Source organism: Streptomyces sp. 1-11 (genome assembly GCF_007176755.1).
Taxonomy (GTDB): Bacteria; Actinomycetota; Actinomycetes; order Streptomycetales; family Streptomycetaceae; genus Streptomyces.
This window is the reverse complement of the sequence record NZ_BJTV01000004.1, coordinates 113,919-170,495: the sequence shown is the minus strand read 5'-3', so window position 1 is coordinate 170,495 and position 56,577 is coordinate 113,919. Positions and strand designations below refer to the sequence as shown.

53 protein-coding genes (2 of these 53 running past the window's edge) are annotated in these 56,577 nt (G+C 73.6%); 29 read left to right on the top strand and 24 right to left on the bottom strand.

The annotated features are described in order from the left end of the window. Window positions 1-960, top strand: partial view of a glyoxylate carboligase gene (gene gcl / locus TNCT1_RS10490; protein ID WP_143630591.1) — the 3' portion only. 828 nt of this gene lie to the left of the window's left edge; the window shows 960 of its 1,788 coding nt (coding positions 829-1,788); its start codon lies off the left edge, out of view; its stop codon occupies window positions 958-960. 75 nt (window positions 961-1,035) lie between these two features. On the opposite strand, the gene TNCT1_RS10485 is transcribed toward gcl, so the two are convergent. The 5 genes from TNCT1_RS10485 to TNCT1_RS10465 all read right to left on the bottom strand — a co-directional run bounded on the left by TNCT1_RS10485 (window position 1,036) and on the right by TNCT1_RS10465 (window position 5,980). Further along, window positions 1,036-1,758 (bottom strand): TIGR04222 domain-containing membrane protein, encoded by a 723-nt coding sequence (locus TNCT1_RS10485; protein WP_143630590.1) that lies wholly within the window; start codon window positions 1,756-1,758, stop codon window positions 1,036-1,038. Between the two features lie 160 nt (window positions 1,759-1,918). Next, the gene (locus tag TNCT1_RS10480) at window positions 1,919-2,152 is read right to left on the bottom strand and encodes a hypothetical protein (protein ID WP_143630589.1); all 234 of its coding nucleotides are present in this window, start codon (window positions 2,150-2,152) and stop codon (window positions 1,919-1,921) included. Between the two features lie 403 nt (window positions 2,153-2,555). Continuing rightward, window positions 2,556-4,013: a catalase gene (locus TNCT1_RS10475; RefSeq protein ID WP_143630588.1), complete on the bottom strand. Its 1,458-nt coding sequence runs from the start codon at window positions 4,011-4,013 to the stop codon at window positions 2,556-2,558. A gap of 172 nt (window positions 4,014-4,185) precedes the next feature. Then, window positions 4,186-5,076 (bottom strand): 2-hydroxy-3-oxopropionate reductase, encoded by an 891-nt coding sequence (locus tag TNCT1_RS10470; RefSeq protein WP_143630587.1) that lies wholly within the window; start codon window positions 5,074-5,076, stop codon window positions 4,186-4,188. 64 nt (window positions 5,077-5,140) lie between these two features. Beyond that, window positions 5,141-5,980, bottom strand: a complete 840-nt coding sequence (locus tag TNCT1_RS10465) for a TIM barrel protein (RefSeq protein ID WP_143630586.1) — start codon at window positions 5,978-5,980, stop codon at window positions 5,141-5,143. Window positions 5,981-6,159: 179 nt separating this feature from the next. On the opposite strand from TNCT1_RS10465, the gene TNCT1_RS10460 reads away from it, so the two are divergent. The 8 genes from TNCT1_RS10460 to TNCT1_RS10425 all read left to right on the top strand — a co-directional run bounded on the left by TNCT1_RS10460 (window position 6,160) and on the right by TNCT1_RS10425 (window position 12,484). Continuing rightward, entirely contained in the window at window positions 6,160-6,411 is a 252-nt protein-coding gene (locus TNCT1_RS10460) for a hypothetical protein (protein ID WP_143630585.1), read from the top strand. Continuing rightward, the gene (locus tag TNCT1_RS10455) at window positions 6,408-6,776 is read left to right on the top strand and encodes a helix-turn-helix domain-containing protein (protein ID WP_143630584.1); all 369 of its coding nucleotides are present in this window, start codon (window positions 6,408-6,410) and stop codon (window positions 6,774-6,776) included. Before TNCT1_RS10460 ends, TNCT1_RS10455 begins: the two co-directional genes overlap by 4 nt. Before the next feature lie 118 nt (window positions 6,777-6,894). Then, window positions 6,895-7,407, top strand: coding sequence for a 2-oxo-4-hydroxy-4-carboxy-5-ureidoimidazoline decarboxylase (uraD, locus tag TNCT1_RS10450; RefSeq protein WP_143630583.1), 513 nt, complete (start codon window positions 6,895-6,897; stop codon window positions 7,405-7,407). 4 nt (window positions 7,408-7,411) lie between these two features. After that, the gene (gene uraH, locus TNCT1_RS10445) at window positions 7,412-7,807 is read left to right on the top strand and encodes a hydroxyisourate hydrolase (protein ID WP_143630582.1); all 396 of its coding nucleotides are present in this window, start codon (window positions 7,412-7,414) and stop codon (window positions 7,805-7,807) included. Between the two features lie 4 nt (window positions 7,808-7,811). Further along, on the top strand, window positions 7,812-8,735 hold the full coding sequence (gene pucL / locus TNCT1_RS10440) for a factor-independent urate hydroxylase (protein ID WP_143630581.1): 924 nt from the start codon (window positions 7,812-7,814) through the stop codon (window positions 8,733-8,735). A gap of 119 nt (window positions 8,736-8,854) precedes the next feature. Beyond that, on the top strand, window positions 8,855-10,234 hold the full coding sequence (locus TNCT1_RS10435) for an 8-oxoguanine deaminase (RefSeq protein WP_143630580.1): 1,380 nt from the start codon (window positions 8,855-8,857) through the stop codon (window positions 10,232-10,234). Window positions 10,235-10,530: 296 nt separating this feature from the next. After that, window positions 10,531-11,856: a nucleobase:cation symporter-2 family protein gene (locus tag TNCT1_RS10430; protein WP_143630842.1), complete on the top strand. Its 1,326-nt coding sequence runs from the start codon at window positions 10,531-10,533 to the stop codon at window positions 11,854-11,856. A gap of 226 nt (window positions 11,857-12,082) precedes the next feature. Continuing rightward, window positions 12,083-12,484, top strand: a complete 402-nt coding sequence (locus TNCT1_RS10425; protein WP_143630579.1) for a helix-turn-helix domain-containing protein — start codon at window positions 12,083-12,085, stop codon at window positions 12,482-12,484. Between the two features lie 157 nt (window positions 12,485-12,641). Here the strand turns inward: TNCT1_RS10425 and TNCT1_RS10420 are convergent, their stop codons facing one another. From TNCT1_RS10420 to TNCT1_RS10410, 3 genes are all read right to left on the bottom strand, one after another. Then, the gene (locus TNCT1_RS10420; protein ID WP_143630578.1) at window positions 12,642-13,274 is read right to left on the bottom strand and encodes a hypothetical protein; all 633 of its coding nucleotides are present in this window, start codon (window positions 13,272-13,274) and stop codon (window positions 12,642-12,644) included. Window positions 13,275-13,384: 110 nt separating this feature from the next. Further along, window positions 13,385-13,984 (bottom strand): histidine phosphatase family protein, encoded by a 600-nt coding sequence (locus TNCT1_RS10415; RefSeq protein ID WP_143630577.1) that lies wholly within the window; start codon window positions 13,982-13,984, stop codon window positions 13,385-13,387. A gap of 95 nt (window positions 13,985-14,079) precedes the next feature. Then, window positions 14,080-15,291, bottom strand: coding sequence for a pyridoxal phosphate-dependent aminotransferase (locus tag TNCT1_RS10410; RefSeq protein WP_143630576.1), 1,212 nt, complete (start codon window positions 15,289-15,291; stop codon window positions 14,080-14,082). Window positions 15,292-15,372: 81 nt separating this feature from the next. On the opposite strand from TNCT1_RS10410, the gene TNCT1_RS10405 reads away from it, so the two are divergent. After that, a complete protein-coding gene (locus TNCT1_RS10405; RefSeq protein ID WP_143630575.1) occupies window positions 15,373-16,032 on the top strand; it encodes a helix-turn-helix domain-containing protein in 660 nt (219 codons plus the stop codon). A 64-nt stretch (window positions 16,033-16,096) separates the two neighbouring features. Here TNCT1_RS10405 and TNCT1_RS10400 read toward each other — a convergent pair whose 3' ends face one another. The 3 genes from TNCT1_RS10400 to TNCT1_RS10390 are packed head-to-tail and all read right to left on the bottom strand — an operon-like array spanning window position 16,097 to window position 19,686. Then, window positions 16,097-16,900, bottom strand: a complete 804-nt coding sequence (locus tag TNCT1_RS10400) for a hypothetical protein (RefSeq protein WP_143630574.1) — start codon at window positions 16,898-16,900, stop codon at window positions 16,097-16,099. Beyond that, window positions 16,900-18,162, bottom strand: a complete 1,263-nt coding sequence (locus tag TNCT1_RS10395; protein WP_143630573.1) for a VWA domain-containing protein — start codon at window positions 18,160-18,162, stop codon at window positions 16,900-16,902. Before TNCT1_RS10395 ends, TNCT1_RS10400 begins: the two co-directional genes overlap by 1 nt. Before the next feature lie 9 nt (window positions 18,163-18,171). Further along, window positions 18,172-19,686, bottom strand: coding sequence for an IucA/IucC family protein (locus tag TNCT1_RS10390; RefSeq protein ID WP_143630572.1), 1,515 nt, complete (start codon window positions 19,684-19,686; stop codon window positions 18,172-18,174). A gap of 122 nt (window positions 19,687-19,808) precedes the next feature. On the opposite strand from TNCT1_RS10390, the gene TNCT1_RS10385 reads away from it, so the two are divergent. Then, complete coding sequence (locus TNCT1_RS10385; protein WP_143630571.1) at window positions 19,809-21,311, top strand: IucA/IucC family protein; 1,503 nt, start codon at window positions 19,809-19,811, stop codon at window positions 21,309-21,311. 88 nt (window positions 21,312-21,399) lie between these two features. Here TNCT1_RS10385 and TNCT1_RS10380 read toward each other — a convergent pair whose 3' ends face one another. Both TNCT1_RS10380 and TNCT1_RS10375 read right to left on the bottom strand, forming a co-directional pair. Beyond that, window positions 21,400-21,774, bottom strand: coding sequence for a hypothetical protein (locus TNCT1_RS10380; RefSeq protein WP_235902505.1), 375 nt, complete (start codon window positions 21,772-21,774; stop codon window positions 21,400-21,402). Window positions 21,775-22,053: 279 nt separating this feature from the next. Continuing rightward, on the bottom strand, window positions 22,054-23,187 hold the full coding sequence (locus TNCT1_RS10375; protein WP_174266229.1) for a PP2C family protein-serine/threonine phosphatase: 1,134 nt from the start codon (window positions 23,185-23,187) through the stop codon (window positions 22,054-22,056). Window positions 23,188-23,359: 172 nt separating this feature from the next. Here TNCT1_RS10375 and TNCT1_RS10370 point away from each other — a divergent pair, with 172 nt between their 5' ends. Then, window positions 23,360-24,274: a HipA family kinase gene (locus tag TNCT1_RS10370; protein WP_143630569.1), complete on the top strand. Its 915-nt coding sequence runs from the start codon at window positions 23,360-23,362 to the stop codon at window positions 24,272-24,274. 88 nt (window positions 24,275-24,362) lie between these two features. On the opposite strand, the gene aceB is transcribed toward TNCT1_RS10370, so the two are convergent. Further along, entirely contained in the window at window positions 24,363-25,988 is a 1,626-nt protein-coding gene (gene aceB / locus TNCT1_RS10365) for a malate synthase A (RefSeq protein WP_143630568.1), read from the bottom strand. Between the two features lie 184 nt (window positions 25,989-26,172). Continuing rightward, window positions 26,173-26,784, bottom strand: coding sequence for an NTP transferase domain-containing protein (locus tag TNCT1_RS10360; RefSeq protein WP_143630567.1), 612 nt, complete (start codon window positions 26,782-26,784; stop codon window positions 26,173-26,175). 156 nt (window positions 26,785-26,940) lie between these two features. On the opposite strand from TNCT1_RS10360, the gene TNCT1_RS10355 reads away from it, so the two are divergent. Next, window positions 26,941-27,228: a DUF5955 family protein gene (locus tag TNCT1_RS10355; RefSeq protein ID WP_174266243.1), complete on the top strand. Its 288-nt coding sequence runs from the start codon at window positions 26,941-26,943 to the stop codon at window positions 27,226-27,228. Between the two features lie 315 nt (window positions 27,229-27,543). Here the strand turns inward: TNCT1_RS10355 and TNCT1_RS10350 are convergent, their stop codons facing one another. Beyond that, on the bottom strand, window positions 27,544-28,338 hold the full coding sequence (locus tag TNCT1_RS10350; protein ID WP_143630565.1) for an IclR family transcriptional regulator: 795 nt from the start codon (window positions 28,336-28,338) through the stop codon (window positions 27,544-27,546). Window positions 28,339-28,611: 273 nt separating this feature from the next. On the opposite strand from TNCT1_RS10350, the gene allB reads away from it, so the two are divergent. The 3 genes from allB (at window position 28,612) to TNCT1_RS10335 (ending at window position 32,262) form a co-directional block, all read left to right on the top strand. Further along, on the top strand, window positions 28,612-29,949 hold the full coding sequence (gene allB / locus TNCT1_RS10345) for an allantoinase AllB (RefSeq protein ID WP_143630564.1): 1,338 nt from the start codon (window positions 28,612-28,614) through the stop codon (window positions 29,947-29,949). Window positions 29,950-30,002: 53 nt separating this feature from the next. After that, on the top strand, window positions 30,003-31,118 hold the full coding sequence (alc, locus tag TNCT1_RS10340) for an allantoicase (RefSeq protein ID WP_143630563.1): 1,116 nt from the start codon (window positions 30,003-30,005) through the stop codon (window positions 31,116-31,118). A 331-nt stretch (window positions 31,119-31,449) separates the two neighbouring features. Further along, a complete protein-coding gene (locus tag TNCT1_RS10335; RefSeq protein WP_143630562.1) occupies window positions 31,450-32,262 on the top strand; it encodes an AIM24 family protein in 813 nt (270 codons plus the stop codon). Window positions 32,263-32,473: 211 nt separating this feature from the next. Here the strand turns inward: TNCT1_RS10335 and TNCT1_RS10330 are convergent, their stop codons facing one another. Next, on the bottom strand, window positions 32,474-32,707 hold the full coding sequence (locus TNCT1_RS10330) for an MbtH family protein (RefSeq protein ID WP_143630561.1): 234 nt from the start codon (window positions 32,705-32,707) through the stop codon (window positions 32,474-32,476). Between the two features lie 448 nt (window positions 32,708-33,155). Between TNCT1_RS10330 and TNCT1_RS10320 the strand changes: the two genes are divergently transcribed. Both TNCT1_RS10320 and TNCT1_RS10315 read left to right on the top strand, forming a co-directional pair. Then, complete coding sequence (locus tag TNCT1_RS10320) at window positions 33,156-33,956, top strand: thioesterase II family protein (RefSeq protein ID WP_143630559.1); 801 nt, start codon at window positions 33,156-33,158, stop codon at window positions 33,954-33,956. A gap of 172 nt (window positions 33,957-34,128) precedes the next feature. Next, window positions 34,129-35,319: a cytochrome P450 gene (locus TNCT1_RS10315; protein ID WP_174266228.1), complete on the top strand. Its 1,191-nt coding sequence runs from the start codon at window positions 34,129-34,131 to the stop codon at window positions 35,317-35,319. Between the two features lie 46 nt (window positions 35,320-35,365). On the opposite strand, the gene TNCT1_RS10310 is transcribed toward TNCT1_RS10315, so the two are convergent. After that, window positions 35,366-36,388: a Gfo/Idh/MocA family oxidoreductase gene (locus tag TNCT1_RS10310; RefSeq protein ID WP_143630558.1), complete on the bottom strand. Its 1,023-nt coding sequence runs from the start codon at window positions 36,386-36,388 to the stop codon at window positions 35,366-35,368. 130 nt (window positions 36,389-36,518) lie between these two features. Between TNCT1_RS10310 and TNCT1_RS10305 the strand changes: the two genes are divergently transcribed. The 8 genes from TNCT1_RS10305 (at window position 36,519) to TNCT1_RS10270 (ending at window position 47,291) form a co-directional block, all read left to right on the top strand. After that, window positions 36,519-37,256, top strand: a complete 738-nt coding sequence (locus TNCT1_RS10305; RefSeq protein WP_143630839.1) for a GntR family transcriptional regulator — start codon at window positions 36,519-36,521, stop codon at window positions 37,254-37,256. A gap of 165 nt (window positions 37,257-37,421) precedes the next feature. After that, the gene (locus tag TNCT1_RS10300) at window positions 37,422-38,426 is read left to right on the top strand and encodes a sugar ABC transporter substrate-binding protein (RefSeq protein ID WP_143630557.1); all 1,005 of its coding nucleotides are present in this window, start codon (window positions 37,422-37,424) and stop codon (window positions 38,424-38,426) included. Then, window positions 38,423-39,463: an ABC transporter permease gene (locus TNCT1_RS10295; RefSeq protein WP_143630556.1), complete on the top strand. Its 1,041-nt coding sequence runs from the start codon at window positions 38,423-38,425 to the stop codon at window positions 39,461-39,463. Before TNCT1_RS10300 ends, TNCT1_RS10295 begins: the two co-directional genes overlap by 4 nt. Further along, window positions 39,430-40,233, top strand: coding sequence for an ATP-binding cassette domain-containing protein (locus TNCT1_RS10290; protein WP_174266242.1), 804 nt, complete (start codon window positions 39,430-39,432; stop codon window positions 40,231-40,233). The genes TNCT1_RS10295 and TNCT1_RS10290 overlap by 34 nt, the downstream gene beginning before the upstream one ends. A gap of 78 nt (window positions 40,234-40,311) precedes the next feature. Then, window positions 40,312-41,457, top strand: a complete 1,146-nt coding sequence (locus TNCT1_RS10285; RefSeq protein ID WP_143630554.1) for an ROK family glucokinase — start codon at window positions 40,312-40,314, stop codon at window positions 41,455-41,457. Then, window positions 41,454-42,035 (top strand): sugar kinase, encoded by a 582-nt coding sequence (locus TNCT1_RS10280; RefSeq protein WP_143630553.1) that lies wholly within the window; start codon window positions 41,454-41,456, stop codon window positions 42,033-42,035. Before TNCT1_RS10285 ends, TNCT1_RS10280 begins: the two co-directional genes overlap by 4 nt. Before the next feature lie 127 nt (window positions 42,036-42,162). Continuing rightward, window positions 42,163-45,042, top strand: coding sequence for a DEAD/DEAH box helicase (locus tag TNCT1_RS10275; RefSeq protein WP_174266227.1), 2,880 nt, complete (start codon window positions 42,163-42,165; stop codon window positions 45,040-45,042). Beyond that, complete coding sequence (locus TNCT1_RS10270; protein WP_143630552.1) at window positions 45,039-47,291, top strand: SWIM zinc finger family protein; 2,253 nt, start codon at window positions 45,039-45,041, stop codon at window positions 47,289-47,291. Before TNCT1_RS10275 ends, TNCT1_RS10270 begins: the two co-directional genes overlap by 4 nt. Window positions 47,292-47,334: 43 nt before the next feature. Here TNCT1_RS10270 and TNCT1_RS35810 read toward each other — a convergent pair whose 3' ends face one another. Next, window positions 47,335-48,387: a CocE/NonD family hydrolase C-terminal non-catalytic domain-containing protein gene (locus tag TNCT1_RS35810; RefSeq protein ID WP_235902538.1), complete on the bottom strand. Its 1,053-nt coding sequence runs from the start codon at window positions 48,385-48,387 to the stop codon at window positions 47,335-47,337. Between TNCT1_RS35810 and TNCT1_RS35520 the strand changes: the two genes are divergently transcribed. Next, on the top strand, window positions 48,374-48,511 hold the full coding sequence (locus tag TNCT1_RS35520; protein ID WP_160160387.1) for a hypothetical protein: 138 nt from the start codon (window positions 48,374-48,376) through the stop codon (window positions 48,509-48,511). The two genes, TNCT1_RS35810 and TNCT1_RS35520, sit on opposite strands and share 14 nt — an antisense overlap. A gap of 250 nt (window positions 48,512-48,761) precedes the next feature. After that, window positions 48,762-49,370, top strand: coding sequence for a TetR/AcrR family transcriptional regulator (locus tag TNCT1_RS10260; RefSeq protein WP_143630551.1), 609 nt, complete (start codon window positions 48,762-48,764; stop codon window positions 49,368-49,370). Window positions 49,371-49,406: 36 nt separating this feature from the next. Here the strand turns inward: TNCT1_RS10260 and TNCT1_RS10255 are convergent, their stop codons facing one another. The 4 genes from TNCT1_RS10255 to TNCT1_RS10240 form a co-directional block, all read right to left on the bottom strand. Continuing rightward, on the bottom strand, window positions 49,407-49,946 hold the full coding sequence (locus TNCT1_RS10255; protein WP_268894163.1) for a LysR substrate-binding domain-containing protein: 540 nt from the start codon (window positions 49,944-49,946) through the stop codon (window positions 49,407-49,409). Beyond that, on the bottom strand, window positions 49,943-51,985 hold the full coding sequence (locus tag TNCT1_RS10250; protein ID WP_143630550.1) for a SpoIIE family protein phosphatase: 2,043 nt from the start codon (window positions 51,983-51,985) through the stop codon (window positions 49,943-49,945). Before TNCT1_RS10250 ends, TNCT1_RS10255 begins: the two co-directional genes overlap by 4 nt. A gap of 34 nt (window positions 51,986-52,019) precedes the next feature. Continuing rightward, complete coding sequence (locus tag TNCT1_RS10245) at window positions 52,020-52,361, bottom strand: DUF3140 domain-containing protein (RefSeq protein WP_143630549.1); 342 nt, start codon at window positions 52,359-52,361, stop codon at window positions 52,020-52,022. 75 nt (window positions 52,362-52,436) lie between these two features. After that, on the bottom strand, window positions 52,437-54,569 hold the full coding sequence (locus TNCT1_RS10240; RefSeq protein WP_143630548.1) for an MMPL family transporter: 2,133 nt from the start codon (window positions 54,567-54,569) through the stop codon (window positions 52,437-52,439). Between the two features lie 79 nt (window positions 54,570-54,648). On the opposite strand from TNCT1_RS10240, the gene TNCT1_RS10235 reads away from it, so the two are divergent. After that, window positions 54,649-55,155: a MarR family winged helix-turn-helix transcriptional regulator gene (locus tag TNCT1_RS10235; RefSeq protein WP_143630547.1), complete on the top strand. Its 507-nt coding sequence runs from the start codon at window positions 54,649-54,651 to the stop codon at window positions 55,153-55,155. Between the two features lie 527 nt (window positions 55,156-55,682). Here the strand turns inward: TNCT1_RS10235 and TNCT1_RS10230 are convergent. Continuing rightward, a protein-coding gene (locus TNCT1_RS10230) for an ABC transporter permease (RefSeq protein ID WP_143630546.1) crosses the window boundary here: on the bottom strand, window positions 55,683-56,577 show its 3' portion. It continues 281 nt past the right edge of the window; 895 of the gene's 1,176 nt are visible here — the last part of the coding sequence; its start codon lies beyond the right edge, outside the window; the stop codon is at window positions 55,683-55,685.

The window sequence follows — 56,577 nt, the reverse complement described above, 5'->3', positions numbered from 1 at the left end:
ATCGGCAACCGCTGGGCCAACCGCCACACCGGCTACAAGCTCGACACCTACCGCCGCGGCCGCACGTTCGTCCACGTCGACATCGAGCCCACCCAGATCGGCCGGATCTTCCCGCCTGACTACGGCGTCGTCTCCGACGCCAGGGCCGCGCTCGAGCTGTTCGTCGAGGCCGCCAAGGAGCTGAAGGCGGACGGCCGGCTGCCCGACCGCGCCGAGTGGGTCGCCTCCACCCGGGAGCGCAAGGCCACCCTGCTGCGCCGCACCCACTTCGACGACGTGCCGATGAAGCCGCAGCGCGTGTACGAGGAGATGAACCGGGCGTTCGGCCCGGAGACCCGGTACGTCACCACCATCGGCCTCTCCCAGATCGCCGGCGCGCAGATGCTGCACGTCTACAAGCCGCGCCACTGGATCAACTGCGGTCAGGCCGGCCCGCTCGGCTGGACCGTCCCGGCCGCGATCGGCGTCGCCAAGGCCGACCCGGACTCCCCGGTCGTCGCCCTCTCCGGCGACTACGACTTCCAGTTCATGATCGAGGAGCTGGCGGTCGCCGCCCAGCACCGGATCCCCTACGTGCACGTCCTGGTGAACAACGCCTACCTGGGCCTGATCCGGCAGGCGCAGCTCGGTCTCGACATCGACTTCCAGGTCAACCTGGAGTTCGAGAACATCAACACGCCCGAGATCGGCGTCTACGGCGTCGACCACGTCAAGGTCGCCGAGGGCCTCGGCTGCAAGGCGATCCGGGTCACCGAGCCGGGCGAGCTGGGCGCCGCCTTCGAGCAGGCCAGGAAGCTGGCCGCCGAGTACCGGGTGCCGGTCGTGGTGGAGGCGATCCTGGAGCGGGTCACCAACATCTCGATGAGCCGCACCATGGACATCAGCGACATCACCGAGTTCGAGGAGCTCGCCACCGAGCCCGGCCACGCGCCGACGGCGATCAGCCCGCTGAAGGCCTGAGCCGCCTGCCCCCGAAGGGGCGGTCCGTCCGCAGGGACGGGCCGCCCCTTCGGCGTGCGCCACGGGCGGCGGCGCTCAGTCGAACCCGCCGCCGCAGCCACCGCCGAAGTCATGGCCCCCGGACCCGTGGCCGCCGAGACCGTGGCCGCCGCCGTGGTGGTGGCCGCCGTGGCTCCCGCCGCCGTGATCGCGGCCGTCCGTGTCCCCGCCGCTGTCGTCCCCGTGGTAGGCGATGGCGCGGACGCCGCCGCCCCGGCCGAAGGGGAACCGGCCCTCGTCCGCGAGGGCACCGCGGCCGGTGAGCCCGGAGTCGCGGGCGAAGCGCGGCAGCAGCGCGGTCAGCGCGCGCTCGCCGTGCAGCGCGACGGCGAGCAGCACCTCCTGTTCCGCCGGACCGCCCGGGCCGTCCGGCCCGTCCGGCAGTGGACGGCGCTCGCGCAACTCCGCCAGGAGCCGGCGGCCGGCCCGGGTGCGGCCCGGCGGCAGCGCCCGCAGCAGCCCCGCCGCCACGAGTTCGGCGCGCGTCCTGGCCAGCGCCCGCCGCACCACCGCCCGGGCGGTCAGCTCCCGCGGCCCGGCGGGCCGGTAGAGGCCGGTGCGGACCGCCTTCTCCAGCGGATGGCGGAAGGCTCCGGCGTCCGCGGCGCCGGTCCTGCGCAGTGTTCCCGGCCGGCCCGCGTCGACCGCGCCGCGCAGGTGCAGGGCGAGCACGGCGACGGTCACGGCGGCCCGGTCGCCGCCCCGAAGCAGGGCGATCGCGCACGGGTCCGGCGGCAGCAGCGGCGACGTACGGTCCATGAGGCACCCCCGTACGGGGCCCGCCGCCCCCGTGCCGGCGGGCCCCGCGTGCCGACAATGTGCCCGACCGCGACGGCCGCCAGAAGCCCCTGCGCCGTTGTTCAGAGCTTGATTTGAGGTTGGCGTACGCCGGGTACGGCCACCGCCGTACCCGGCGCCGCTACAGCTCGTGCTCCGTCAGGCCGGGCCAGTCCTCCGGCCCGCCGCCCTGCCACTCGACGAGGTCGCTCTCCTCGACCTCGATCCGGTCCAGGTCGGCCAGCCGCAGGATCTCCACCACGTCGTCCAGATGGGAGGCGAGCCCCAGGGTCACGTCCCCCTCGGTGACCCGCCGGGAGCCGTCCAGAGCCGGGGCGTGGACCACGATGTGCGGATACTGCGTCGGATTTCCCATGGCTCCAGCGTCCTGCGGGCGCGGCCGAGGCGCACGCCGGCGCCCGGGGCAGCGCGAAGAGCGCCCCCGGGGGCGGGGGCGCTCTCATGTGCCGTGTGGTGGCCGTCCGACGGCGCGAGGCTGGGCGCGACAGGACGTTCGCGCCGCCGGACGGCTGACAGGGGGGCCTCAGCGTGAGGCCGGGACAGGAGGACCGCGGCGGCCGCGACGGAGCCGGGAACCCTTCCCTCTGGTCGAGAAGGGGACCCGCGTCCTTGACCACCGCACTGGCTCGCGCGCCGCCGCGGTCCTCGCTCTGCCCGCCGCACCGAGAGGTCACCCCTCATCCGGACCGCTCGGCAGCGGGTCGTGTGCGTCCGGTCCCCGGCCTCCCCGCCGGGACCCGGACGCGGTCTTCGGGCCCTCAGTCCTCGCGCAGGGCGCGGACCGCCTCCGCCACGCGCCTGCCGTACTCGGGGTCGGCGGCGTGGAAGTGGGCCAGGTTCTTCTCGATCACGTCGTCGCGGGAGACCTGCGAGAGGCCGCCGGCGATGTTCGCGACCAGGCGCTGCCGCTCCTCCTCGGACATCAGGCGGTACAGGTCGCCCGCCTGGACGAAGTCGTCGTCCTTGGTGTGCTGCGGGGCCTCGTGGGTGCCGGTGTGACCGGACACGGGCAGGGGGGCCGACAGCGGGCGGCCGGTCTCCACCGGGCCGTCGTAGGAGTTCGGCTCGTAGTTCTTGGCGTACCGCCCCTGGGAGTTGACCGCCATCAGGCCGTCGCGGCCGTAGTTCCGCGCGGTCGTCGCCTTCGGCGCGTTGACCGCCAGCAGGGTGTGGTTGACGCCGAGGCGGTAGCGGTGGGCGTCCGCGTAGGCGAACAGGCGGCCCTGCAGCATCTTGTCCGGGGACGGCCCGATGCCGGGGACGAAGTTGTTCGGGGAGAACGCGGCCTGCTCCACCTCGGCGAACACGTTGTCCGGGTTGCGGTCGAGCACCAGCCGGCCGACCCGCTGGAGCGGGTAGTCCCGGTGCGGCCACACCTTCGTCAGGTCGAACGGGTTGAAGCGGTAGTCGGCCGCCTCGGATGCCGGCATGACCTGGACGTACAGGGTCCACGACGGGTGCACGCCCCGCTCGATGGCCTGCAGCAGGTCCGTCTGGTGGGAGTTGGGGTCGTTGCCCGCGATCTCGGCGGCCTGCTCGCTGCTCAGCGAGCGGACGCCCTGGTTCGTCTTGAAGTGGTACTTGACGAAGAAGGCCTCGCCCTCGGCGTTGGTCCACTGGTAGGTGTGCGAGCCGTAACCGTTCATGTGCCGGTACGACGCCGGGATGCCGCGGTCGCCCATCAGCCAGGTGACCTGGTGCGTGGCCTCGGGGGAGTGGGCCCAGAAGTCCCAGACGTTGTCCGGCTCCTGGCGGCCGGTGAACGGGTCGCGCTTCTGCGAGTGGATGAAGTCCGGGAACTTGACCGGGTCCTTGACGAAGAACACCGGGGTGTTGTTGCCGACCAGGTCGTAGTTGCCCTCGGCGGTGTAGAACTTCACCGCGAAGCCGCGCGGGTCGCGGACGGCGTCGGCGCCGCCGAGGGAGTCGGCGACCGTGGAGAAGCGCACGAACACCTCGGTGCGCCGGCCGGTCTCGCTCAGGAAGTCGGCGTGCGTGAAGGCGGTGACGTCGTCCGTCACCTCGAAGTGGCCGTACGCGCCGGAGCCGCGGGCGTGCACCACGCGCTCGGGGATCCGCTCGCGGTTGAAGCGCGCGAGCTTCTCCAGCAGGTGCTGGTCCTGGAGCAGGAGCGGACCGCCGACGCCGGCGGAGGCGGAGTTCTGGTTGTCGGCGACCGGGGCGCCGGACTCGGTGGTGAGCACGCGCTTCGACATCGTGGACCTTCCGTGCGGGAGTCAGCGGAAACCTGTTTCCGCTTCGTGGAGCCTAGAAGTGGGGGAACGAGGCGTCAACAGTTTGTTGAAGCCGGTTCCGGGCCGCGGCGCCGCCTGGGCGCGACAGGACAGGTGTCGGCGGCGCCGCGGCCCGGAAGTCGAGGGGGGCGGGTCAGACCTGGGCGCCGGAGAGGCGCTCCACGGCCCGCAGCAGGGCCGAGTGGTCCAGGCCGCCGTCGCCCTGCGCGCGCAGCGACGCGACGAGCTGGGCGACCACGGCGCCGACCGGCAGGGCGGCCCCCACGTTGCGGGCGGCGTCGGTGACGATGCCCATGTCCTTGTGGTGCAGGTCGATCCGGAAGCCCGGCGCGAAGTCACGGGCGAGGAAGTTGTCCTTCTTGCGCGTGAGCACGGTGGAGCCGGCCAGCCCGCCGTTCAGGACGTCCAGCGCGGCCTTGAGATCGACGCCGGACTTCTCCAGGAACACCACGGCCTCTGCGCAGGCCTGGATGTTCACCGCGACGATGAGCTGGTTGGCGGCCTTCACGGTCTGGCCCGAGCCGTGCGGGCCGCACAGCACGATGGTCCGGCCCAGCGCCTCGAAGACGGGCCGGGCCTGGTCGAAGTCGGCCTGCTCGCCGCCGACCATGATCGACAGCACCGCCTCAATGGCGCCGGCCTCACCGCCGGAGACGGGGGCGTCGAGGACGCGGATGCCCTTGTCGGCGGCGGCCTTGGCGAGGTCGACGGAGGTCTGCGGGGTGATCGAGGACATGTCGATCAGCAGCGCGCCGGACCGCGCGTTCTCCAGGATGCCGTCGGGGCCGTAGGCGATGGCCTCGACCTGCGGGGAGGCCGGGACCATCGTGATCACGACGTCGGCGTCCCGGACCGCCTCGGCGATCGAGCCGGCCGCGGTGCCGCCCGCGGCGGCCAGGCGGTCCAGCTTCTCCCGCTCCAGGGTGAAGCCGGTGACGTCGTAACCCGCCTTGATCAGGTTCTCGGACATGGGGGAGCCCATGATGCCGAGGCCGATCCAGGCGATCTTGGGAAGGTTGCTCATGGGAGGTGCCTCTCTGGCTGTGTCAGTGGTCGGGGCGCCGGGGCACGGCCCCGGCCGGGTCGTCTCAGCGGGCGGCGCGGGCCTCGCGGGGCAGCCACTCGAAGGCCTCCGCGCTCGGCGAGTCGCCCGGCTTGTACTCGAGGCCGACCCAGCCGCCGTAGCCCGCCTTCGCCAGCCGGTCGAGGAGGTCTTCCAGGGGCAGGGAGCCGGTGCCGGGGGCGCCGCGTCCGGGGTTGTCGGCGATCTGCACGTGGCCGGTCCTCGCGGCGTACCGCTCGATCACCGCCGGCAGGTCCTCGCCGTTCATGGCCAGGTGGTAGAGGTCCATGAGGAACGTGGCGTTGCCGAGCCCGGTCGCCTCGTTCACCCGGTCGGCGACCTCCACGGCGGCCGGCGCCGACACCAGCGGGTACAGCGGCGACTCGGGCGCGTTGAGCGCCTCGACCAGCAGCACCGCGCCGATCCGGTCCGCCGCGCGGGCCGCGAGGGCGAGGTTCTCCAGGGCGAGCGCGTCCTGCTCGGCCGGGTCCATGCCCGCCACGCGGTTGCCGTACAAGGCGTTGAGCGCCGTGCAGCCGAGGGACGCGGCGAAGCCGGCGGCCACGTCGACGTTGGCGCGGAACCGCTCCGACTCCGCGCCGCGGACCGACAGGGCGCCGCGGTCCGGGCCCGGCAGCCGGCCGGCGTAGAAGTTCAGGCCCGTGAGCCGCACGCCCGCGTCCTCCACGGCCCGCCGCAGGGCGTCGAGCTCGGACTGCTCGGGGGTGGGCGAGTCGACCCAGGGCCACCACAGCTCGACCGCCGTGAAGCCCGCCGCGGCGGCGGCCGCGGGGCGCTCCAGGAGCGGCAGTTCCGTGAAGAGGATCGACAGGTTGACGGTGAAGCGCTGGTCTGCGAATCCCACGGGGGCGGCGCTCCCTTCCTGTAATTCCATAATGTGGAAGTTTATTTCTGCTTAACGGAAGACTGCCTGTGGGTCTCGCCGCTTGTCAAGGGGTGTCGTCCGCGGGGCCGGCGCCGAGGAGTCCGCGCGGGTCCTGCCGGGCCTGCCCAGGGGCCGGGGCCGGGGGTTAGGTTGAGCCCGTGCGATTGAGAGTGGAGTTCACGACCGAGCCCTTCGACCTCGAGGAGGCGCCCGAGCATGCCCTGGCGGCCCGCGCGGTCATCGAGGCGGCCGAACTGGACGCCGTGGACGTCGGTCCGTTCGGCAACACGGCCGAGGGCGGTGCGGACCGCGTGCTGACGGCCGTGGACGCGCTGCTGCGCAAGTCCCTGGAGGCCGGCGCCACCCGGATCTCGCTGCAGGTCAACGTGGTCGGGGAGGACGGGGAGTGACCGGCACCGGGGACGAGTCCTTCATCGCGGCCGTGAAGCCGCTGGTCGACGCCATGGGCGGGGAGCTGCTCCCGCCCGACGAGGCCGGCCCCGACGACGTCGTGCTCTCCTGGGAGGGCGCCGACGTGGTCGCCGTGCGCCTGCCGCAGCTCGCCGACTCCCTGGACCACATCCTCGCCGCCATGGAGCGCAGGAAGGGCATGCCCCTGGCCGATCTGGACCGCAAGGCCAAGCAGGAGGTGGTGCGCGTGCTGGAGGCGCGCGGCGCCTTCTCCGTCCGGCACGGCGTGGAGACCGTGGCCGGCGCTCTCGGCGTCAGCCGCTTCACCGTGTACAACTACCTCAACCGGGAGAAGGAGGGCTGAGGGCCGTCCGGGATGTAACCCGGAATTTTCAACAAAGTGTTGACGCCGTGTTTCCGAGGGCGTTAGCTACTGGGCAGCCCGTTCAGCACGAAGGCCGTTTCCGGCCACGGAGGCTCCCGTGACTACGACTTCCACGCCCCCGGGCCTGGCCCGGTTCAACGTCCTGGAGGAGCGCGCGGCCCTCGCCGCCCTCCACGAGGCGTGCGCCTCCACCGAGTGGGCCCGGCGGCTGCTGGCCGGCCGGCCGTACGCCACCGTCGCCGACCTGCACCGGGCGAGCGACGCCGCGACGGCCGCGCTGAGCGCCGCCGACCTGGCGGAGGCGATGGCCGGCCACCCGCCGATCGGCCGCCCCGCGCCCGGCGATCCGACCTCCGCCAGGGAGCAGCGCGGCATGGCCGGCGCCACCGACGAACTCAAGGCCGAGATGCTCGAACTCAACCTGGCCTACCAGGAGAGGTTCGGCCACGTCTTCCTCATCTGCGCCACCGGCCGCGGTGCGGCGGAGATGCGGGACGCGGCCCGGGAACGGATCGGCAACCCGCCCGAGCGGGAACGGGAGATCGTCCGCGCCGAGCTGGGGAAGATCAACCGCATCCGCCTGGCCCGACTCGTCGAAGAGGACGCCTGACACCATGAGCACCAGCACCACCGCCTCCGTGTCCACGCACATCCTGGACACCTCCGCCGGCCGCCCCGCCGAGGGCGTCGCCGTCCGGCTCGCCGCCCGCCCGGGCCGCGACGCCGACTGGCAGGCGCTCGGCGGCTCGGCGACCGACGCCGACGGCCGGTGCAAGGACCTGCCGGCGCTGCCGGAGGACACCACCCACGTACGGCTCGACTTCGCCGTGGAGCCGTACTTCGAGAAGAAGCAAGCCGATGCGCAGCAGGACGCCCCCGCGAATCGGGACAGCGGGCCCGCGGTGTTCTTCCCCGAGGTGGCGATCACGTTCGCCGTCGTACCGGGCGAGCACTACCACGTACCGCTGCTGCTCAACCCGTTCGGCTACTCCGTTTACCGAGGGAGCTAGCTAAATGCCCACCATCCTGGGACAGAACCAGTACGGCAAGGCCGAGAACCGAGTCGTAAAGATCACGCGGGACGGCGCCACCCACCACATCAAGGACCTGAACGTCTCCGTGGCCCTCAGCGGCGACATGGAGGAGGTCCACTACTCCGGCTCCAACGCCAGCGTCCTGCCGACCGACACCACCAAGAACACGGTGTTCGCCTTCGCCAAGGAACACGGCATCGAGTCGGCCGAGCAGTTCGGCATCCACCTCGCCCGCCACTTCGTCACCTCGCAGCCGGCCATACACCGCGCCCGCATCCGCATCGAGGAGTACGCCTGGGAGCGGATCGAGACCTCCGACGCCAACTCGAAGTTCATCGGCGCGGACGAGGTCAAGCACTCGTTCGTGCGCAAGGGCCAGGAGACCCGGCTGGCGCAGGTCACCTATGACGGTTCGTCATGGGAGGTCGTCTCGGGCCTGAAGGACCTGACGGTGATGAACTCGACCAACTCCGAGTTCTGGGGCTACGTCAAGGACAAGTACACCACGCTGCGGGAGGCCTACGACCGCATCCTGGCCACCTCGGTGTCCGGCCGCTGGCGCTTCAACTGGACCGACGACGAGCAGAAGATGCCCAACTGGGAGAAGTCCTACGAGCAGGTGCGCAAGCACATGCTCCAGGCCTTCGCCGAGACGTACTCCCTGTCGCTGCAGCAGACGCTGTACCAGATGGGCTCGCGCATCATCAACAACCGCGGCGAGATAGACGAGGTCCGCTTCTCGCTGCCCAACAGCCACCACTTCCTGGTCGACCTCGAGCCCTTCGGGCTGAAGAACGACAACGAGGTCTACTTCGCCGCCGACCGGCCCTACGGCCTGATCGAGGCCACCGTGCTGCGGGACGGCTGCGAGCCGCGCATTCCGGTGGACCTCACCAACCTCTAGCCGCACCACCCTCTCGGCACCCGTGACCGGGGAACCCAGGTTCCCGGTCACGGCACTCAAATCCTCCAGGGTCCTGCCGTGCCCAACCATTTCAGTCCGCTGAGCGAAAAGGACGAATCATGGCAGCAGCCCAGCGCATCGTCATCCAGAACTGTTCGATCGCGACCGTCGACGCCGACGACACCGAGTACGCCTCCGGGTACCTGGTCATCGCCGGCAACCGCATCGAGGCGGTCGGCGCGGGCAAGGCCCCCGAGGGCCTGGAGAACGTCGTACGCCGTATCGACGCCACCGGGCACCTCGTCACCCCCGGCCTGGTCAACACCCACCACCACTTCTACCAGTGGATCACCCGGGGCCTGGCCACGGACCACAACCTCTTCGACTGGCTCGTCGCGCTGTACCCGACCTGGGCGCGTATCGACGAACCGATGGTCGACGCGGCCGCCCGGGGTTCGCTGGCGATGATGGCCCGCGGCGGCGTGACCACCGCCATGGACCACCACTACGTGTACCCGCGCGGCTCCGGCGACCTGTCCGGCGCGATCATCCGCGCCGCCCGTGAGACGGGCGTCCGCTTCACCCTGGCCCGCGGCTCCATGGACCGCAGCGAGAAGGACGGCGGCCTGCCCCCGGACTTCGCCGTCGAGTCCCTCGAAGGCGCCCTCGCCGCCACCGAGGCGACCGTCAAGGAGCACCACGACTCCTCCTTCGACGCCATGACCCAGGTCGCCGTCGCCCCCTGCTCCCCCTTCTCCGTCTCCACCGAACTGCTCAGGCAGGGCGCCGAACTGGCCCGTTCACTCGGAGTCCGGCTGCACACCCACGGCTCGGAGACCATGGAGGAGGAGAAGTTCTGCCACGAGCTGTTCGGCATGGGCCCGACCGACTACTTCGAGTCCACCGGCTGGCTGGGCGAGGACGTGTGGATGGCGCACTGCGTCCACATGAACGACTCCGACATCGCCGCCTTCGCCCGGACCCGTACCGGTGTGGCGCACTGCCCCTCCTCCAACGCCCGCCTCGCGGCCGGCATCGCCCGCGTCCCCGACATGCTGAAGGCCGGCGTGCCCGTCGGCCTCGGCGTCGACGGCACGGCGTCCAACGAGTCGGGTGAGCTGCACACCGAACTGCGCAACGCGCTGCTCATCAACCGCCTCGGCGCCCACCGCGAGGCCGCGCTCAACGCCCGGCAGGCGCTGCGCCTGGGCACCCACGGCGGTGCCCAGGTGCTCGGCCGCGGCGCCGAGACCGGATCGCTGGAGCCGGGCAAGCTGGCCGACCTGGTGCTGTGGAAGCTGGACACCCTCGCCCACGCCTCCATCGCCGACCCGGTGACCGCCCTGGTCTTCGGCGCGGCGGCCCCGGTCACCGCCTCCTTCGTCAACGGCCGGCAGATCGTCGAGGACGGCCGCCTGCTGACCGTCGACGAGGACGCCGTCGCCCGCTCCACGCGGGACGAGGCCCGGCGTCTGGCGCGCATCGCCGCCCAGGGCTGAGCCGACTCCGGAACTCCGGCCGGGAGGGACGGCTCCCGGCCGGCAGCGGCGGACCCCAGGGGGGTCCGCAGCGGCCGGCTCCGGGGCGCGCGTGAAGGCGCGCGCCCCGGAACGGTCTCCGTTCGCGGCCCCCCTGGGGGCCCACCGGTCCCGCACGACCGCCGCGCACCACCTCCCTGAAACCGCGTCAGAGCCGACGTGTCCCACCGACCGGAGGAGCCGCCGTGTCCGCCCACCCCGTCGACACCGACGAGCAGTCCGTCCACCCCGTGGACGAGAAACTCCCCGCCCTGAAGATGGCGACCAGCGGCCTGCAGCACGTGGCCGCCATGTACGCGGGAGTCGTAGCCCCGCCCCTGATCGTCGGCGCGGCCGTAGGCCTGTCCGGCACCGACCTCACCTTCCTCACCGGAGCCTGTCTCTTCACCGCCGGTCTCGCGACCTTCCTGCAGACCCTCGGCGTCTGGAAGATCGGCGCCCGGCTGCCCTTCGTCAACGGGGTCACCTTCGCCGGTGTCGCACCCATGACGGCGATCGTCGCCTCCGCCAAGGACAAGTCCGACGCCCTGCCGATGATCTTCGGCGCGGTCATCGTCGCCGGCCTCCTCGGTTTCCTCGCGGCCCCCGTCTTCTGCAAGGCGGTCCGCTTCTTCCCGCCGGTCGTCACCGGCACGGTCATCACCCTGATCGGCGTCTCGCTGCTCCCGGTCGCCTTCAACTGGGCACAGGGCCCGAACCCGGCCGCCCACGACTACGGTTCGGCCACCAACCTCACCCTGGCCGGCGTCACCCTGCTGATCGTGCTGCTGCTGCGCCGCTTCACACGCGGCTTCGTCAAGCAGATCGCGGTCCTGCTCGGCCTGATGGCGGGCACCCTGATAGCCATACCCTTCGGCGTCACGGACTTCGCCCCGGTGACGAAGGCGGCCGTGGTGGGCTTCCCGACCCCGTTCCACTTCGGCGCCCCGCAGTTCCACATCGCCGCGATCCTGTCGATGTGCGTGGTGATGGTGGTGTCGATGACCGAGTCGACGGCGGACATGCTGGCGCTGGGCGAGATAGTCGAACGGCCCGCGGACGAGCGGACCATCGCGGCCGGCCTGCGCGCCGACACCCTCGGCTCGGCCCTCAGCCCCCTCTTCAACGGCTTCATGTGCAGCGCCTTCGCGCAGAACATCGGGCTCGTCGCCATGACCAGGATCCGCAGCCGCTTCGTGGTCGCCGTCGGCGGCGGCTTCCTGGTCCTGATGGGCCTGTGCCCGATGGCCGCCTCGCTCATCGCGGTCGTGCCCCGCCCGGTCCTCGGCGGCGCCGGCGTCGTGCTGTTCGGCTCGGTCGCGGCCAGCGGCATCCAGACCCTGGTCCGGGCCGGCCTGGAGCGGGACAACAACGTCCTGATCGTCGCCGTGTCCCTGGCCGTCGGCATCATCCCGATCACGGCGCCGGAGTTCTACCACGCCTTCCCGGACACCGCGAAGATCGTCCTGGACTCCGGGATCTCCACCGGGTGCCTCACCGCGGTCCTCCTCAACCTGGTCTTCAACCACCTGGGCCGGAGCCGGGACGCCGCCGACGTCACCCATCCGATGGAGTCGGGCGAGGAACTGGCTCCCGCCCACTGAGCGGGACGCGTGCGGCGGGAGGCGGCGCGGCGGCCCACGGCCCCGCGCCGCCTCCCGCCGCCGTGGCGCCGCGCTTTCGTCCGGGCCGCCATAGTCGGCGGCCGATGCGCGGAACGGCGCAGGGCGGGCGGCGGGGTTATGTTCGTGGCGATGCCGCCGTCGCCGGTCACGGGCGCGACGGGGCTGTGTGGGCGAGCGTGCGGACCGGCGGGCGGAAGGAGTCCCGATGTCGCGCAGGAACACCGGTGTCACCGTCCGGGCGGCGGACGCGGACGCCTGCCCGGTCCGTGAGGTCATCGACCGGGTGGCCGGCAAGTGGAGCGTACAGATCCTCGTGGCCGCCGCCGCGGGGCCCGTCCGGTTCACGGAGCTGGAACGCGGCATCGAGGGCATCAGCCGCCGCATGCTCTCCCTGACCCTGCGCCACCTGGAGCGCGACGGCCTGGTCACGCGCACCGTGCACCCGACGGTCCCGCCGAAGGTGGAGTACGGGCTCACGCCGGCCGCCCGCGAGTTGCAGCCGACGCTGCGCAGGCTGGCCCACTGGGCCGAGCGCAACCGTGCGTACGTCGCCGAGGCCCGGGCCCGCTACGACACCGAGCACCCGCCCGGGCTGCTCGACGCTTGAGTCCTCTCGCCCGGATCGGTCGAAAGACCCCAGGGCCTGCTGTCCGGAGGTCTTCGGGGAGGACGGCGCGGACCGCGGCGCGTCGCGGTCGTGCACGACGCCGCTCGGCGCCGCACGTCCATCGCCGGACACGCGCGGGCGCGGCCGTGCCCGCGGCTCACGCCCGCCGCGGCGACGCCAGCAGATAGCGCACCCGCGTCCGCGGCTCCGTGTACGCGCCGGCCTGCCAGCCGGCCCGCTCCAGCGTCTGCGCGCACGCCCGCAGGAACGGCTCGTCGGGGCCGTACACGGCGACCGCCTCCGGCTGCGGTGTGGCCCGCACCCGGTAGCCGTCGCCGTCCGGGCCCGCCGGGCGGTGCCCCGCCGCCTCCAGGGCGAGCGCGGCGGCCCGCACCAGGTGGGTACGCTCCCAGCCGCACGGGCGGCCGGTCGCGCCGTCCGGGTTGGTCATCCGGCGCAGCTCCAGCAGCCCCTGCCAGGCGCTGTGCACCTCACGCAGCCGGGCGGCCGCGGACACCGGCGCCCGCTCCTCGCCGCCGACGCGCGCGGCGAAGCCCCCGCCGCCATCGGTTTCCGCCTCCCCGGCGACGGGCGGCGCCTGCGGCTCCGCCTCGCGCACCCGGTGCCCGGCGGGCGTGAGGAAGTGGTCGTGCGGCGGCCGCGGATGGCGGAAGGCGAGCCCCCGCCGCACCAGCGCCTCCAGTTGCGCCCGCGTGCCCCGCAGCCGCCCGGTCACCGGATCGGCGGCCTCGATCAGCCGCCGCTGCGCGACGGTCGGCGGACGTGACACGGCGAGCCCCCTTCCACGGCGCCGGATCCCTCGGTCACCGGACCGGCGGCTCGTTTCCCGAGCGTACGACGGGGGTCCGACAACGGGCCCGGCTCAGGAGGCGGGGCCGGTCATTCGGGCACCCGGACGTTCCACCCCGCGACCACGGGCCGCCCGTGCTCGGTGCCGAGCCGGCCCAGCGCGCCGGTCGCGAGCTGGAACAGCGCCCCGTGCTGCGGCGGCAGCCCCAGCCGTCGCGCGGTGAGCACCCGCAGGAAGTGGCCGTGGGCGATCAGCAGCACCACACCCTCGGTGTTCGCCAGGGCGGCGTCCACCTTGCCGAGCATCCGGTCCGCCCGCGCCCCGACCTCCTCCGGGCTCTCCCCGGGATGATCCGGCGGGCCCGGCGCGACCCCGTCCGTGAACAGGAACCAGTCGGGCCGCTCGCGCTGGATCTCCACCGTGGTCACGCCCTCGTAGCCGCCGTAGTCCCATTCGCACAGGTCGGCGTCGACCCGGGCGTCGCGGACGCCGATGAGCGCGGCGGTCTCCCGGGCCCGCTGCAGCGGGCTGACGAACGCGGCGCCGATGCGGTGCGAGCGGACCAGCGGCGCCAGCCGGCGCGCCTCCTCCCGGCCGTGCTCCGTCAGGGGCACATCGGTCCGGCCGGTGTGCCGCCCGGAGCGCGACCACTCGGTCTCTCCGTGCCGGACAAGCAAAAGGTCACCCACGTCAACGCCCTTCTTGCTGATCTTCAGCGCATGCTCCAGCACGGTTTCACACCGCTCAGGACGTCCGCAGGCCGGGTCGGTCCGGACGGCCGCCGCTACCCCTGCCGGTATCCGCCGAGGAAGCGGCCGATCCGGCCGATCGCCGCCTCCAGGTCCTGTGCGTGCGGAAGGGTGAGGATGCGGAAGTGGTCGGGCGCGGGCCAGTTGAAGCCGGTGCCCTGGACCACCTGGATCTTCTCGCGCAGCAGCAGGTCGAGGACGAACCGCTCGTCGTCGTGGATCCGGTGCACCTTGGGGTCCAGGCGCGGGAAGGCGTACAGCGCGCCCTTGGGCTTCACGCAGGACACCCCGGGGATCTCGTTGAGCTTCTCCCAGGCCACGGTGCGCTGCTCGTGCAGCCGTCCGCCGGGCGCGGTGAGGTCACGGATGGACTGGCGGCCGCCGAGCGCGGCCTGGATGGCGTACTGCGCGGGCGCGTTGGCGCACAGCCGCATGGAGGCCAGCATCGTCAGGCCCTCCAGGTAGTCCTTCGCGTGCTGCCTGGGCCCGGTGACGACCAGCCAGCCGGAGCGGAAGCCGGCCACCCGGTACGTCTTCGACAGGCCGCAGAAGGTGAGGACCACCAGGTCGGGGGCGAGGGCGGCGGCGGAGTGGTGGACGGCGTCGTCGTAGAGGATCTGGTCGTAGATCTCGTCGGCGAGGACCATCAGGCCGTGCCGGCGGGCGAGGCCGAGGATGCCCTCCACCACCTCCTTCGGGTAGACCGCGCCGGTGGGGTTGTTCGGGTTGATGATCACCACGGCCTTGGTGCGGTCGGTGATCTTCGACTCCAGGTCGGCCAGGTCCGGGTTCCAGTCGGCCCGCTCGTCGCAGAGGTAGTGCACCGCCTTGCCGCCGGCCAGCGTCGTCACCGCCGTCCACAGCGGGAAGTCCGGGGCGGGGATGAGGATCTCGTCGCCGTCCTCGACCAGCGCCTGTACGGCCATGGAGACCAGCTCCGAGACGCCGTTGCCGAGGAACACGTCGTCGACGTCGACCGCGAGGCCGAGGGTCTGGTAGCGCTGGGCCACGGCGCGGCGGGCGGACAGGACACCGCGCGAGTCCGTGTAGCCGTGCGCCCGGGGCAGCATCCGGATCATGTCCTGGAGGATCTCCTCGGGCGCCTCGAAGCCGAACAGCGCCGGGTTGCCCGTGTTCAGGCGCAGCACGCTGTGACCCGCCTCCTCCAGCGCGTCCGCGTGCTCGATCACCGGGCCGCGGATCTCGTAACAGACCTCGCTGAGCTTGTTCGACTGCCGGAACTCCATGCGCCCCTCCGGGAACTCGTGTTGCTTGGTTTTACCAAGCGTGAGCTTGGAAAGTCCAACAACCCGTCTAGACTGCGCCGCATGTCACCTCGCCGAAGCTACGACCAGTACTGCTCAGCAGCCCGCGCCCTGGACCTCGTGGGCGACCGCTGGACCCTGCTGATCGTCCGGGAATTGCTGGCCGGTCCGCGCCGCTACACGGACCTGCACGCCGACCTGCCCGGCGTGAGCACGGACGTACTCGCCTCCCGGCTGAAGGACATGGAACGCGACGGCATCGCCACCCGGCGGCGGCTGCCCCCGCCGGGCGCGGCCTACGTGTACGAACTCAGCGAGCGCGGACGCGCGTTGCTGCCCGTGCTGCAGGCCCTGGGGAAGTGGGGCGAGAACGAACTGGGGGAGCGGCGGCCCACGGACGCGGTCCGCGCGCACTGGTCCGCGCTGCCCCTGCTGCGGGCCCTGGAGGGCGAAGGGGTCGTCGAAGTCCTGCTGGAGGAGGGCGAGTTCCATCTCCACCTGGGCGCCGGGGACGGCCCTGCCTACGGGGACGGGCCCGCGCCCGGCCCGGTGGACGCGCGGCTGGTGCTGGACTCGGCGACCTGCGCGGCCGTCTGCCGCGGCGAGCTGACGCCGGCGGACGCCGTCCGGGCCGGGCAGATCACCGTGACCGGCGACGGCGCGCTCGCCGAGGCGCTGCGGGAGGGGACCGGACGGCGGGAGGCCGGCCCGGGCGGCCCGTGAGCGAAGACGCGGAAGGCCCGCCGGGGCGGCGGGCCTTCGTCTGCGAGCCGGACGCGTCCGTGGATCAGACGGACGGCGGTACCCGGGACGGGCGCCCCGAACCGCGCGTGAGCGCGTAGCCGCCGATGCCGGCGAGCGCGGCCAGCACTCCGCCGATCGCGGTCCACACCCAGCGGTCGGACCACCAGCCGGAGGACCAGCCGCCGTCCGGTTCGATGCCCGACAGCACCGCCGGCTTGGAGCCGTCCTGCTCACCGGCCCGTGACTCGGCCGCGATCCCGGGGACCAGCGGCTTCGCCAGCGAGCCGTCCACAGCCGCCGCGCCGCCGATGTCCTTGGAGCCGACGCGGACCTCGGTGCTCACCGGCTGCCCGAGGTCGGACGAGGCCAGGTCCACCACCGTCAGCCGCACGTAATAGGTGCCCGGCAGCGGGTCGTTGGCCCACGGCTCCGCCCAGGCGCGCACCGTGCGCAGCACGCAGGCCAGCTCGACCGAGGACGTCCCCTGCCCCGCGGTGCGGGTCGCGGCGCCGTACTGGCAGGACTGGCGGCGGCGCAGACCGTCGTAGACGTCGATCTGCCAGGTCTGCGTGCCGTGCGTCCGCGGCAGCCGCACCGTCGCCTCGACCGTCGGGCGCTGTTCCGCGTCCGCCGGGAACGACCAGTACAGGTAGTCGCCGGCGGAGCCGGACGCGGTGGCCCGCTGCCCCAGCTCCAGCTCCGTCGCCGTGCGGAAGGAGGTGCCCGCCCGGGTGGGCGCCTTGCCGTCGTCCGAGGCGCTCGGCGACGGCGTGGAGTCTGCGGCCGCCGGACCGGCGGCCAGGCCGAGCGCCAGCAGCGCGGCGCCCAGCGCACGTGTGATTCGCATCAGTTGGTCCTCCAGACCGCGACCCGCCAGCGTGACAGCCAGCCCCACAGCAGACCGGCGACGAAGCCGGCCAGCACCAGCGCGCCGAGCAGCCACCAGCCGCGGCCGAGACCGAAGGCCGCCACGTCGCTCGCCTTCGACGGCCCGTCCACCACGTCCACGGTCAGCTCCAGCGGCAGACCCGGGGTCGTCTTGACACCCGCGGCGGCCGAGAAGGAGTTGGTGACCTGCAGGCACACGGTCTCCGCGGTCGCCTCGTCGTCGTCGCTCGCGGGCCTCGGGTACCGCAGGCCCGTGGAGATCACGTCGGTGCGGCCGTTGCCCGCCGCCTCACCGCGCACGATCTCCCGGCCGTGCAGCGTCACCGCCCGCAGCAGGACCCCGTAGTCGGGGTGGACGGCCCGGTCGTCCGCCACGCTCACGGAGGCGCGCAGCTCCTGGCCCGGGTTCACCTCGACCTTGTACCAGCGCTGCTGCCCGAACTCCTCGCGGTCGGTGTAGAGACCGGACTTCAGGGCCGGCGCCGCGGCGCACTCGCCGGCGCCCTCGGTGACCACCGGCGTCACCACCGGATCGGCCGCCCGGTCGACCAACTGCCCGACACGGTCGCTCAGTTCCTCCTTGTGCCGCACGGAGGTGTAGGTGCCGCCGGTCGCGTCCGCGATGCAGCTGAGCTGGTCGCGGGTCTTGGCGTCCGGGACCAGGCCGAGGGTGTCGATGGTCAGCCCGATGCCCTTGGCCGCTATCTCGCGGGCCACCTCGCACGGGTCCAGCGGCTGGCAGGTGTCCTCGCCGTCGCTGATGAGGACGATACGGCGGGCGCCCTCACCGCCGTCCAGGTCGCCGGCGGCCTTCAGCAGCGCGGGACCGATCGGCGTCCAGCCGGTCGGGGCCAGGGTGGCCACCGCGGTCTTCGCCTCGGTCCGGTCCAGCGGTCCGACCGGGTAGAGCTGCGCGGTGTCCTTGCAGCCCGTCTTGCGGTCGTTGCCCGGGTAGTCGGCGCCGAGCGTGCGTATGCCGAGCTCGACCTCCTCCGGCGTGGCGTCGAGCACCTCGTTGAACGCCTGCTTCGCCGCGGCCATCCGGGTACCGCCGTCGATGTCCCGTGTCCGCATGGAACCGCTGACGTCCAGCACCAGTTCGACCTTCGGGGCGGACTGTTCCGTCTCGTCGGCTACGGCCCCGGCGGGGAACGCGAGCCCGGCCGTCAGGGCGGCGAGGAGAGCGCACACTCCCGCCGCCAGCCGTTGTCTTCTGATCATCGGCGGATCTTATTGATCTCGGGTGCCGGGCTCCAAAACGAGCGGGTTGGGCAGCGCGGTCCACTGGTCGCCGGGGGTCTCCGGGGACAGCCGCATCAGCGTCAGCGCCTTGGCGGGCAGGGGGCCTTCGCGCAGGACGGCGAGGTCGGGCGTGTCCGGCAGCGCGGGCAGCGCCGCCGCCAGCGCCGCCCCGAGCGCCGGCGCCGAGCCCGCCGTGCCGGCGAGGGCGCCGGCCACCAGCGAGCCGAACAGCTTGCGGCGCAGGGCCGTTTCGTCGTCCGTGACCAGACGCCCGGTCAGCGGGGGCGGGGTGACGCCGTGCCGGGTCAGCCGGGCGGGACTGATCCGGATGTCGGCGAGGTCCCGGTAGACCAGCCGCAACGGGGTGCCGTCCGCCGAAGTGATCACCAGCAGGTTCTGGCCGTGGGCCTCCAGGGCCACACCGAGGTCCAGCAGCCGCAGACCCACCGTCAGCGCCAGCCGGGCGAAAGCGGCCAGCCAGGCGGGGGAGCCCGGCAGACCGGTGCCGGGCAGCGCCGCGACCGGCAGCACCCGCTCGCCGGGGCCCGCGTACGCGGCGGGCGGCTCCCGCAGCAGTGCGGCCAGATCGGGGGAGTGCGCGGTGACCGCGCCCAGCGTGCGGGTGATGTGCAGCAGGCCGCCGGTGCGGCCCGCCAGGTCCGTCGCGAACTCCGACAGGGCCGCCGCCACTTCGACGGAGTACCGGGAGATGTCCCGCACCGACGAGGTCAGCCGGGCGCTCAGCGCGGTCTTGACGTGGGGCCCGCCGGGCAGGGCCAGCGTCCGCAGCGACATCAGCGGATGCGCGGACCGCCAGGGGTCGTACGGCCGCTTGAGCACATGGTCCGCCTGCCAGGGATGCACCGGCAGCAACAGCCGCCCCCCGTACCGGAGTTCGTCCGGCCACTCGCCCGACAGCAGACACCGCTCCGCCGCCACCGGGACCGTCCCCAGCTCCACCACCGAAGCGTGCTCCGGTGCGTAGGCCAGCTGGTCCGCCACCGAGAAACCGGGCCGGGAACGGCAGTTGGGATGGTAGGGATGACCGTCCGTCACCCGCTGCTCCCACTCCCAGTCCCGCTCCGGCCGGCTCCGCGCCGGGTCCGCGCCGGCCCGGGAGAGGGCCAGCGACGCCGTGCTGTGCGCCAGCTCGGCCGCGAAACCGGCGGCGTGCGGCACCGCGAGGTCGGTCATCAGGCGCGCCGGGTCGTCGTAGCGCTCCCGGCCGAGGCGTACGGACGTGACGTACCCGGCGGTCGCGTACGGGTCCGCCGGCGGCCCCGCCAGGTCCCGGCCGTCGGCGAGCCGCAGCACCAGGCCGTGCCCCGAACCGGTGCGGCGGGAGATCCACGGCAGCGGCTCGTACGCCAGGGCCCGCCACAGCCGGGTCAGCACCGCCGCCCGGGCGCCGGGCAGCGCGGCCCGGTACCGGGGCAGCAGACCGGGCCGGACGGAGGCCAGCTCCTCGGCCAGCCCCGCCTCGGCGGTGACTGAGTCGTACACGTTCGGCTCCTCGGGAAAGGCCGGCTCGGGGGACGATTGTCGGGTACGGCAGAGATACTGATCGCCACCGGCCCCCGGCACCGAACCGGCGGGCCGGCACGAGCGGCCCCGACGACGGACGAGTGGATCGCGTGGACCTCAAGCCTCCCAGTGACGAAGCAGGACGGCGCGCCGACGCCTACGCGGCCGCCCCCCTGCTGAACTGCCTGCTGCGGGAGGTCGCCGAGCCGCTGCCGCCCGCCGGGGAACACCGGGTCTTCCGGCTGCCCGGCACCGGCCGGCTGCTGCGCGTGCGGGCCGGCCGCCGGCCCGCCGGCCCGGAGGTACACGCGGCCGGGGCCTGGCACCGCCTCGACCACGCCGAGCTGGTCAAACTGGTCGCCGAGGAGCTGCGCCGGCACACCGGCCGACCGTGCGACGACCTGCCCGCCGAGATGCTCGACAGCCGGGAGACCGTCGCCGCCCTGCTCGCGGCCCGGGCCCGGGCGACGGCGCCCGCGGACCCCTACCTGCGCTCCGAGCAGTCCCTGATCACCGGCCACCCCTGCCACCCGGCCCCCAAGGCGCGGGGCGGCGGCCCGTCCGCTGCCTGGCTGCCGTACGCCCCCGAGGCGCACGCCCGCTTCCCGCTCGCGCTGCTCGGGGTGCGCGAGGACCAGGTGGCCGAGGAGGGCGACACCAGCGCCCTGGACGCCCTCGGCACCGCCCCGCCCGGCTACCGGCTGCTGCCCGCCCACCCGTGGCAGCTCGACCTCGTCGCCCACGCCCTGGCCCCCGCGTTCGCCGACGGCAGGCTGGTCGGGCTCGGCGCCACCGGCTTCGACACCTGGCCCACGGCGGCGATCCGCACGGTGTACGAGCCACGGCGCGACCTGTTCCTGAAGTTCAGCCTGGACGTGCGCATCACCAACGACATCCGCCGGCTGTGGCGCCACGACCTGCTGGCACTGACCCGCGCCGACACCGCCGTGCAAGGCGCGTTCCGCGCGATGGGCCCGCCCGCCGCCTGGCTCCCCGACCGCGGCTACCGCACCGCCGCCTTCGCCTTCGAGGAACTGGCCGTGCTGGTCCGCGGCGGCCTGCGCGACGCCCTCCTGCCCGGCGCCACCGCGCTGCTCGCCGCCGGGCTGGCCGAGGGGTTCGAGGGCAGCCCGCTGGCCGCCGCGAAGGACCCCGGGGCCTGGTGGGAGGCGTACCTGCGGCAGGTCGTGCCGCCCGTCCTGACGGCCTTCGCCGGCCACGGCGTCGTCCTGGAGGCGCACCTGCAGAACACCCTGGTCGCCGTGGACCGGGCGGGCCTGCCCGTGCAGGCCCTGTTCCGGGACGCCGAGGGCGTCAAACTGCTCCCGGACGTCTCCCGGGCAGCCGGCTGGGAGCGGCTGGTGTACTGCCTGGTCGTCAACAACCTGACCGAGATCGCCGGGGCACTCGCCGAGCACCACCCGGGACTCGACCCCTGGCCCGCGGCCCGCCGTGAACTGGCCCGCCACGACCTGCCCGAGATCCCCGCCCTGCTGGCCTCGCCCACCCTCCCCGGCAAGACCAACCTGCTGCTGCGCTGGACCGGCGCGGACGGCGCCGCCGCCCGCTACCTGCCCGTGCCGAACCCGCTGGCCGGCCGCTGACGCACGCGGCGGCCGCCCGGGCGGAGGATCCGTGTCCGCCCGGACGGCCGCGCACCGGGGGCTCCCGCCCCCTCGGTGGGTCGGCGGCCTACTGCACCGTCACGTTGACGGTCGGCGAGTGGGTGCGGCCCGCGGCGACGCGGAAGTGCTGGCTTCCCTTCATGTGCAACCGGGTCGAGAGGGCGAAGGTGTTGCCCTTCTTCACCTTGGAGTTCACATGGAGCGGGATCCACTTGCCGTTCTTGTCCACCTGCAGCCGTACCGCGGATCCGGCCCGGATGCCGGTGGTGTGTCCGGCGAACCGGACCGTGTGCCCGGCCTTCACGGTCGTGGGGCTGGCCTTGACCGTGATCGAGGCGGGGCGGGGCGGCGGCGTCGAGGCGGCCAGCGCCGGTCCCGCGCCGGCGCAGAGCAGCGCGGCGGACACGGCTGACGCGGCGAACACACGTGGGTGCACGTACATTGCGGCCTCCATCCGGTAGAAGTACGACCCGTCAGGAACCCGGATCGTGCGGAGCGCTTCGTGCAGTCACCACGCTAGTCCTCCGCCCCGGACGAGCGGGCCGCCGCCGGGGAGGCGGGTAATCATGGCGTAATAGGTCGGCGTGCGGACGGTGAGTACACGGCCGTACGACCCGGCCGGACCGGCGCCGGGACGTATGGGGTCCGGCATTCGGACAGCTTTTTTCGCCCGGTGCTTACCTTCGCGCGGCCACGCTCCGGCCCGCCCGGGCCCGTCCGTTCAGGAGGGGACGTGGGAGCGCGTGTGCGCCGGTGCGCGGCGCAGGGCGATGAGGGCGACGTCGTCGCCGAGGCGCCCGCCCGTGTGGGCGATCAGATCGCGCCGGATGTGCTGGATCAGCGCCTGGGGAGAGCTGTCGGTCCACTGGGCGGCGCGGTCCGTGAGGGGGTAGAAGGCTCCGTCGTGGTCGCGGGCCTCCACGACCCCGTCGGTGTACAGCAGCAGCGTGTCGTGGGGCCCGAAGGGCAGGACGTCCAGGGGGTGGTCCCCGGCGTCGGTCAGGCCGACGCCCAGGGGCGGCGCGGGACGCAGCTCGGGCGCGGTCACGGCGCCGCCCGGATGGAGCAGGAGCGGCGCCACGTGCCCGCAACTGGTCATGCGGACGATCGGCTCCTCGTCGGGGATCTCCAGCAGCAGCGCCGTGACGAAGCGCTCCCCGGCCTCGTCCAGGGGCTCGAAGTCGGCGAGGTAGCGTGCGACGCTCCGCTCCAGCGCGAAGGCCAGCTCGGGCAGCCCCTCGTGCTGGTGGGCCGCTTCCCGGAACGCGCCGAGCACGAGGGCGGCCTCGCCGATCGCGGGCAGGGCCTTGCCCCGCACATCGCCGATGACCACGCGGACCGCGTCCTCGGTGCGCGCGGCCGCGTAGAGGTCGCCGCCGATCTCGGCCTCGTCGGCGGCGGCCAGGTACAGGCAGGCGAGCCGCAGCGGCCCGAGCTGCTTGGGCAGGGGCCACATCAGGACGTGCTGGGCGGCCTCGGCGACCGAGCGGACCTGGGCCAGCTGGCGGCTGCGCCGCTCCCTGGCCGCGCACAGGGCCACGATCAGCGCGGTCAGCACCGCCAGCGCGATGAGCTGCACGATCTCGCCCCGCGAGGTCAGCACACTGGAGTGCCGGCCGATGAAGGCCTGGGCCGCCAGCGCCAGGACTCCGATGCCGCCCGTGGTCCAGGGGCCCCTGGACCACGCGGTGAGCGCGGGCGCGATCACCAGCAGCGGGCTCAGGACGACGTCGGACGGGGTGACGACGTCCGCGACCGTGATCAGGACGATGAGCGCGACCGGCAGCAGCAGCACGGTGTGCCGTGACCGCCGCACGCGTCCGAGGCCGTGAAGGAGCCGCTGCCGGGAACCCACGCTCCCCACAGTGCACCGCCGGACAACGATCGGCGAGCGCGGCCGCGCTGTGCGACGATGGCGTTCGGACTTCACGGGTCCCCGCCGCGGGGACCCGGGTCCACTGCCCGGGGTGCATCGCGTTGGAGCTGGTCGTGGAACGTACGGTGAACGAGCCGCGGAGCTCTGGCCGATGCTGAGGGAGGTCACCGCCGCCCGCTACGTGGCGCCGCTGCACTCGGGCGGCTCCGTGCCCGGCGTCGTCGAGGCCGACGACCTCGGCACCTACGTCGTGAAGTTCACCGGCTCGGCGCAGGGGCACAAGGCGCTGGTCGCCGAGGTGATCGTGGGCGAGCTCGCGCGGGCGCTCGGCCTGCGCTTCCCCGAACTGGTCCTCGTCCACTTCGATCCGGCGATCGCCGCTGCCGAGCCGCACCAGGAGGTCCGCGAGCTGCACGGCGCCAGCGCGGGCGTCAACCTCGGCATGGACTACCTGCCGGGCGCCGCCGACTTCACCCCTGAGGTCGCGAAGTCCTTCGCGGTGGACCCGCTGGAGGCGGGCCGGATCGTCTGGCTGGACGCGCTGACCGTCAACGTGGACCGCACGGTGCACAGCTCCAACCTGATGGTGTGGCCCACCCTCGGCACGGTCCCGCCGCGCCTGTGGCTCATCGACCACGGCGCCGCGCTCGTCTTCCACCACCGCTGGGACACCACCACCCCGGGCAAGCGCTACGACTTCCGCCACCACGCGCTCGGCCACTACGGTCCCGACGTACGGGCCGCCGACGCGGAACTGGCGCCGCGGGTGACCGAGGAGCTGCTGCGCGGGATCGTCGCCGAGGTGCCGGACGCCTGGCTGGCCGAGGACGCCGGCTTCGCGGCCCCCGACGACGTACGGGCCGCCTACGTCGACTACCTCCTGCAACGGGTACGGCTGTCGGCCGACTGGCTGCCCACCGACTTCCCGAGCCGCGCGGAACTGGCCGCCGAGGAGGCCGCCCGCGCGGCGAGGACCGAGCGGGGCCGTCCGGACTGGCTCAAGCGGGTCCCCGACCTGCACGGCCGGCCGGGGGTGGAGCAGGACGGCGCGGTGCACTTCGGCTGACCGACGCGGTGCGCTTCGGCTGACCGGCGCGGTGCGCTTCGCCCGGCCGGCGGCCCGGGGATCCGCCCGGGCCGCCGGCCGGCCTCGGTCAGCCCCTCAGCCGCTCGTACGCCGGCAGGGTCAGGAAGTCGGCGTAGTCCTCGTCGAGGGACACCTGGAGCAGCAGGTCGTGCGCCTGCTGCCAGTGCCCGGCCGCGAAGGCCTCCTCGCCGAGCTCCTCGCGGACGGCCGCCAGTTCCTCCGCCGCGACCTTGCGGGCCAGTTCCGGAGTGGCCTTCTCGCCGTTCTCGAACTCGACGCCCGCGTTGATCCACTGCCAGATCTGGGAGCGGGAGATCTCCGCGGTGGCCGCGTCCTCCATCAGGTTGAAGATGGCGACCGCGCCGAGCCCGCGCAGCCAGGCCTCGATGTAACGGATGCCGACCTGCACGGCGTTGACGAGACCCGCGTAGGTCGGCTTCGCCTCCAGCGAGTCGACGGCGATCAGGTCGGCGGCCTCGACGTGGACGTCCTCGCGCAGCCGGTCCTTCTGGTTCGGCCGGTCGCCGAGCACCTTGTCGAAGGACTCCATGGCGATCGGGACCAGGTCGGGGTGGGCGACCCAGGAGCCGTCGAACCCGTCGTTCGCCTCGCGGTCCTTGTCGGCGCGGACCTTCTCGAAGGCGACCTTGTTGACCTCGGCGTCGCGCCGGGAGGGGATGAACGCCGCCATGCCGCCGATGGCGTGCGCGCCGCGCTTGTGGCAGGTGCGGACGAGCAGTTCGGTGTACGCCCGCATGAACGGCGCGGTCATCGTGACCGCGTTGCGGTCCGGCAGCACGAACTTCGGGCCGCCGTCGCGGAAGTTCTTCACGATGGAGAACAGGTAGTCCCAGCGGCCGGCGTTCAGCCCCGAGGCGTGGTCGCGGAGTTCGTAGAGGATCTCCTCCATCTCGTACGCCGCCGTGATCGTCTCGATCAGGACGGTGGCGCGGACGGTGCCCTGGGGGATGCCGACGTAGTCCTGCGCGAAGACGAACACGTCGTTCCACAGCCGGGCCTCGAGGTGCGACTCGGTCTTCGGCAGGTAGAAGTACGGGCCCTTGCCGAGGTCCAGCAGCCGCTGGGCGTTGTGGAAGAAGTACAGGCCGAAGTCGACCAGCGCGCCGGGCACCGGCTTGCCGTCGGCGTCGACGAGGTGCCGCTCGTTCAGGTGCCAGCCGCGCGGGCGCATGACGACGGTCGCCAGCTCTTCAGCGGGGCGCAGGGCGTAGGTCTTGCCGGTGCGCTCGTCGGTGAAGTCGATGTTCCGGGTGTAGGCGTCGCTCAGGTTGACCTGGCCGAGGACGACGTTCTCCCAGGTCGGCGCAGAGGCGTCCTCGAAGTCGGCGAGCCAGACCTTCGCGCCGGAGTTGAGCGCGTTGATGGTCATCTTGCGGTCGGTGGGGCCGGTGATCTCGACGCGCCGGTCGTTCAGCGCGGCCGGGGCCGGGGCGACCCGCCAGGAGTCGTCCGCGCGCACGGCGGCCGTCTCCGGGAGGAAGTCGAGGGTCGAGGTGCGGGCGATCTCGGCGCGGCGCTCGGCCCGGCGGGCGAGGAGTTCGTCACGGCGCGGGGTGAACCGCCGGTGCAGCTCCGCCACGAAGGCGAGCGCCGCGTCGGTGAGGACCTCCTCCTGCCGGGGCAGGGACTCGGCGTCGACGATGGCCAGCGGAGACGGCGCTGGTGCGGACATGAGCTGTCACTTCCTTCAGCGGTGGCACCGGGTGCCAAGTGGCACGAAATGGACGAAGTGCGCCCGCTGTGCGACCGGGCGCTTCTGAGCAGTGGATAGTAGTTTCCTCATCGTGGAACTTCAATGGTTTGTTGATGTCGAGAATCTCCGGGTCGAGGCAAGGTGGCGCTCGGTGCCACCGCGTTCACTCCAGGTGGCTCAGGTCCGCCTCGGTGTCGATGTCGTACGGTTCGGCCACGTCCGCGCACTCCACCAGCCTGAGCGCCGCCGCGTGCTCCCGCAGGTAGGCGCGGGCTCCGCGGTCGCCGGTGGCGGAGGCGGTGATGCCCGCCCAGTGCGCCGCGCCGAACAGCACCGGATGCCCGCGCACCCCCTCGTAGGCGGCCGAGACCAGCGAGTTCTCGTCCTCGAAGGCCTCCAGCACCCGGGCCGCGGCGGCCGGTCCGATGCCCGGCTGGTCGACGAGGCTCACCAGGGCCGCGGTCACGCCGGTACCGGCCAGTGAATCCAGTCCGGCACGCAGGGACGAGCCCATGCCCTCGGCCCAGCCGGGGTTGCCGACCGTGAGGCAGCCGCTCAGGTCCGCCCGGGCCCGGACGTCGTCCGCCGCCGCGCCGAGCACCACGTGGATCCGCCGGCAGCCGGCCACGCGCAGCACCTCGACCGCGTGTTCGACCAGGGGTCGGCCCCGGTGTTCCAGCAGCGCCTTGGGCCGCCCGCCGAGCCTTCTGCCGCCGCCGGCGGCCAGCAGCAGGCCGGCGACCTGCTCCCCGTGTCCGTCCTGGTTGTCCGTCATGCGTCCTGCATACCCGAAGCGGGCCGCGCCGGCCGGGCCCCTTGGGCTGAATTTCGGCCCGTGCGGTGGCGCCGCCGGACGGCGTGGCGTTAACTGACCCGCGCACGACGGCGTGTGAGGGGGAGGGCTGTGTCGCGGAGCTTGGAGCAGATGCCGGTGACCGGCGGCGACGAGGACGTGCGGGTGGCGGGGCTGCGGACCGCGGTCTCCCGGCTGCGCCGCGAACTCGCCGCGCTTCCGGCGGACTTCCCCGACCGGGGGATAGCCGAGGACGAACTGGCCGCACTCGCGGCGATGGCCGCGGGCGGCACTCCCGAGACCCCCCGGCTGCGCCGCTCCCTGTTGCTGATCGCGGGTGCGATCGGCTCGGTCAGCGCGCTGGCGCGCGGCCTGGCGGAGGTCAGGGAAGCGGTGGACCAGTTCGGCGGGCCGCCCCGACGCTAGGTCGTGTCCGCAAAGTCCCGTCGTCCGCCCGGAGGGCGGGCCCCGCGGCGTCCGGTGCGTGCTCTCGGCCGAACCGTCGGGCACGAAGCTCGCGGCCGAGCCGTGCGTGGCGATGACCGCTCGGCGTCCTGTGGGTTTCGCGCCCGCCGTGGGGCGTTTGCCGGGCGGCTCCCTTCGCTGGACAGGGCGTTCGACGCCGCCACGGCGCACCCGGGCGCCGGGCGTCGGCGGGCCGGTCGTGCCGGGCCGGTCGCGTTCGGCGCACTCGGCGTCGGCTGCTCGCGGCCGGCGGCCGGGTGCGTCGGTCGTGGAGGGTCAGGCTCCCGAGCTCGCCAGTGCCTCGGAGAGTTCCACGGCGATGCCCTGCAGTACCGGCACGATCCGCTCGGTCGCGGTCTCGGTGACCCGTCCGGCCGGGCCGGAGATGGAGATCGCGGCCGCCGTGGGGGAGTCGGGCACGGGCACCGCGAGGCAGCGGACGCCGATCTCCTGCTCGTTGTCGTCCACCGCATACCCCTGGCGGCGCACGTCGGCCAGGGCCGCCAGGAAGCCGTCGGGCGTGGTAATGGTCTTCTCCGTCGCGGCCGGCATGCCGGTGCGGGAGAGCAGGGCGCGGACCTCGTCGTCGGGGACGCCGGCCAGCAGGGCCTTGCCGACCCCCGTGGAGTGCGGCAGCACCCGGCGCCCCACCTCGGTGAACATCCGCATCGAGTGCTTGGACGGCACCTGGGCGACGTAGACGATCTCGTCGCCGTCGAGCAGGGCCATGTTCGCCGTCTCGCCGGTCTCCTCCACCAGCCGGGCGAGGTAGGGCCGCGCCCAGGTGCCGAGCAGCCGGGACGCCGACTCGCCGAGCCGGATCAGCCGCGGGCCGAGCGCGTACCTGCGGTTCGGCTGCTGGCGCACGTAACCGCAGGCCACCAGGGTGCGCATCAGCCGGTGGATGGTGGGCAGCGGCAGCCCGCTGGTCGCGGACAGCTCGCTCAGGCCGACCTCGCCACCCGCGTCCGCCATCCGTTCCAGCAGGTCGAAGGCGCGCTCCAGGGACTGGACCCCGCCGCCGGCGGAGGACTTGGCGGAGTCGGTGGTGCTGGCGCTGGACGTCGGCACGGCACGTTCCTTTCGGGGCTGGCGGGGAGGGCAGAAGCCTACCCGGCGGCCGGTTGACTCCCTGCTTGTACGTAGCTACGTTCTGCTCATCGGAATTCTAATTCCGCTTTGTGGAAACGTCCAGGGCTGTCGTGCCCGCGCCGCCGGTGGAAAGTCTGCCCCTTGACGGCGGAGGACCGGGAGTGAAGACTCCTTCAACAGAACGTTGAAGTCCGTTACGTGGATGTACATCCCGTTTCCTGGGCGTGAACGGCGGCAGAGAGAGGGGTCCGGGTGTCCGAGGCTGAACTGGTGCTGCGCTCGACGCGCGTCATCACACCGGAGGGAACACGGGCCGCCACGGTCACCGTGTCCGACGGCGTCATCACGGCCGTGCTGCCGTACGACGCCGCCGTACCGGCCGGGGCGCGCCTCGAGGACTTCGGCGACCACGTGCTGCTGCCCGGCCTGGTCGACACCCACGTACACGTCAACGACCCCGGCCGCACCGAGTGGGAAGGCTTCTGGACGGCGACGCGCGCGGCCGCGGCCGGCGGCATCACCACGCTCGTCGACATGCCCCTCAACTCCCTGCCGCCCACCACCACGGTGCCGAACCTGCGGGTCAAGCAGGAGGTCGCGGCCGACAAGGCGCACATCGACGTCGGCTTCTGGGGCGGCGCGCTGCCCGGCAACGTCAAGGACCTGCGCCCGCTGCACGACGCCGGGGTCTTCGGCTTCAAGGCGTTCCTCTCCCCGTCCGGCGTCGAGGAGTTCCCGCACCTCGACCAGGAGCGGCTCACCCGCTCCCTGAGCGAGATCGCCGGCTTCGGCGGCCTGCTGATCGTGCACGCCGAGGACCCGCACCGGCTCGCCGCCGCCCCGCAGCACGGCGGCCCCAGGTACGCCGACTTCCTCGCCTCCCGCCCCCGCGACGCCGAGGACTCGGCCATCGCCACCCTCGTAGCGGAGGCGAAACGCCTCGACGCGCGCGTGCACGTGCTGCACCTCTCCTCCAGCGACGCGCTCCCGCTGATCGCGGCCGCCCGCGCCGAGGGCGTGCGCCTGACGGTGGAGACCTGCCCGCACTACCTCACCCTGACGGCGGAGGAAGTCCCGGACGGCGCCAGCGAGTTCAAGTGCTGCCCGCCCATCCGCGAGGCCGCCAACCAGGACCTGCTCTGGCAGGCCCTCGCCGACGGCACCATCGACTGTGTCGTCACCGACCACTCGCCCTCCACCGCCGACCTCAAGACGGCCGACTTCGCCACCGCCTGGGGCGGCATCTCCGGCCTCCAGCTCAGCCTGCCGGCCGTGTGGACCGAGGCCCGCCGGCGCGGCCACGGCCTGGAGGACGTCGTCCGCTGGATGTCCACCCGGACGGCCGCCCTGGCCGGCCTGGCCCGCAAGGGCGCCATCGAGGCCGGCCGCGACGCCGACTTCGCCGTCCTCGCCCCCGACGAGACCTTCACCGTCGACCCGGCCGGGCTCCAGCACCGCAACCGGGTCACCGCCTACGCCGGCCGCACCCTGTCCGGCGTGGTGAAGTCCACCTGGCTGCGCGGCGAACGGATCGTCGCCGACGGCGAGTTCACCGAACCGAAGGGCCGGCTGCTGACCCGTACCCCCTGATTCACGCCCCCGCGACCGCGGGGACCGACCACCGAAAGGAAACCCTGATCACAGTGACGGCGATTGCGAGCTTCACCGGCGACGCGAACCCCTACGGAGGAGGCGACCCCTACGCGGACTACCGCACCACGGACCTGCCCTTCACCCAGTACGCCAACCTCGCCGACCGGCGGCTCGGCGCCGGTGTCATCGCCGCCAACGACGAGTTCTTCGCCCAGCGGGAGAACCTGCTGGTCCCCGAGCGGGCCGAGTTCGACCCGGAGCACTTCGGGCACAAGGGCAAGATCATGGACGGCTGGGAGACCCGGCGCCGGCGCGGGGCCTCCGCCGGGCACCCCTGGCCGACCGACGAGGACCACGACTGGGCACTGGTCCGGCTGGGCGCGCCCGGCGTGATCCGGGGCATCGTGGTCGACACCGCGCACTTCCGCGGCAACTACCCGCAGGCCGTCTCGGTGGAGGGCACCTCGGTACCCGGCTCCCCGTCCCCCGAGGAACTGCTGGGCGACGACGTGAAGTGGACGACGCTCGTCCCGCGCACCCCGGTCGGCGGCCACGCGGCCAACGGCTTCGCCGTCTCCGCCGAACAGCGCTTCACGCACCTGCGGGTCAACCAGCACCCCGACGGCGGCATCGCGCGCCTGCGCGTGTACGGCGAGGTCGTCCCCGACCCGGAGTGGCTCGGGGCGCTCGGCACCTTCGACGTGGTCGCGCTGGAGAACGGCGGCCGGGTCGAGGACGCCTCCGACCTCTTCTACTCACCGGCCACCAACACCATCCAGCCCGGCCGCTCCCGCAAGATGGACGACGGCTGGGAGACACGCCGCCGCCGCGACCGCGGCAACGACTGGATCCGCTACCGGCTGGCCGCCCAGGCGCAGATCCGCGCCGTCGAGATCGACACCGCTTACCTGAAGGGCAACAGCGCCGGCTGGGCATCGGTGTCCGTCAGGGACGGCGAGGACGGCGACTGGCGGGAGATCCTGCCCCGCACCCGCCTCCAGCCCGACACCAACCACCGCTTCGTGCTGCCGGAGCCGGCCGTCGGCACCCACGCGCGCGTGGACATCTACCCCGACGGCGGCATCTCCCGCCTGCGCGTCTTCGGCTCCCTCACCGAGGAGGGCGCGACCGCCCTCGCCGCCCACCACCAGGAACTGGGCGGCTGAGCCGGCGCCGCCGCGCGCGCACCCGGCGGGCACGCGCGCGGCGGCGGCAGGAACCGGGCGCGGCGGGAACCGGGCGCGGCGGGAACCGGGCGCGGCAGGAACCGGGGGCACGCGCGCGCGGTGCGCACCGGCCGGGCGATGACGGCGCGACGGCGCGCCGGACGGGCGGGGCCGCCGCAGGTCACCAGGGCACCTCGCCTTCGGGAGGGGGCCCCTTCGCCGTCGGCACGCCCGCGTGCCGGCTGCCGCGGGCCCCGTTCACCGGCGGCGAACGGACATCGGCCTCGTCACATCCCGGAACTCTTCGCTCCACCTCCCGCGTTCTTCCCGCGTGACCCTTCAGCAAGAGATCGTCGGCAACGCCATGCAGATGGCGGTCGTCAACCTGCACCCCGGCCAGACCGTGTACTGCGAGGCGGGGAAGTTCCTGTTCAAGACGACGAACGTGACCATGGAGACCCGGCTGTCCGGCCCGTCGGGCAACGGCGGCCGGCAGCAGAACGGCTCCGGCGGCATGGGCGGCATGCTGCGCCAGGCCATGGGCACCGCCATGCAGGTCGGCCAGCGGGTGCTGGCCGGCGAGTCGCTGGCGTTCCAGTACTTCACCGCCCAGGGCGGCCAGGGCACGGTCGGCTTCGCGGGCGTGCTGCCCGGTGAGATGCGCGCCCTGGAGCTGGACGGCACGCGCGCGTGGTTCGCCGAGAAGGACGCCTTCGTGGCCGCCGAGTCCAGCGTCGAGTTCGGCATCGCCTTCCAGGGCGGCCGCACCGGCATGAGCGGCGGTGAGGGCTTCGTCCTGGAGAAGTTCACCGGGCAGGGCACGGTGATCATCGCGGGCGCGGGCAACTTCATCGACCTGAACCCGGCCGACTTCGGCGGCCGCATCGAGGTCGACACCGGCTGCGTCGTCGCCTTCGAGGAGGGCATCCAGTACGGCGTCCAGCGCGTCGGCGGGCTGAACCGGCAGGGCATCATGAACGCCGTGTTCGGCGGCGAGGGCCTGTCCCTGGCCACCCTGGAGGGCAACGGCCGGGTCATCCTGCAGTCCCTGACCATCGAGAGCCTCGCCAACGCCCTCAAGAAGGCCCAGGGCGGCGACAAGCAGGGCCCGACCGGCGGACTGTTCTCCACTCACGCGGGCTGAACCGGCGCATCCCGGGCGCATGGTGGGTCCGTGTGCGCCCGTGCCCGGCGGAACCGCCCGGGCGGCCGCGCCCCGCTCCGCGTGAGCGGGGTGGCCGGGCACGGAAGCCGTCGGCCGCCCCCGGGTCCGGCCGAGGGCCGGAACCACCGGAGGCCCGGCCCGGCCGGGTGCGGCGGACAGGGCCCCCGGGTGACCGGAACCGACCGGAGGGTCAGGCGACGGCGCCGCCGCTGTCGGCCTCCATGGCCACGCGCAGGCTCCTGGGGCGCATGTCCGTCCAGTTCTTCTCCACGAAGTCCAGGCACTCGGCCCGGCCCTCCTCGCCGAAGACGGCCCGCCAGCCCGCGGGTATCTCGGCGAAGGCCGGCCACAGCGAATACTGTTCCTCGTCGTTGACGAGCACGAAGAACCGGCCGGACTCGTCGTCGAATGGGTTCACGCTCATGATGCCTCTCCGCAGGACCGGGCGAATTATCCGAGTGAAGGGGTTCGGCAGAGCCTATCCGGCCGATTCGAACTCCGTCCGAAAATCGGTCCAACGCGTTCGAGCCGGTCCGGGCCGACGCGGGCCCGGCCCCACCGCGCGGCCCAGTCACCGCGCTGCACCGGACGGTGTCGCACCGGACGGCGCCGGCGTCGGCCTCCCCGGGGCGCCGATCGCGGCCGGGTGCCCGGCTCGGACGAATCCCGGGCCGGCGCCGCCCCGCTGTCCTATCCTGACGCCGAGGTACGGCACGAGGACGCCGTGGTGCCGGCGGCCCGGCCGGACGCCGCGCCCGGCGACCCGCCGCCGCGCGGCGCGGACCCCGGGCGGACAGCGCGGTCGGCCGCCCGCGCCGTCGCCGACGACCACGCTCCTCACCAGTCTTCTCCCGAGAGGTGAGTACGTGACGATGTCCGCGCAGGACCTGTGGTTCCGCCGCTACCAGCCGGCGCACGCCCCGCGGGCCACGCTGTTCTGCTTCCCGCACGCCGGCGGCTCCGCCAGCTACTTCCACCCGATGTGCAAGGCCCTGGCACCCGAGTTCGACGTACTGGCCGTGCAGTACCCGGGGCGTCAGGACCGCTTCGGCGAGCCGCCGATACCCACCGTCGACGCCCTGGCCGACGCCATCCACGCCGAGATCGCCCCGCACATGGCGGGACCGGCCGCGTTCTTCGGGCACAGCATGGGCTCGGCCGTCGCGTTCGAGGTGGCCCGCCGCCTCGAACGCGACGGCCACCCGGCGCCCGCCCTGCTGTTCGCGTCCGGCGGCCGGGCGCCGAGCCGCGTCCACGACGACGGCGTGCACCGGCTCGGCGACGCCGGCCTCATCGCCCAACTGCGCGCCATGGGCGGCACGGACGCCCGCGTGCTCATGGACCCGGACCTGCTGGAACTGGTGCTGCCCCCGCTGCGCAACGACTACCGCGCCATCGAGACCTACCGCCGGGAGCCGGACGCCCGCATCGGCGCCCCGATCGTGGTCATGATCGCCACCGACGACCCCCGGACCGGGCCCGAGGACGTGCGGGCCTGGCACGGGCACACCACCGCCGGCGGCACCTCCCACCTGTTCCAGGGCGGCCACTTCTACCTGGAGAGCCAGGGCGCGCGGGTCGCCGAGGTGATCGGCGGCACCCTGCGGGACCACCTGGCCGGCCGGTACCGCCCCGAGGACCCCACCGGACGGGACGCCTCGCCGCACCCCTGAGGGACCGGTGCCGCCCCGCCCGGCGGCACCGCACTGGGGCGCCACGACGGCGTCCGGCCGAGCCGCCCGTGCGGGTCGGCCGGACGCCGTCGTGGCGCCCCGCACCCCTAGACTGCCGGTACCGCTGTGGGCGTGTGCCCGCTGGGCCTCGGGGGAGTCCGGAAGGGGAGCGATGGGCAGGCAACCGGTGATCGAACTCAGGGAGTTCGGGGACGCGTTCCGCAGGGACCCGCACCCGGTGTACGCCAGGCTGCGCGAGCAGGGACCCGTGCACCGCGTCCGGTTCGCCGGCGCGGACAGCGGCCGACTGGTCTGGCTGGTCGTCGGGTACGAGGAGGCGCGCGCCGCGCTCGCCGACCCCCGGCTGGCCAAGGACACCGCGAAAATCGGCTCGCCCATGCTGGACGAGGAGAAGATCGGCAAGTACCTGCTGGTCGCCGACCCGCCCCAGCACACCCGGCTGCGCTCCCTGGTCACGCGCGCGTTCACCATGCGCCGGGTGGAGGAGTTGCGCCCGCGGATCCAGCGGATCACCGACGACCTGCTGGACGAGATGCTGCCGCGCGGCCGCGCCGACCTCATCGAGGCGCTCGCCTACCCGCTGCCCCTCACCGTCATCTGCGAACTCCTCGGCGTCCCGGACATGGACCGCGCGGAGTTCCGCCGCATCTCCACCGAGGTCGTCGCGCCGACCGACGCCGGCACGGAGTACGACGCCATCGTCCGCCTCGCCAGGTACCTCGCGGACCTGATCGAGGACAAGCGGTGCGCAGGCCCCACCGACGACCTGCTCAGCGACCTGATCCGGACCACCGCCGAGGACGGCGACCGGCTCTCCTCGCGGGAACTGAGCGGCATGGCCTACCTGCTGCTCGTCGCCGGCCACGAGACCACCGTCAACCTCATCGGCAACGGGGTCCACGCCCTCCTCACGCACCCGGACCAACTCGCCGCCCTGCGGGCCGACATGAGCCTGCTGGACGGCGCCGTCGAGGAGATGCTGCGCTACGAGGGCCCGGTGGAGACCGCCACGTTCCGGTACGCCGCCGAACCCCTGGAGATCGCCGGCACCGCGATCGAGCAGGGCCAGTCGGTGATGATCGGGCTCACCGCCGCCGACCGCGACGGCGGCCGCTACGCCGAGCCGGACCGCTTCGACATCCGCCGCGACGCCCGGGGCCACCTCGCCTTCGGCCACGGCATCCACTACTGCCTCGGCGCGACCCTGGCCCGCCTGGAGGGCCGCATCGCCGTCGGCACGCTCCTGGAGCGCGCCCCCGGCCTCGCCCTCGACGGCTCCCCGGGCGAGTGGCTCCCGGGCATGCTGATCCGCGGAATGCGCAGCCTTCCCGTCCGCTGGTGACCCGCCCGGACCCGGCCGGACGCCGGCGCCGGTCCGCGGCCCGGGTTCAGCCGTACGACGGCTGGACCCGGTCCTGGATCTCCACCAGCCGCACCGGGCGGCGCTCCCGCCGGGACACCTCGCAGGCCTCGGCGATCCGCAGCGCCTGCAGGGCCTCCTGGCCGTCGCACGGGTTGGGCCGCTCACCGCGCAGCACCTCGACGAAGGCGCACAGTTCGGCCTCGTAGGCGGGCCCGAACCGCTCCAGGAAACCGGTCCAGGGCCTGGACGCGGCCGGCGGCCCGGCCGGCTCGGTGGACGCGATGGGCGTACGGTCGTCCAGGCCCACCACGACCGTGTCCCGTTCCCCGGCCAGCTCCATGCGGACGTCGTACCCCGCGCCGTTCAGCCGGGTCGCCGTCGCCGTCGCGAGCGTGCCGTCGTCCAGGGTGAGCAGGGCCGCGCCGGTGCTCACGTCGCCGGCCTGGCGGAACACGGGCTGCCCGGTGTCCGAGCCGGCCGCGTACACGTCCGTCACCTCGCGCCCCGTCACCCAGCGCAGCGCGTCGAAGTCGTGGATCAGGGTGTCCCGGTACAGCCCGCCGGACAGCGGCAGCCACTCCGGCGGGGGAGGGGACTGGTCGCACGTCATGGCCCGCACCGTGTGCAGCCGCCCGAGCCGGCCCGAGCGCACCGCCTCCCTGGCGCCCGCGTAACCCGCGTCGAACCGCCGCTGGAAGCCCATCTGCAGCACCGTGCCCGCCGCCTCCACCTCGGCGAGCGCGTGCAGCGTGCCCGGCAGGTCAAGGGCGATGGGCTTCTCGCAGAAGACCGGCAGGCCGGACCGGGCCGCCCGGCCGATCAGCTCGGCGTGCGCCGCGGTCGCCGTGGTGATCACCACCGCGTCCACGCCCCATCTGAAGATCTCGTCCACCCCCGGCGCCGCCGTCTCGCCCAGCCGGTTCGCCAGCGCCTGCGCCCGTGCCGGATCCGCGTCGGTCAGGATCAGCGACCCGACCTCGCGACTGCGGCTGAGCGTGTTCGCATGAATGGTGCCGATGCGGCCCGTACCGATGACCCCGATGCGCATGGAAACAAAGTGGGGGCGGAGACCGGACCCTGTCAATCGCAATGTCCGGACAACCGGACTACACGACTTCCCGTCAACCAGGCACGCGACTACGCTCGAGCCCGTGCCCAAACCAGTCGTGGACCCGACCGTGTCACTCGATCTCCGCGTGGACCGCAGCTCCCCGGTGCCGCTGTACTTCCAGCTCTCCCAGCAGCTGGAGGCCGCCATCGAGCACGGCGGACTCACGCCCGGCAGCCTGCTGGGCAACGAGATCGAGCTGGCCGCCCGGCTGGGCCTGTCCCGGCCCACCGTCCGCCAGGCCATCCAGTCCCTCGTCGACAAGGGCCTGCTGGTCCGCCGCCGGGGCGTGGGCACCCAGGTCGTGCACAGCAAGGTCAAGCGCCCCCTGGAACTGAGCAGCCTCTACGACGACCTGGAGGCGGCCGGACAGCGTCCCGAGACCAAGGTCCTGGTCAACACCGTCGTCCCCGCCTCCGCCGAGATCGCCGCCGCGCTCGCGGTGGCCGAGGGCAGCGACGTCCACCGCGTCGAACGGCTGCGCCTCGCGCACGGCGAACCGATGGCGTACCTGATCAACCACCTGCCGCCCGGCCTGCTCGACCTGGACACCGGCCGGCTGGAGGCCACCGGCCTGTACCGGCTGATGCGCACCGCCGGGATCACCCTGCACAGCGCCCGCCAGTCCATCGGCGCCCGGGGCGCCACGGCCGGCGAGGCCGAGCGGCTCCGCGAGGCGGAGGGCGCCCCGCTGCTCACCATGCGGCGCACCACCTTCGACGACACCGGCCGCGCGGTGGAGTTCGGCGACCACACCTACCGTCCCGGCCGCTACTCCTTCGAGTTCCAGCTCCTGGTACGCCCCTGACCGTCCGGCCCCCGGCACGTCGCAATGTCCGGACAAGGTGAGGGGCAGCGCCTCCCCGGCGGTGTCACGGGTGTCCGTCGTGTTCGATACTGGAGTGTTCAGGGGCCGCCGAGCCGAGCGCGGCCCCTCGCGTACGCACGGACACGGCAAGAAGGGCACGGCCTCGTGGCACGGTTTCGGACCTGGGTAGGCATAGCGCTGGCAGGGGCACTCTCCGTGTCCCTCGCCGGGTGCAGCAGCACCGGCGGCAAACGGGCGGAGGACGCCCGCAAGGCCGCCGCGGCCCAGGGGCGGGCGGCGGTGAACACCCCCCGCTGGACCTTCGCGATGATCACCCACTCGGGAGACGGCGACACCTTCTGGGACATCGTGCAGAGCGGCGCCAAGCAGGCCGCGGTCAAGGACAACATCAACTTCCTGTACTCGCACGACGACGAGGCCCAGCAGCAGGCCCAGCTCGTGGACGCGGCGGTCGACAAGAAGGTCGACGCCATCATCGTCACCCTCGCCAAGCCCGACGCCCTCAAGGCCGCCGTCGCCCGCGCCGAGAAGGCCGGCATCCCGGTGATCACCGTGAACTCCGGCTCCGAGGAGTCCAAGGCCTTCGGCGCCCTCACCCACATCGGCCAGGACGAGACCGTCGCCGGTGAGGCCGTCGGCGACGAGCTGAACAAGCGCGGGAAGAAGAAGGCCCTGTGCGTCCTGCACGAGCAGGGCAACGTCGGACACGAGCAGCGCTGCGACGGCGTGGCCAAGACCTTCCACGGCACCGTGCGCAAGCTGTACGTCAACGGCACCAACATGCCCGACGTGCAGTCCGCGATCGAGGCCAAGCTCCAGGCGGACGCCTCCGTCGACGCGGTCGTCACCCTCGGCGCCCCCTACGCCGACACCGCCGTGCAGGCGAAGAAGGGCGCGGGCAGCAAGGCGGAGATCGACACCTTCGACCTCAACGCCAAGGTCGCCGCCGAGCTGAAGGACGGCACCCTCGGCTTCGCCGTCGACCAGCAGCCCTACCTCCAGGGCTACCAGGCCGTGGACCTGCTGTGGCTGTACAAGTACAACGGCGACGTCCTCGGCGGCGGCCGGCCCGTGCTCACCGGCCCGCAGATCGTCACCAAGGACCAGGCCGCCGCGCTGGCCGAGTACACCGAGCGGGGCACCCGGTGAACGCGACCCTGGAACAGACGCCGGACGAGAGACTCCTGCGCGGCTCGCCGCTGCGCAAGCTGCTCGCCCGCCCGGAGCTCGGCTCGGTGGTGGGCGCGCTCGCCGTCTTCGTCTTCTTCGCCTTCGCCGCCGACGGCTTCCTGCGCGCCGCCAGCCTCAGCACGGTCCTCTACGCCTCCTCGACCATCGGCATCATGGCCGTCCCCGTGGCGCTGCTGATGATCGGCGGCGAGTTCGACCTGTCGGCCGGCGTCCTGGTGACGTCCTCGGCGCTCGTCTCGTCGATGTTCAGCTACCAGATGACGGCGAACACCTGGGTGGGCGTGGGCGTGTCCCTGCTGGTCACCCTGGCGATCGGCGCCTTCAACGGCTTCATGCTCACCCGCACGAAGCTGCCCAGCTTCATCATCACGCTCGGCACCTTCCTGATGCTGACCGGCATGAACCTCGGCTTCACCAAGCTGATCGACGACACGGTCTCCACCAAGAGCATCGCCGACATGGAGGGCTTCCCGAGCGCCCACGCCGTCTTCGCCTCCACCCTCACCGTGGGCGGCGTCGACTTCAAGATCACCATCCTGTGGTGGCTGGGCCTGGTCGCCCTCGTCTCCTGGATCCTGCTGCGCACCCGCGCCGGCAACTGGATCTTCGCGGTCGGCGGCAACCAGGACGCGGCCCGCGCGGTCGGCGTCCCGGTCGCCAGGACGAAGATCGGCCTCTACATGGGCGTGGCGCTCGGCGCCTGGATCTCCGGCCAGCACCTGCTGTTCTCCTTCGACGCCGTCCAGTCCGGCGAGGGCGTCGGCAACGAGCTGATCTACATCATCGCGGCCGTCATCGGCGGCTGCCTCATCACCGGCGGCTACGGCAGCGCCGTCGGCTCGGCGGTCGGCGCGCTGCTGTTCGGCATGACCAGCAAGGGCATCGTCTTCGCCGAGTGGAACCCGGACTGGTTCAAGTTCTTCCTCGGAGCGATGCTGCTCCTCGCGACCCTGCTCAACGCCTGGGTCCGCAAGCGCGCGGAGGCCAACAAGTGACTTCTCTCGTCGAGCTGACCGACGTCAGCAAGCACTACGGCACGGTCCGCGCCCTGGAGGGCGTCTCCCTCGAGGTCCACCCCGGCGAGATCACCTGCGTCCTCGGCGACAACGGGGCCGGCAAGTCCACCCTGATCAAGATCGTCGCGGGTCTGCACCGGCACGACGGCGGCACCCTGCGCATCGAGGGTGAGGAGACCACCCTCTCCTCCCCGCGCGAGGCCCTCGACCGGGGCATCGCCACGGTCTACCAGGATCTCGCCGTCGTTCCCCTGATGCCGGTCTGGCGCAACTTCTTCCTCGGCTCCGAGCCCCGCACGGGCGTGGGCCCCTTCAAGCGCCTGGACATCGACCTCATGCGCCGCACCACCCGCGAGGCCCTGCTGCGCATGGGCATCGACCTGCGCGACGTCGACCAGCCCATCGGCACACTCTCCGGCGGCGAGCGCCAGTGCGTGGCGATCGCCCGCGCCGTCCACTTCGGCGCGAAGGTCCTGATCCTGGACGAGCCGACGGCGGCGCTGGGCGTGAAGCAGTCCGGCGTGGTGCTGAAGTATGTGGCGGCGGCACGCGACGAGGGCCTGGGCGTCGTGCTGATCACCCACAACCCGCACCACGCCTACCTGGTGGGCGACAGGTTCGTCCTGCTGCGCCGGGGCACCATGGTGGGCAATCACACAAAGGACGAGATCACCCTGGACGACCTGACGCGACAGATGGCCGGCGGCTCCGACCTGGACGCCCTCCGCCATGAACTGCAGCGTTCCTGAGGAGCGCGGGGCCCGGCCGGTCCGCGCCCCCGGCCGTGGACCGCACCTGCCCCGTCGGTGAGGCAGAATCGAGCAACGATGAGCACCTACCGCGACCTCACCGCCCCCATCGGCTCCCGCCGGGCCCCCGTGCTCCGCACGGTCGGGACCAGGGAACGCCGCTCGCACCTGACCGCGCCCCGCGTGCCCACGGTCGGCATCGACATCGGCGGCACCAAGGTCATGGCGGGTGTGGTGGACGCCGACGGCAACATCCTGGAGAAGCTCCGCACGGAGACCCCGGACAAGTCCAAGAGCCCCAAGGTCGTCGAGGACACCATCGCCGAGCTGGTGCTGGACCTGTCCGACCGGCACGACGTGCACGCCGTCGGCATCGGCGCCGCCGGCTGGGTCGACGCCGACCGCAACCGCGTCCTGTTCGCGCCCCACCTGTCCTGGCGCAACGAACCGCTGCGGGACCGCCTCGCCAGCCGCCTGTCCGTGCCGGTCCTGGTGGACAACGACGCCAACACCGCCGCCTGGGCCGAGTGGCGCTTCGGCGCCGGACGCGGCGAGGACCACCTGGTCATGATCACCCTCGGCACCGGCATCGGCGGCGCCATCCTGGAGGACGGCCAGGTCAAGCGCGGCAAGTACGGCGTCGCCGGTGAGTTCGGCCATATGCAGGTGGTGCCCGGCGGCCACCGCTGCCCCTGCGGCAACCGCGGCTGCTGGGAGCAGTACAGCTCCGGCAACGCGCTGGTCCGGGAGGCCAAGGAGCTGGCCGCGGCCGACTCCCCGGTGGCCTACGGGATCATCGAGCACGTCAAGGGCGCCGTCGACGACATCACCGGCCCGATGATCACCGAGCTGGCCCGCGAGGGCGACGCCATGTGCGTGGAGCTGCTCCAGGACATCGGCCAGTGGCTCGGCGTCGGCATCGCCAACCTGGCCGCGGCCCTCGACCCGTCCTGCTTCGTGATCGGCGGCGGCGTCAGCGCCGCCGACGACCTGCTCATCGGCCCCGCCCGGGACGCCTTCAAACGCCACCTCACCGGCCGCGGCTACCGCCCCGAGGCCCGTATCACCCGCGCCCAGCTCGGCCCCGAGGCCGGCATGGTGGGCGCCGCCGACCTCGCCCGGCTGGTCGCCCGGCGCTTCCGGCGGGCCAAGCGGCGCCGGGTGGAGCGCTACGAACGCTACGAGCGGTACGCGCAGACCCGCCGCGACCAGGACACCGCATGACCACATCGCTGCCGCACCGGGCCGCGCCGCCGAAGGAGCCGCGCCGGGCCGCGGAGAACCCCCGGCACAGGGCGAAGCGCAGGGCGCTCACCCTGCTGATCATCGTGCTGCTCATCGGCGTCCCGGCGGGCTACCTGGTGATCTCCGCGAACCAGAGCCGCAACAGCGGCAAGGACAAGGAGGCCAAGTACTCGGCGACCGGGCTCACCCCGGGCTTCCCGTCCAAGGTGCAGCGCCGCCTCTACCAGGTGGCCGTGCCGCACCCCGCCGACCCCGTCGCCTACTACGAGACCAACAACTGGAAGACCAGCCGGCTGTACATAGAGTTCCGCACCAACAGCGCGGGCCTGGACAGCTTCCTGGGCGCCATGGGCGTGCGCCGGGACGAGCTGAAGAAGGACGCCAAGCCGATCAGCGCCCGCGACCGCAAGGTCTCCGGCTGGGACTTCAGCGGGCCCGGCCCCTGGTGGGGACTGGCCCACCCGCAGAAGAACCCGGCGCCCACCCAGGACGTCGTCGTCAACATGGCCGACCCGAACTTCCCGACGGTGTACGTCGTCTCCCGCACCGTCCCGTAGCCCCGGCCCGGCCCGCGGCGGCCCAGCCGTCCGGCCGCCCGGCCCGGTTGTCAGACCCCGCCCGTAGAGTCGAGGACGTCGACGGACGTCGGTCGGCACAGGACCCGGGCGGGAGGTGACGGAACACATGAGCGGTGGCACGGCCGCGGTCGCGGGACCCGCGGGAGGGCCCGGCCGGACCGGGAACCCGGTACCGGTGCGCCTCGCGTCCGTCTACCTGCCCGCGCCCCTCCCGCGCGAGGGCCGGATCGCCTTCTGGGACCCCGAGGGCGGCCCGCTGCCCGCCGGTGACGGCACCGCCGCCCACGACGGGGCCGGCACACCGGCCGTCGAGGAGCTGACCGTCGTACGGCGCCACGGACCGGGCGCCCGCCGCCGGCAGGTGCCCGCGCTGACCCTGCCGGTCGCCGAGGCCCTGCCCCTGCTGGTACGGGCCCGGCACGACCCGGCGGCCCACCCGGCCACCGCCTGCTGGGGCGCCGCCGCGCTGCACGCCCTGCGCCTGGTCGCCCGTGGCCGCCTGCTGCCCGGCCTCACCCCGGGCGGCCACGACGCCTGGCGGGCCGGCCCGCTGGAACCCGACGACATCGCCCACCTGCGCGCGGTGGCCGCCGCCCTGCCGCCCGAGGGCCACGCCGTGCCGCTGCCCGACCCCGGCCCGCTGCGGCTGCCCGAGCCGGAGGCGCTGATCCGCTCCTTCCTGGACGCCGTGGCCGACACCCTGCCGCGCACCCCCGCCGCCGCCCACACCGCGGGCCGGCCCTTCGCCGCCCGGGCGGCCCAGAGCCTGCCGGACGCCCACGACTGGGCGGCCGAGGTCGCCGCCGGCATGGACGCGGGCGTACGCATCTCGCTGCGCCTCGACCTCTCCGCCTACGACGTCTTCGACGCCGGGACCGCCGGGGGCGCCCGGGCCGCCGGAGCCGCGGTCGTCCAGGTGCACAGCCTCGCCGACCCCACCCTGATCACCGACGCGGCCGCCCTGTGGGCCGGCGAGGCGGACTCCGCCTTCGGCCCGCGCGCCCATGTGGACGCCGCCCTCGCCGTACGGCGCGCGGCCCGGGTGTGGCCGCCGCTGCACCGGCTCACCGAGCAGGACGTGCCCGACGTCCTCGCCCTGTCCGAGGACGAGCTGGGCGACCTGCTCGGCGTGGCCGCCGCCCGGCTGGGCGCCGCCGGGGTGGCCGTGCACTGGCCCCGGGACCTCGCCCGCGACCTCAGCGCGGCCGCCGTGGTGCGCCCGGCGCCCGGCTCGGCGACCGACGGCACCGGGTTCTTCGACAGCGCTGAGCTGCTGCGGTTCAGCTGGCAGCTCGCACTCGGCGGGGAACCGCTCGACGAGGCCGAGATGAACGCGCTCGCCGAGGCCCACCGGCCGGTCGTACGGCTGCGGGACCGCTGGGTGCTGGTCGACCCGGCCCTGGTGCGCAAGGCCCGCAAACGCGAACTGGGCCTGCTCGACCCGGTCGACGCGCTGTCCGTCGCGCTCACCGGCACCGCCGAGGTCGACGGCGAGAGCGTCGAGGCCGTGCCCGCCGGCGCGCTGGCCGCCCTGCGCGACCGGCTCACCGCGGGCCCCCTGCCTGCCGAACCGCCCGCCGGACTCGACGCCACCCTGCGCGACTACCAGCTCCGCGGCCTGGCCTGGCTCGACCTCATGACCTCCCTCGGGCTCGGCGGCTGCCTCGCCGACGACATGGGCCTCGGCAAGACGGTCACCCTCATCGCCCTGCACCTGAAACGGGCCCGCACCGAGCCCACCCTGGTGGTCTGCCCGGCATCCCTGCTGGGCAACTGGCAGCGCGAGATCACCCGGTTCGCGCCAGGCGTCCCGGTCCGCCGCTTCCACGGCCCCGACCGCAGCCTGGACGGCCTGGCCGGCGGCTTCGTCCTCACCACGTACGGCACCATGCGCTCCACCGCCGAGCTGCTCGCCGAGCAGTCCTGGGGGATGGTCGTCGCCGACGAGGCGCAGCACGTCAAGAACCCGTACTCCGCGACCGCGAAGGCGCTGCGCACCATCCCGGCGCCCGCGCGCGTGGCCCTCACCGGAACCCCGGTGGAGAACAACCTCTCCGAGCTGTGGGCCCTGCTCGACTGGACCACCCCCGGTCTGCTCGGCCCGCTGAAGTCCTTCCGCGCCCGGCACGCGCGCGCGGTGGAGAACGGCGAGGACCGGGAGGCCGTCGAGCGGCTGTCCCGGCTGGTCCGCCCCTTCCTGCTGCGCCGCAAGAAGTCCGACCCCGGCATCGTCCCCGAACTGCCGCCCAAGACCGAGACCGACCACCCGGTCCCGCTCACCCGTGAACAGGCCGCGCTGTACGAGGCGGTGGTGCGCGAGTCGATGCTCGCCATCGAGACCGCGGAGGGCATCGGGCGGCGCGGCCTGGTGCTGAAGCTGCTGGGTGCGTTGAAGCAGATCTGCGACCACCCCGCGCTGTACCTGAAGGAGGAGGCCCGCGCCGACCGGCTGTCCGCGCGCTCCGGCAAACTCGCCCTGCTGGACGAGCTGCTGGACACCGTGCTCGCCGAGGACGGCTCGGTCCTGGTCTTCACCCAGTACGTCGGCATGGCCCGGCTCATCACCGCCCACCTGTCCGCCCGCGCGGTCCCCGTGGACCTGCTGCACGGCGGCACGCCGGTGCCGGAGCGCGAGCGCATGGTCGACCGCTTCCAGAGCGGCCGGACCCCGGTGCTGGTGCTGTCCCTGAAGGCGGCCGGCACGGGTCTGAACCTCACCCGCGCGGGCCACGTCGTCCACTTCGACCGCTGGTGGAACCCGGCCGTCGAGGAGCAGGCCACCGACCGCGCCTACCGCATCGGCCAGACGCAGCCCGTCCAGGTGCACCGCCTGGTCACCGAGGGCACGGTCGAGGACCGCATCGCCGAGATGCTCGCCTCCAAGCGAGCCCTCGCCGACGCCGTCCTCGGCTCCGGCGAGTCCGCCCTGACGGAACTGACGGACCGCGAACTGTCCGACCTGGTCTCCCTGCGGAGGACGTCATGACGACCGGGGAACCTCGCCCCGGCGACGCCGCCCGCGAGGCCCTGCGCGCGGCACGCCGGCGCACCGAGTCCGCCCGGACCGGGTCGGCCACCGAACCGGACGGCCCGGCGCAGGCGCCCGGCACCGGGACCACCGGTGAGCCCCGCCCCGCCGACGGTGGGGTTCCGTCCGCCGAGGGACTGTCGTCCGCCGGTGGGGTCGGGCCGGTGGAGGAGGACTCGTCCGCCCAGGGGCGGCCGTCCGCCGGTGGGCCCGCGCCTGCGGCGGCTCCGGCCGGTGGAGGGCGTCCCGGCGATGTCGCGCGGGAGGCGCTGCGCGCGGCTCGGCGGGAGGCGTCACGCGCCCGGGAGGCGGAAGCCGGGGCCCGGCGTGCGGATCGCGCGTCGGCGCGCCGGGCCCCTGGGCCGTCCCGGGCGTCCGCCGGTCAAGGGCAGCCCGGCGAGGGCCCCAGGGCGGCGCGTGCCCGAGCCGTCCAGGACATGCGGCAGTTCCTGAACAGCGCCTTCCGCATGCCCTCGTGGACCGACGACACGGACGACTCGGACACACCTGAGATCCCGGACAGCCCGGAGACCCCGGACACCCGGGAAGCCTCGAAGACCCCGGACTCCCCGGAGGCCACGGACACCCGGGAAACCGCGAAGACTCTGGACGCTCCGGAGGCCACGGACACCCCAGAAGCCCCGAAGACCCCGGAGACCGTGGACAGCCCCGAAACCCCGGGCGCCTCCGAAGCTCCGGGCGCCTCCGAAGCTCCAGGCACCGCCGAGGCACCGGACACCTCGGTAGCTGCGGACACCTCCGAAGCTCCAGGCACCGCCGAGGCACCGGACACCTCGGTAGCTGCGGACACCTCCGAAGCTCCAGGCACCGCCGAAACCCCGGACACCCCGAACGCCGCGTACCAGCCGGAGCGCTCAAGCGGTGCCTCCGCTCGACTGGCCCCTCCCGCCGCCGCGCCTCCGCAGGTGCCCGCCACCATGGCCACGCCGCACCGGGACTCCGAACTGCGCCGCACCTTCCCGGCGTTCCCGGCCCGCGGGGTCCGGACCGGGGACGCCGCGTTCGCCGGCACCTGGTGGGGCAACGCCTGGACCGACGCGCTGGAGCGGGGCGCGCTGGACGTCAAGCGGCTCGCCCGCGGCCGGGGTTACGCGGACGGGGGCAACGTGGACGCGATCACGGTGACCCCGGGCCTGGTGCTGGCGTACGTGCGCGGGAGCCGCCCGCGCCCGTACCGGGTGCAGGTGCGCCTGCGCACGCTGGAGGACGGCGACTGGGAGCGGTTCCTGGACGCGGCCGCGGACCGGCCGGGACACATCGCGGCCCTGCTCGACAAGGAACTGCCCGAGTCCCTCGCCGACTGCGGTGTGCCCCTGCTGCCCGGCCCCGGCGACCTGGCGCCCCGCTGCAGCTGCCCCGACTCCGGGCACCCGTGCAAGCACGCGGCCGCCCTCTGCTACCAGACGGCACGCCTGCTCGACGCCGACCCCTTCGTGCTGCTCCTGCTGCGCGGCCGCGGCGAACGCGAGCTGCTGGACGCGCTGTCCCGCCGCAGCGCCGCCCGCGCGGCCCGCGCCGCCCAGGAAGGCGCCCCGCGCTCCCTGCCGGGTGTCCGCGCCGCCGACGCCCTCGCCCCGCGCCGGCTGCCGCCGCCGCCCCAGCCGCTGCCCGCGCCGCCGCACCCCGAGCAGCCCCCGGTGTATCCGGCGGCGCCCGGCGGCCCCGACCCGTTCGCGCTGGACCAGCTGGCCACCGACGCCGCCGCCCGCGCCCACGCGCTGCTCACCACCGGGCACGACCCGGTCGGCGGACTCACCTTCTGGCAGGACGCGGTGCGGCTCGCCGCCGCCCGCCCGGGCTCCGGCCTGACCGCCGCCACCCGCGCCCTGTACGCCACGCTCGCCGCGGCGGCCGGCCGCACCCCGGCCGACCTGGCCCGCGCGGTCGCCGCCTGGCGGCAGGGCGGCCCCGAGGGGCTGGCCGTGCTGGAGGACCCCTGGGACCCGCCGGCCGGCCGCTTCGACCGGGCCCGCCCGCTGCTGCTCGCCGCCGACCTCCCGGCGTTCCGTCCCTGGCGCAACCGCCTCACCCACCCGCGTGGGCACGTCCAGCTCCGGCTGGGCCGCGACGGCCTGTGGTACGCCTACGAGTCGGAGCCGGGCCAGGACGACTGGTGGCCCCGGGGCACCCCCGACCTGGACCCGGTGGGAGCGCTGACCGGTCTGGGCACCCCGGACGACGCGTAGGCCGCGCCCCGGCGGTCCGGGACGCGGCCCACGGTCAGCGCGCTCAGGCCGTCGTGAACGGCAGCACCAGCCGGGACGGATGGTCGGCGTCACGGTAGATCTTGTGCGTGACCGGCCGCCCCACTGGCAGGTGGAACGCGTCCGGCGGCAGCAGGGCGTTGTGCTCGTCGGCGAGCGGCTCGTCATTGGAGAGCTCGACGACCAGCCGGTGGCCCGGCAGGAAGGTCGCGGCGAACGGGTAGACGCGCAGCACGTACTCCTCGATCCGCCCCGGCTCGACCGGCACCGCGCGGGTGTGCGGGTGGTACGGGTCGCCCTCGGTGGTGCGTTCCTCGTCGAGCTCGCGGTGCGAGGCCTTGAGGTAGGCGGTGGTGATGAGCTGCCGCCTGCCCTGTGCAGTCAGGAGCGGGACGAAGGTGGTCAGGACGTGGCTGTACGGCAGGTCGTTGCCGGGGTGGCCCTTCGCCACCCCGGTCGCGCCGACCGACAGCAGGACCCGGTCGCCGAAGCCGGCCCGGACCAGCTCGGCGACCAGGGCCGCGCGCTCGGCGTCGGTGACGTGGGCCGCGTCGTGCGTGCCCACGTGGTCGAGCGCGGCATAGGCACCGAGGCGGGCGATCTCCAGGGGCGCGCCGGCCGTGACGGCGTCCGCGCGGTCGAGTCCGCCGACGACCACGCGGCCGGCGGGCAGCTTCTCGTCCAGCACGACGCCGAGTTCGGCGACGGCGTCCCGGCCGTGGCGGAAGGAGAGCGCGGCACCGGTGTTCAGGGCCGTGCGGGCCGCGCCGCGCAGCAGGCTCTCGTCGGTGGCGGTCATGCCCGTGCCGGTCACGGCGGTCGCCACCAGGCCTGCGGCGCCGCGCCGCTCCACCCGGGGCACCACCATGCCCTCAGTGACCTCCTTGGTGAAGAGGTCGGCGAACTTCCCGGCCGGCCACGGCGTGGGCGGATTCGTCTGCGGGGTGAGGAAGTAGCCGCCGAGCATCTCCTCGGGGCCCTGGCCGGTCGAGGCGACGATGTGCACGCCGGTCGTGCGCGACAGGGCTTCGTACAGCCGGACGTCCCGGCCGTGGAACATGCCGGTGCTGTCGACGATCGTGCCGCCGCCGTGCGCCCGGAAGTCGGTCAGCTTCGCGGCGAGGACCTCGAAGACCTCGGCGCGGTCGATGGTGATGTCGAAGGCGTGCTCGGCGCCCGGAGTGACCGACAGCAGCGCCTAGTGGACCGAGACGACTCCCAGCTCCTCGGCCGGCACCGCGCCCAGGACGGTGTTCACGGTGTTGCTCTTGACGCTCATGCCTGCCTCACGTGTCCGGGGTGGGGTGCTCAGCACCCGGTGGCTCTGGCACGGTATCCATTCGCTTTACACGTCGTCAATGAAACTGACCCTAAGCAAAACTACTGAACGAAGCGCATTGCGTGGAGCCGGTTTGTGTGCTCGGCGTACAGCCGTCGCGTTAGGATCCGGACATGGCGAACCTTCGTGCGGCGCAGAAGCGGATGACGCGCCGGCTGCTGCTGGAATCGGGACTCGAACTGTTCAGGACGAAGGGGTACGCCGCCACCACGGTCGACGACATCGCGACCGCGGCGGGCACCACGCGGGTCACCTTCTACGCGTACTTCGCCTCCCGCAGCGAACTGATGAAGGCGCTCATCGACGAGCAGCTCAACGAGGCGCTGCAGCGCGTGCGTTCACCCGAGCACGGCTCCACGGCGCGGGACCTGGTGGCGACCGTCACCGAGGGCACGCCGGAGGCGATCACGGCGTGGCTGCGGAGCACCGCCGAGAGCTGGCCCGAGATCCGGCCGATCATCCGCATCGGCCGCGACGCCGCCGTGGTCGACCCGGACCTCACCGACCTGGTCGAGCGCTGGCTGGAGGATGCCATCAGCGACATCGAGGACGGGCTGGCGGCCGCCGGCCGCCTGGAGCCGCACCAGCGGCACTTCCGGGGCGTCCTGGCGATGGCCCAGCTCGACTTCGTCGCCCAGCACTGGGACCGGGCCGACTGGAAGCTCACCCGGGAGCAGATGCTCGAGGAGCTGGCCGCGAGCTGGGTGCGGCTGCTGGGCTGAGCGCGCGCGGGCCTGGGCGGGGGCGCGCGGCCGGGGTCACAGACTCGTCGCGACGTCGAACAGCAGCGCCCGGAGCCATTCGACGAAGTACTGGTCGGTCAGCCGTGGGTTCCAGACCATGTCGATCCCCAGCGCGGGGAGCGGGAACGGGAACTCCTCGATCCGCAGGTCGGCCAGCGCCCGCATGGCCGTGGCGACGCGGTGGCGCAGCAGTGCCACCCCGCCCGCGCTCGCGACCAGATAGGGCACGAGCAGGAAGTCCGAGCTGAGCCGGCCGACACGGTAGGGGATGCCGTTGTCCTCCAGCACCGAGTAGGGGAAGACCCGCCGGTCGGTGTCGACGACGACGTGCGGCTGCGTGGTCAGCAGCTCGAGCGCGGTGGCCTCCGGCGGCGTGTCCGGCGCGGCCACCACCACGCAGCGGTCGTCGTACAGCCGCTCGCGCGGGTACGGCGAGGAACCGCGCCGTAGCTTGCGCCGACCGCCGACCCCGACGCTCCAAGCGCACGCCGGCGACGTCTGGGCCCTTGGCCAGGGCCCAGCAGGCGGGCGGCGCCGCGCGCGTGCGTGCCTCATCCGGGCGGCGTCATGAGTTGCTCGGTCCAGATGGTCTTGCCGCCGGGGTGGTAGCGGCTGCCCCAGCGGTGGGTCATCTGGGCGACCAGGAACAGCCCTCGGCCGCCCTCGTCGGACAGGCGGGCCCGGCGCAGGTACGGCTGGGACTGGCTGGGGTCGGTGACCTCGCAGATCAGGCGGTCGTGCCGGGTCAGCCGCAGCCCGACCGGGCCGCCCGCGTAGCGGACGGCGTTGGTGACCAGCTCGCTGACGATCATCTCGGTGGTGAAGGCCAGTTCGTCCAGGCCCCAGTGCGCCAGCTGCCCGGCGGCCAGGGAACGGGCGTGCGCCACCTGGGCGGGGTCGGCGGGCAGCTCCCAGAAGGCCGTGTCGGCGGGAGCCACCCGGCCGACGCGGGCCAGCAGCAGGGCGATGTCCTCCGGGCGCGGCTCCCGGCGCAGCCGCTCCCTGAGGTGCTCGGCGACCTCCAGCAGGGGCCGGGTGCCGCCCGCCGCGCCGCGGGCGGCGTCGCACAGGTCACGCAGCTCCCGCTCGGTGTCCTGGCCGCGTCCGGTGAGCGGGCCGCTGTGGAAGGCGAGCACGTCACCCGGCGACAGCAGCAGCTCCAGCGGTTCGAAGGGCTCGGTGCCCCCGCCCAGCGCCGGGCCCGGCTGCAGTTTGACCACGTCCCCGGCGTCCCCGGCCCCCCGCACCAGGACCGGCGCCGGATGGCCCGCGCTGGCGAGCCGGCACTGCCCCGAGACCGGGTCGTGGACGGCGTACAGGCAGGTCGCGCCGTGCAGCGCACTGGGCGCCGAGGCGTCCTCGCGGTGTTCGTCCTCGCCGATGCGGGTCACCAGGTCGTCCAGGTGGCCGAGCAGTTCCTCCGGCGGCGGATCGAGGTCGGCCAGGGTCTGCACCGCCGAGCGCAGCCGCCCCATCGTCCCGGCGGCCGTCACACCGTGTCCCGCCACCCTGCCCACCACGAAGGCGACCCGGGCGCCGGACAACCGGATCACGTCGTACCAGCTCCCGCCCGTGCCGGCGGCGGTGCTCGCGGGCGCGTATGCCCCCGCCGTCTCCGCCGTGCCCAGCCGGGTCACCGGCGGCGGCAGCAGGCTGAGCTGCAGCGACTCCACGGTCCGCCGCTCCCGGGTGTAGCGCCGGGCGTTGTCGAGGCCGAGCGCGAGCCGGGAGCCGATCTCCTCGACCAGCGAGCCGTCGGCGGGCCCGAACGGCTCGCGGTCCCCGCACCGCCACAGCGCGACCGCGCCCAGCACGGCCCCGCGTGCCTGCAGCGGGAAGACGAGCAGGGAGGTCGCGCTGTCCGGCAGCATGAGCCGGGTCTGCCGGGGATCGTTCCGCGCCGCCTCGCGCACCGGCGCCAGATCCGCGATCACTCCGGCCGCGCCGAGACGCGCGTGTTCGGCCTGGACCCGGTCGAGCGTGATCGGCTCGCCGAGACCGTAGGCGTCCTCGGGCCAGATCCCCGAGGCGGCGGCCACCGCGACCCGGCGCAGCGGTGTCCCGTGCTCGAAGTGCCCGGGCTCCCGTCCGGCGAGCATGTCCTCGGTGAGGTCCACGGCTCCGTAGTCGGCGAAGACGGGCACCAGCAGCTCCACGACCTCCCTGGCGTTCCCCGTCACGTCCAGGGAGCCGCCGATGCGCACCGCCGCCCCGTGCAGCAGGTCCAGCCGCTGCTGCGCGCGCGGATCGGCGGCGGCGAGACCGTCGTCGGACAGCGCCACGCGCATCCCCCAGGCGTCCTCGCGTGCCGACTCCTCCGCGGGCAGCAGCCGGACCAGGAAGCGCGCCCCGCCGTCCCCGGTGAGCGAGGACACCTGCGCGTCGACGTCCAGCCGGCCGCCGCCGGGGCGGCGCAGCGTCACCCGGGCGCAGGCGTCCCGGCCCGCCGCGGCGGCCCCGGCCAGGCGGTCCCACACCGCGGGCTCCGTCACGAGCGAGGGCAGGTCGAGCCCGCTCGGGGCCGTGTCCGCGCCGCCCAGCAGCTCCAGTGCCCGCGGTGTGCACGCCTGTACCGTGCCGGCGCCGTCCAGCACCAGCTCCCAGGTGGTCCCGCCGGCCGCCGGCCGGTCACTTCTTCGGATCGTGACCCCAGTTCATGAGCGAGTAGCGCCATCTGGTGTCGGTGATGTCGCCCTCGGGGCGCTGCTCGACGTGGCGCCTGACGTAGCCGACCACCTTGCGCATGTGGGCGATGTCGTCCTCGCCGAGATCCGCCTTCTTGGTGCGCAGCAGGGTGACGATGCGCCGCCCGGACTCGTGTCCGACGCTCTCGCCGCCGTCACTCTGCCCCACGCTCTTCGACTCGTCGGTCTCCAGCCACTTCTCCAGTTCGCCGGCCGTCATGTTGACGGCGTCGCCGAACGCGTGCCGGACGTCGTCGTCCTCGCTGCCGCTCTTCCGTGCGGACATCAACGATGGTCACCCCTCACGTCACCTGGTTGTCCCACTCGCCCAGGTTCGTCCACGTCACCGCCGCGCGCATCCTCAGACCCCGGCGCCCTCCACCCCGTTCGCCTCGCGCGCACCGGGCACGGGGGCGGCGCCGTCGCGGGGCAGGACGCTGGGCCACCAGGCCCGCGGGCCGATGTCGAGCACCAGGGCCGGGACCAGCAGCGAGCGGACCACCAGGGTGTCCAGCAGCACGCCGAAGGCCACGATGAAGGCGATCTGCACCAGGAAGGCCAGCGGGATCACCGTCAGCGCGGCGAACGTCGCGGCCAGCACCACACCGGCCGAGGTGATCACCCCTCCGGTCGTGGTCAGACCGCGCAGCACACCCTGCCGGTTGCCGTGCACGAGCGCCTCCTCCCGCACCCGGGACATCAGGAAGATGTTGTAGTCGACGCCCAGCGCCACCAGGAACACGAACCCGTACAGCGGCACCGACGCGTCCGCCCCGCTGAACCCGAAGACGTGCTTGAACACGAGCGAGGAGACGCCGAGCGTGGCCAGGAAGTTGAGCGCCACCGTCGCCACCAGCAGCACCGGCACGAGCAGGGAGCGCAGCAGCAGCACGAGGATCAGCAGGATGATCCCGAGGACGACCGGCACGATGACGGTGCGGTCCCGGGCGGAGGTCTGCTGGGTGTCGTACTGCTGGGCCGTGTAGCCGCCGACCAGCGCGTCGGCCCCGGGCACCGCGTGCACCCGGGTGCGCAGCCGCTCGATCGTCCGCTTGGCGGCGTCGCTGTCCGCCGCGGACTGCAGGGTGGCGTCGATGCGGACCCGCCCGTCCACGACCTTCGGCGCTCCGCCGCCGGGCCGCCCGGAAGCCGAGACGGCGGCGGCCGACGCCACGCCCTCGGTGCCCTTCGCCGCGGCGGTCACCTGAGCGGCCCGGCCGGCGTCGGCGATGATGACGGCCGGGTTGCCGGAGCCGCCGGGGAAGTGCTCGCCGAGGGTCTTCTGGGCGGCGACCGACGGGGCGTCGTTCACGAAGATCTCGTCGAGCGGCACACCCTTCGCGGACAGCGACGGGGCGAAGGCCGCGAGCACGGCCAGGCCGATCGCCGTCACCGCCCAGACCGCGCGCGGACGGGCGCCCACCTTGCCGGCGACGCGGTGCCACACGCCGTGCCCCTCCACGGAGGCGTCCGACTCCCGCGGCCGGGACGGCCAGTAGGCGGTGCGGCCCAGCAGCGCCAGCACGGCCGGCAGGAAGGTGAGCGCGGAGAGCACGGCGCAGACGATGCCGATGGCGCCGACCGGCCCGAGCGCGCGGTTGTTGGTGAGGTCGCTGGCGAGCAGCGCCAGCAGCGCGAGGGCCACCGTGGCGGCGCTCGCGGTGATCGCGCCGAACGACCTGCGCACCGCCGCCAGCGCGGCCGCGGCACGGTCCTGACCCGTCGCCAGTTCCTCGCGGAACCGCGCGGCCAGCAGCAGCGCGTAGTCGGTGGCGGCGCCGATCACGAGGATGGAGAGGATGCCCTGCACCTGCCCGTCCACCCGGACCACGTCGTGGTCGGCCAGCACGTAGACGACCGCGCAGGCCAGTCCGAGGGCGAACACCGCCCCGAGGATGATCACGAAGGGCAGCAGGACGCTCCGGTAGACCAGGAGCAGGATCAGCAGCACGGCGCCCAGCGCCACGCCCAGCAGCAGCCCGTCGATGCCGGCGAACGCGTCCCCCAGGTCGGCCTGGCTCGCCGCCGGGCCCGCGATCTCCGCGGTCGTGCCCGGCACGCTCCCCGCGGCCTCGCGCACGGTGTCCAGCACGTCGGGCAGCCGGTCGCCCAGGTCCGGCCGCAGCTGGACGACGGCCTGCAGCGCCTTGCCGTCCTCGGAGGGCAGCGCGGGCGAGGGCGCGCCGACGATCCCGGTCCGCCCGGCGAGTGCGCCGACGGCCCGGGTGGCGGTGGCGCGCTGGTCGTCCGTGACGGGCTTGCCGTCCGCGGTCCAGACGACGATCGCGGGCAGGGTCTCCGCCTCGTCGAACGCCTCGCGGGCCTTGAGCACCCTGGTCGACTCCGCGCTCTGCGGGAGGAAGGCGGACTGGTCGTTGGTGGCGACCTCGCCCAGCTTCCCGGCGTAGGGGCCGAGCGTCCCGCCTACGCCGAGCCAGACGAACAGCAGCACGAGCGGCACGAGCCAACGGGTCCGGCCGGGTGTCGCTCTCATGCGTCTCCTCAAATCTCTGTGCGACCGAATAACTCAGTCGTGAAGTATCTCAATGATTGAGTAACCATATACTGGGGCGATGCATGGGACCGAACACGCCTCGCCGTCTCTTCCGGCGGACGACCCCACGGGGTTGCAGTACTTCGCGGTCCTTCTGCGACGGCTCAACGGCGAGTTCAACCGCATCGCCCACGAGTTCGCCCAGACCCAGGGTCTCCACCTCACCGACGTCCAGGCGCTCGTCGCGATCCTGGACGCCGATCCGGAGGAGGGGCCCATGACGCCCGGGCGGCTGCGCGGGCTGCTCGACCTGACCTCCGGCGCCATGACCGCCTGCCTGGACCGCCTGGAGCGGGCGGGGCACATCCGGCGCGTCCGCGCGGCCGACGACCGCCGCGTCGTCCACCTGCACTACGCGGAGGCGGCCAGAGGCGTCGCCCGGGACTTCTTCCAGCCCCTGGCCCGCGGCACCGAGGCCGCGCGGCAGCGCTTCAGCGGCGAGGAGCTGGCCGTGGTCTCCCGGTTCCTCGTGGAGATCAACCGGGAACTCGCCCTCCTGCGCAGCGGGCCCGCCTCCCGCGCCTGAGGTTCCGAGAACTCCGTACCCGGCCGACGGACCCTCACGAAGTACGCACGTGCCGGCGCCGGCCGCGGCCGACTGGAGCTCGGCCGGCCGGTCGGGAGTTGTCGCCGAGCACGTGTGTCGCCGAGCGCGGGGTCCCGTGGACGCCGCGCTGATCTCCGATCCGGCGTGCCGGCGAGCACGGGGCGGGTCATGCGCGCTTCGCGGCGGCGTGGGGCGCGGCGGAGTGGCACGCGGTGGTGTGGCACCCGGCGGCGTGGGGCGGGACGGGGTGGCACGTGGCGGTGTGGCACGCGCCAGTGGCGGGCGACCCCGTGGCGCCGCCCGCGCCGCATGGGGCCGTGGGGCGCGGCGGTGTGGCACGCGTCGGTCCGGCACGCGGCGGTGTGGCACGCGGAAGCGGCGGGCGGCCCCGTGGCGCCGCCCGCCCCGCGTGGCGCCGCCGCACCGGTCCGCCCGTGGAGCCGGGCAGGGGCCGGGCCGCCGGTTGGTCACCGGGCCCGTGACCCCCGCCGATCGAGGGAAAGCGCTCAGGCCGCCAGTGCCTGGCGCCACCGCACCGGCGCGCCCACCCTCAGCACCGAGTTGCGGTAGATCCTCCCCGCGAGAAGCATGCAGCAGGCCGTGACCACCAGCAGGATGCCGGCGGACGCGAGCTGCTCCTGCACCGTCGCCGTGCCCACCGAGGCCTTGAGCGGCATCAGCAGACCGGAGAAGGGCGGTATGTACTGCACGACCGAGACCCAGGGCGCGGAGAGATGGGCGGCGGCCGCCGTCGCCGCGCCGACCGGCGCCAGGGCGAGCAGCATCACCGGCGTCAGCACGCCTTGCAGGTCCTCGGGCCTGGACACCAGTGATCCGGCCGCCGCGTACAGCGAGGCGAACATGGCGAAGGTCAGGAGGAACCAGAGCACCGTCACCACCAGGGCCCGCAGGCCCGGCATCGCGGCGCTCTCCCCGGACATCACCGACTGCGCCCCGGCCACCGCGCCCAGCATCGTGGCCACCTGCAGCATGCCGGCCGTGACGATGCCGGAGACCTTGCCCACGAGCAGTTCGAGCGGAGTGAGCGTGGCTAGCAGCACCTCCACCACCCGGGTGGACTTCTCCTCGACCACGCCCTGTGCGATCACCGACCCCTGATTGACGATCTGCATGAACAGCACGATGATCAGGCTCGCCGCGGCGCCCAGTTGGAGCGAGCCCACGGACTTCCCGACGGTCACGGTGGCGGGCTCGGCGGCCGCGGTGTCCCGTGCCAGCCGCCCCAGGTCCACGTCCTGCCGCAGCAGGGCCTGTTGGCCAGCCCAGGTCCTGGCCAGCGCGTCGGCGCCCGCCCGCGCCTGATCGCTGGTGTCGGCGCGGGTCAGGAGGGATGCGTGTCCTGCGGCGACGACCACCGCCGCGTCGGCGTCCTTGCTCTCG

Bases quoted from the DNA above. Each gene is read 5' to 3' on its own strand.
- TNCT1_RS10485 (WP_143630590.1), bottom strand. From the start codon at position 1,758: ATGGACCGTACGTCGCCGCTGCTGCCGCCGGACCCGTGCGCGATCGCC.
- TNCT1_RS10480 (WP_143630589.1), bottom strand. From the start codon at position 2,152: ATGGGAAATCCGACGCAGTATCCGCACATCGTGGTCCACGCCCCGGCT.
- TNCT1_RS10475 (WP_143630588.1), bottom strand. From the start codon at position 4,013: ATGTCGAAGCGCGTGCTCACCACCGAGTCCGGCGCCCCGGTCGCCGAC.
- TNCT1_RS10470 (WP_143630587.1), bottom strand. From the start codon at position 5,076: ATGAGCAACCTTCCCAAGATCGCCTGGATCGGCCTCGGCATCATGGGC.
- uraH (WP_143630582.1), top strand. From the start codon at position 7,412: ATGAGCACCAGCACCACCGCCTCCGTGTCCACGCACATCCTGGACACC.
- pucL (WP_143630581.1), top strand. From the start codon at position 7,812: ATGCCCACCATCCTGGGACAGAACCAGTACGGCAAGGCCGAGAACCGA.
- TNCT1_RS10435 (WP_143630580.1), top strand. From the start codon at position 8,855: ATGGCAGCAGCCCAGCGCATCGTCATCCAGAACTGTTCGATCGCGACC.
- TNCT1_RS10430 (WP_143630842.1), top strand. From the start codon at position 10,531: ATGGCGACCAGCGGCCTGCAGCACGTGGCCGCCATGTACGCGGGAGTC.
- TNCT1_RS10425 (WP_143630579.1), top strand. From the start codon at position 12,083: ATGTCGCGCAGGAACACCGGTGTCACCGTCCGGGCGGCGGACGCGGAC.
- TNCT1_RS10410 (WP_143630576.1), bottom strand. From the start codon at position 15,291: ATGGAGTTCCGGCAGTCGAACAAGCTCAGCGAGGTCTGTTACGAGATC.
- TNCT1_RS10405 (WP_143630575.1), top strand. From the start codon at position 15,373: ATGTCACCTCGCCGAAGCTACGACCAGTACTGCTCAGCAGCCCGCGCC.
- TNCT1_RS10400 (WP_143630574.1), bottom strand. From the start codon at position 16,900: ATGCGAATCACACGTGCGCTGGGCGCCGCGCTGCTGGCGCTCGGCCTG.
- TNCT1_RS10395 (WP_143630573.1), bottom strand. From the start codon at position 18,162: ATGATCAGAAGACAACGGCTGGCGGCGGGAGTGTGCGCTCTCCTCGCC.
- TNCT1_RS10380 (WP_235902505.1), bottom strand. From the start codon at position 21,774: ATGTACGTGCACCCACGTGTGTTCGCCGCGTCAGCCGTGTCCGCCGCG.
- TNCT1_RS10370 (WP_143630569.1), top strand. From the start codon at position 23,360: ATGCTGAGGGAGGTCACCGCCGCCCGCTACGTGGCGCCGCTGCACTCG.
- aceB (WP_143630568.1), bottom strand. From the start codon at position 25,988: ATGTCCGCACCAGCGCCGTCTCCGCTGGCCATCGTCGACGCCGAGTCC.
- TNCT1_RS10360 (WP_143630567.1), bottom strand. From the start codon at position 26,784: ATGACGGACAACCAGGACGGACACGGGGAGCAGGTCGCCGGCCTGCTG.
- TNCT1_RS10330 (WP_143630561.1), bottom strand. From the start codon at position 32,707: ATGAGCGTGAACCCATTCGACGACGAGTCCGGCCGGTTCTTCGTGCTC.
- TNCT1_RS10320 (WP_143630559.1), top strand. From the start codon at position 33,156: ATGTCCGCGCAGGACCTGTGGTTCCGCCGCTACCAGCCGGCGCACGCC.
- TNCT1_RS10315 (WP_174266228.1), top strand. From the start codon at position 34,129: ATGGGCAGGCAACCGGTGATCGAACTCAGGGAGTTCGGGGACGCGTTC.
- TNCT1_RS10310 (WP_143630558.1), bottom strand. From the start codon at position 36,388: ATGCGCATCGGGGTCATCGGTACGGGCCGCATCGGCACCATTCATGCG.
- TNCT1_RS10285 (WP_143630554.1), top strand. From the start codon at position 40,312: ATGAGCACCTACCGCGACCTCACCGCCCCCATCGGCTCCCGCCGGGCC.
- TNCT1_RS10280 (WP_143630553.1), top strand. From the start codon at position 41,454: ATGACCACATCGCTGCCGCACCGGGCCGCGCCGCCGAAGGAGCCGCGC.
- TNCT1_RS10275 (WP_174266227.1), top strand. From the start codon at position 42,163: ATGAGCGGTGGCACGGCCGCGGTCGCGGGACCCGCGGGAGGGCCCGGC.
- TNCT1_RS10270 (WP_143630552.1), top strand. From the start codon at position 45,039: ATGACGACCGGGGAACCTCGCCCCGGCGACGCCGCCCGCGAGGCCCTG.
- TNCT1_RS10260 (WP_143630551.1), top strand. From the start codon at position 48,762: ATGGCGAACCTTCGTGCGGCGCAGAAGCGGATGACGCGCCGGCTGCTG.
- TNCT1_RS10255 (WP_268894163.1), bottom strand. From the start codon at position 49,946: ATGAGGCACGCACGCGCGCGGCGCCGCCCGCCTGCTGGGCCCTGGCCA.
- TNCT1_RS10245 (WP_143630549.1), bottom strand. From the start codon at position 52,361: ATGTCCGCACGGAAGAGCGGCAGCGAGGACGACGACGTCCGGCACGCG.
- TNCT1_RS10240 (WP_143630548.1), bottom strand. From the start codon at position 54,569: ATGAGAGCGACACCCGGCCGGACCCGTTGGCTCGTGCCGCTCGTGCTG.
- TNCT1_RS10235 (WP_143630547.1), top strand. From the start codon at position 54,649: ATGCATGGGACCGAACACGCCTCGCCGTCTCTTCCGGCGGACGACCCC.